At 72.5% G+C, this 56,291-nt stretch carries 46 protein-coding genes, 1 tRNA gene and 2 pseudogenes (2 of these 49 cut by a window edge); 24 read left to right on the top strand and 25 right to left on the bottom strand.

Features of this window, described 5'->3' with window-relative positions:
* Together groL and ACY8FT_RS00230 are read left to right on the top strand one after the other, a co-directional pair.
* A protein-coding gene (gene groL, locus ACY8FT_RS00225) for a chaperonin GroEL (RefSeq protein ID WP_462416957.1) crosses the window boundary here: on the top strand, positions 1-186 show its end. The gene continues 1,449 nt to the left of window position 1, outside the view; the window shows 186 of its 1,635 coding nt (coding positions 1,450-1,635); the start codon falls outside the window, past its left edge; its stop codon occupies positions 184-186.
* A gap of 111 nt (positions 187-297) precedes the next feature.
* The gene (locus ACY8FT_RS00230) at positions 298-756 is read left to right on the top strand and encodes a hypothetical protein (RefSeq protein ID WP_462416958.1); all 459 of its coding nucleotides are present in this window, start codon (positions 298-300) and stop codon (positions 754-756) included.
* Between the two features lie 12 nt (positions 757-768).
* Here the strand turns inward: ACY8FT_RS00230 and yczE are convergent, their stop codons facing one another.
* Positions 769-1,446 carry a membrane protein YczE gene (gene yczE, locus ACY8FT_RS00235; RefSeq protein ID WP_462416959.1) on the bottom strand — a complete coding sequence of 226 codons (678 nt, stop codon included), beginning with the start codon at positions 1,444-1,446 and terminating at the stop codon, positions 769-771.
* 76 nt (positions 1,447-1,522) lie between these two features.
* Between yczE and ACY8FT_RS00240 the strand changes: the two genes are divergently transcribed.
* The gene (locus ACY8FT_RS00240) at positions 1,523-2,281 is read left to right on the top strand and encodes a DUF4031 domain-containing protein (protein ID WP_462416960.1); all 759 of its coding nucleotides are present in this window, start codon (positions 1,523-1,525) and stop codon (positions 2,279-2,281) included.
* 80 nt (positions 2,282-2,361) lie between these two features.
* On the opposite strand, the gene ACY8FT_RS00245 is transcribed toward ACY8FT_RS00240, so the two are convergent.
* Positions 2,362-3,009 (bottom strand): HD domain-containing protein, encoded by a 648-nt coding sequence (locus ACY8FT_RS00245; RefSeq protein ID WP_462416961.1) that lies wholly within the window; start codon positions 3,007-3,009, stop codon positions 2,362-2,364.
* A 641-nt stretch (positions 3,010-3,650) separates the two neighbouring features.
* Between ACY8FT_RS00245 and rpsN the strand changes: the two genes are divergently transcribed.
* From rpsN to ACY8FT_RS00260, 3 genes are all read left to right on the top strand, one after another.
* Positions 3,651-3,983 (top strand): 30S ribosomal protein S14, encoded by a 333-nt coding sequence (gene rpsN, locus ACY8FT_RS00250; RefSeq protein WP_462416962.1) that lies wholly within the window; start codon positions 3,651-3,653, stop codon positions 3,981-3,983.
* 61 nt (positions 3,984-4,044) lie between these two features.
* Complete coding sequence (locus ACY8FT_RS00255; protein ID WP_462416963.1) at positions 4,045-4,293, top strand: type B 50S ribosomal protein L31; 249 nt, start codon at positions 4,045-4,047, stop codon at positions 4,291-4,293.
* Positions 4,290-5,372 (top strand): GTP-binding protein, encoded by a 1,083-nt coding sequence (locus tag ACY8FT_RS00260; RefSeq protein ID WP_462416964.1) that lies wholly within the window; start codon positions 4,290-4,292, stop codon positions 5,370-5,372. Before ACY8FT_RS00255 ends, ACY8FT_RS00260 begins: the two co-directional genes overlap by 4 nt.
* Positions 5,373-5,556: 184 nt before the next feature.
* On the opposite strand, the gene ACY8FT_RS00265 is transcribed toward ACY8FT_RS00260, so the two are convergent.
* The 3 genes from ACY8FT_RS00265 to ACY8FT_RS00275 form a co-directional block, all read right to left on the bottom strand.
* Positions 5,557-6,744 carry a S1C family serine protease gene (locus ACY8FT_RS00265; RefSeq protein WP_462416965.1) on the bottom strand — a complete coding sequence of 396 codons (1,188 nt, stop codon included), beginning with the start codon at positions 6,742-6,744 and terminating at the stop codon, positions 5,557-5,559.
* Between the two features lie 86 nt (positions 6,745-6,830).
* A complete protein-coding gene (locus ACY8FT_RS00270) occupies positions 6,831-8,333 on the bottom strand; it encodes a sensor histidine kinase (RefSeq protein WP_462416966.1) in 1,503 nt (500 codons plus the stop codon).
* Positions 8,333-9,046, bottom strand: a complete 714-nt coding sequence (locus ACY8FT_RS00275; protein ID WP_462416967.1) for a response regulator transcription factor — start codon at positions 9,044-9,046, stop codon at positions 8,333-8,335. Before ACY8FT_RS00275 ends, ACY8FT_RS00270 begins: the two co-directional genes overlap by 1 nt.
* An 89-nt stretch (positions 9,047-9,135) precedes the next feature.
* Here ACY8FT_RS00275 and ACY8FT_RS00280 point away from each other — a divergent pair, with 89 nt between their 5' ends.
* A complete protein-coding gene (locus tag ACY8FT_RS00280; RefSeq protein ID WP_462416968.1) occupies positions 9,136-10,386 on the top strand; it encodes a glycosyltransferase 87 family protein in 1,251 nt (416 codons plus the stop codon).
* Positions 10,383-11,696 (top strand): glycosyltransferase 87 family protein, encoded by a 1,314-nt coding sequence (locus tag ACY8FT_RS00285; RefSeq protein WP_462416969.1) that lies wholly within the window; start codon positions 10,383-10,385, stop codon positions 11,694-11,696. The genes ACY8FT_RS00280 and ACY8FT_RS00285 overlap by 4 nt, the downstream gene beginning before the upstream one ends.
* Here the strand turns inward: ACY8FT_RS00285 and ACY8FT_RS00290 are convergent.
* Complete coding sequence (locus tag ACY8FT_RS00290; RefSeq protein ID WP_462416970.1) at positions 11,642-13,294, bottom strand: DNA repair helicase XPB; 1,653 nt, start codon at positions 13,292-13,294, stop codon at positions 11,642-11,644. The two genes, ACY8FT_RS00285 and ACY8FT_RS00290, sit on opposite strands and share 55 nt — an antisense overlap.
* 204 nt (positions 13,295-13,498) lie before the next feature.
* On the opposite strand from ACY8FT_RS00290, the gene ACY8FT_RS00295 reads away from it, so the two are divergent.
* The gene (locus ACY8FT_RS00295) at positions 13,499-14,458 is read left to right on the top strand and encodes a hydroxymethylglutaryl-CoA lyase (protein ID WP_462416971.1); all 960 of its coding nucleotides are present in this window, start codon (positions 13,499-13,501) and stop codon (positions 14,456-14,458) included.
* A 241-nt stretch (positions 14,459-14,699) separates the two neighbouring features.
* Here the strand turns inward: ACY8FT_RS00295 and ACY8FT_RS00300 are convergent, their stop codons facing one another.
* A complete protein-coding gene (locus ACY8FT_RS00300) occupies positions 14,700-16,196 on the bottom strand; it encodes an APC family permease (RefSeq protein ID WP_462416972.1) in 1,497 nt (498 codons plus the stop codon).
* A gap of 287 nt (positions 16,197-16,483) precedes the next feature.
* Between ACY8FT_RS00300 and ACY8FT_RS00305 the strand changes: the two genes are divergently transcribed.
* The 3 genes and pseudogenes from ACY8FT_RS00305 (at position 16,484) to ACY8FT_RS00315 (ending at position 21,347) form a co-directional block, all read left to right on the top strand.
* A complete protein-coding gene (locus ACY8FT_RS00305) occupies positions 16,484-17,842 on the top strand; it encodes a D-alanyl-D-alanine carboxypeptidase family protein (protein WP_462416973.1) in 1,359 nt (452 codons plus the stop codon).
* 102 nt (positions 17,843-17,944) lie between these two features.
* The gene (locus tag ACY8FT_RS00310; RefSeq protein WP_462416974.1) at positions 17,945-19,930 is read left to right on the top strand and encodes a M13 family metallopeptidase; all 1,986 of its coding nucleotides are present in this window, start codon (positions 17,945-17,947) and stop codon (positions 19,928-19,930) included.
* Positions 19,931-20,083: 153 nt separating this feature from the next.
* Positions 20,084-21,347, top strand: a pseudogene (locus ACY8FT_RS00315) (IS3 family transposase).
* Between the two features lie 178 nt (positions 21,348-21,525).
* Here ACY8FT_RS00315 and rpmF read toward each other — a convergent pair.
* The 9 genes from rpmF to ACY8FT_RS00360 all read right to left on the bottom strand — a co-directional run bounded on the left by rpmF (position 21,526) and on the right by ACY8FT_RS00360 (position 31,119).
* Positions 21,526-21,690, bottom strand: a complete 165-nt coding sequence (rpmF, locus tag ACY8FT_RS00320; RefSeq protein ID WP_462416975.1) for a 50S ribosomal protein L32 — start codon at positions 21,688-21,690, stop codon at positions 21,526-21,528.
* Between the two features lie 58 nt (positions 21,691-21,748).
* On the bottom strand, positions 21,749-23,317 hold the full coding sequence (locus tag ACY8FT_RS00325; protein WP_462416976.1) for a helicase-associated domain-containing protein: 1,569 nt from the start codon (positions 23,315-23,317) through the stop codon (positions 21,749-21,751).
* Positions 23,308-24,030, bottom strand: coding sequence for a hypothetical protein (locus ACY8FT_RS00330; RefSeq protein WP_462416977.1), 723 nt, complete (start codon positions 24,028-24,030; stop codon positions 23,308-23,310). Before ACY8FT_RS00330 ends, ACY8FT_RS00325 begins: the two co-directional genes overlap by 10 nt.
* A 242-nt stretch (positions 24,031-24,272) precedes the next feature.
* Positions 24,273-25,196 (bottom strand): isoaspartyl peptidase/L-asparaginase family protein, encoded by a 924-nt coding sequence (locus tag ACY8FT_RS00335; RefSeq protein ID WP_462416978.1) that lies wholly within the window; start codon positions 25,194-25,196, stop codon positions 24,273-24,275.
* 196 nt (positions 25,197-25,392) lie between these two features.
* Positions 25,393-26,061, bottom strand: a complete 669-nt coding sequence (locus ACY8FT_RS00340; protein WP_462416979.1) for a response regulator transcription factor — start codon at positions 26,059-26,061, stop codon at positions 25,393-25,395.
* A gap of 1 nt (position 26,062) precedes the next feature.
* Complete coding sequence (locus ACY8FT_RS00345) at positions 26,063-27,526, bottom strand: sensor histidine kinase (RefSeq protein WP_462416980.1); 1,464 nt, start codon at positions 27,524-27,526, stop codon at positions 26,063-26,065.
* Positions 27,516-28,157 (bottom strand): hypothetical protein, encoded by a 642-nt coding sequence (locus ACY8FT_RS00350; protein ID WP_462416981.1) that lies wholly within the window; start codon positions 28,155-28,157, stop codon positions 27,516-27,518. The genes ACY8FT_RS00345 and ACY8FT_RS00350 overlap by 11 nt, the downstream gene beginning before the upstream one ends.
* Positions 28,154-29,896 (bottom strand): ABC transporter transmembrane domain-containing protein, encoded by a 1,743-nt coding sequence (locus ACY8FT_RS00355; protein ID WP_462416982.1) that lies wholly within the window; start codon positions 29,894-29,896, stop codon positions 28,154-28,156. Before ACY8FT_RS00355 ends, ACY8FT_RS00350 begins: the two co-directional genes overlap by 4 nt.
* 2 nt (positions 29,897-29,898) lie before the next feature.
* Positions 29,899-31,119, bottom strand: a complete 1,221-nt coding sequence (locus ACY8FT_RS00360; protein ID WP_462416983.1) for a DUF1611 domain-containing protein — start codon at positions 31,117-31,119, stop codon at positions 29,899-29,901.
* Between the two features lie 199 nt (positions 31,120-31,318).
* On the opposite strand from ACY8FT_RS00360, the gene ACY8FT_RS00365 reads away from it, so the two are divergent.
* A complete protein-coding gene (locus tag ACY8FT_RS00365) occupies positions 31,319-32,965 on the top strand; it encodes an AMP-binding protein (RefSeq protein WP_462416984.1) in 1,647 nt (548 codons plus the stop codon).
* 79 nt (positions 32,966-33,044) lie between these two features.
* Here the strand turns inward: ACY8FT_RS00365 and ACY8FT_RS00370 are convergent, their stop codons facing one another.
* On the bottom strand, positions 33,045-33,329 hold the full coding sequence (locus tag ACY8FT_RS00370; RefSeq protein WP_462416985.1) for a transcriptional regulator: 285 nt from the start codon (positions 33,327-33,329) through the stop codon (positions 33,045-33,047).
* Between the two features lie 123 nt (positions 33,330-33,452).
* Between ACY8FT_RS00370 and ACY8FT_RS00375 the strand changes: the two genes are divergently transcribed.
* The 3 genes from ACY8FT_RS00375 (at position 33,453) to menD (ending at position 38,330) form a co-directional block, all read left to right on the top strand.
* Positions 33,453-34,603 (top strand): IS3 family transposase gene (locus ACY8FT_RS00375; RefSeq protein ID WP_115306721.1). Its coding sequence is split into 2 segments (ribosomal slippage): positions 33,453-33,723 and positions 33,723-34,603, totalling 1,152 coding nucleotides; the frame shifts between segments, so codons are not numbered across the junction.
* 203 nt (positions 34,604-34,806) lie between these two features.
* Positions 34,807-36,351, top strand: coding sequence for a DUF222 domain-containing protein (locus ACY8FT_RS00380; protein WP_462416986.1), 1,545 nt, complete (start codon positions 34,807-34,809; stop codon positions 36,349-36,351).
* A 2-nt stretch (positions 36,352-36,353) separates the two neighbouring features.
* Entirely contained in the window at positions 36,354-38,330 is a 1,977-nt protein-coding gene (menD, locus tag ACY8FT_RS00385) for a 2-succinyl-5-enolpyruvyl-6-hydroxy-3-cyclohexene-1-carboxylate synthase (protein WP_462416987.1), read from the top strand.
* 109 nt (positions 38,331-38,439) lie between these two features.
* Here the strand turns inward: menD and ACY8FT_RS00390 are convergent, their stop codons facing one another.
* Positions 38,440-39,855, bottom strand: a complete 1,416-nt coding sequence (locus ACY8FT_RS00390) for an isochorismate synthase (RefSeq protein WP_462416988.1) — start codon at positions 39,853-39,855, stop codon at positions 38,440-38,442.
* A gap of 56 nt (positions 39,856-39,911) precedes the next feature.
* Between ACY8FT_RS00390 and ACY8FT_RS00395 the strand changes: the two are divergent.
* Positions 39,912-40,601, top strand: a pseudogene (locus ACY8FT_RS00395) (demethylmenaquinone methyltransferase); the annotation flags it as partial.
* A 264-nt stretch (positions 40,602-40,865) separates the two neighbouring features.
* The gene (locus ACY8FT_RS00400) at positions 40,866-41,840 is read left to right on the top strand and encodes a polyprenyl synthetase family protein (protein WP_462416989.1); all 975 of its coding nucleotides are present in this window, start codon (positions 40,866-40,868) and stop codon (positions 41,838-41,840) included.
* Positions 41,841-42,049: 209 nt separating this feature from the next.
* On the opposite strand, the gene ACY8FT_RS00405 is transcribed toward ACY8FT_RS00400, so the two are convergent.
* From ACY8FT_RS00405 to ACY8FT_RS00415, 3 genes are all read right to left on the bottom strand, one after another.
* Complete coding sequence (locus ACY8FT_RS00405; protein ID WP_462416990.1) at positions 42,050-44,119, bottom strand: PhoX family protein; 2,070 nt, start codon at positions 44,117-44,119, stop codon at positions 42,050-42,052.
* 162 nt (positions 44,120-44,281) lie between these two features.
* A complete protein-coding gene (gene rarD / locus ACY8FT_RS00410; protein ID WP_462416991.1) occupies positions 44,282-45,280 on the bottom strand; it encodes an EamA family transporter RarD in 999 nt (332 codons plus the stop codon).
* Positions 45,277-46,743 (bottom strand): MFS transporter, encoded by a 1,467-nt coding sequence (locus tag ACY8FT_RS00415; protein WP_462418368.1) that lies wholly within the window; start codon positions 46,741-46,743, stop codon positions 45,277-45,279. The genes rarD and ACY8FT_RS00415 overlap by 4 nt, the downstream gene beginning before the upstream one ends.
* Positions 46,744-46,801: 58 nt before the next feature.
* On the opposite strand from ACY8FT_RS00415, the gene htpX reads away from it, so the two are divergent.
* From htpX to ACY8FT_RS00430, 3 genes are all read left to right on the top strand, one after another.
* Positions 46,802-47,659, top strand: a complete 858-nt coding sequence (gene htpX, locus ACY8FT_RS00420) for a zinc metalloprotease HtpX (protein WP_462416992.1) — start codon at positions 46,802-46,804, stop codon at positions 47,657-47,659.
* 140 nt (positions 47,660-47,799) lie between these two features.
* Positions 47,800-50,328 (top strand): aminopeptidase N, encoded by a 2,529-nt coding sequence (pepN, locus tag ACY8FT_RS00425; protein ID WP_462416993.1) that lies wholly within the window; start codon positions 47,800-47,802, stop codon positions 50,326-50,328.
* Positions 50,325-51,044: a YdcF family protein gene (locus ACY8FT_RS00430; RefSeq protein WP_462416994.1), complete on the top strand. Its 720-nt coding sequence runs from the start codon at positions 50,325-50,327 to the stop codon at positions 51,042-51,044. The genes pepN and ACY8FT_RS00430 overlap by 4 nt, the downstream gene beginning before the upstream one ends.
* A gap of 121 nt (positions 51,045-51,165) precedes the next feature.
* Here the strand turns inward: ACY8FT_RS00430 and ACY8FT_RS00435 are convergent, their stop codons facing one another.
* Together ACY8FT_RS00435 and ACY8FT_RS00440 are read right to left on the bottom strand one after the other, a co-directional pair.
* Positions 51,166-51,807 (bottom strand): hypothetical protein, encoded by a 642-nt coding sequence (locus tag ACY8FT_RS00435; protein ID WP_462416995.1) that lies wholly within the window; start codon positions 51,805-51,807, stop codon positions 51,166-51,168.
* Between the two features lie 128 nt (positions 51,808-51,935).
* Positions 51,936-52,439 carry a YajQ family cyclic di-GMP-binding protein gene (locus ACY8FT_RS00440; RefSeq protein ID WP_462416996.1) on the bottom strand — a complete coding sequence of 168 codons (504 nt, stop codon included), beginning with the start codon at positions 52,437-52,439 and terminating at the stop codon, positions 51,936-51,938.
* Positions 52,440-52,524: 85 nt separating this feature from the next.
* Between ACY8FT_RS00440 and ACY8FT_RS00445 the strand changes: the two genes are divergently transcribed.
* A tRNA-Tyr gene (locus ACY8FT_RS00445) sits at positions 52,525-52,607 on the top strand.
* A gap of 79 nt (positions 52,608-52,686) precedes the next feature.
* Here ACY8FT_RS00445 and ACY8FT_RS00450 read toward each other — a convergent pair.
* On the bottom strand, positions 52,687-53,451 hold the full coding sequence (locus ACY8FT_RS00450) for a YoaK family protein (protein WP_462416997.1): 765 nt from the start codon (positions 53,449-53,451) through the stop codon (positions 52,687-52,689).
* 76 nt (positions 53,452-53,527) lie between these two features.
* Between ACY8FT_RS00450 and rocD the strand changes: the two genes are divergently transcribed.
* Complete coding sequence (rocD, locus tag ACY8FT_RS00455) at positions 53,528-54,781, top strand: ornithine--oxo-acid transaminase (protein WP_462416998.1); 1,254 nt, start codon at positions 53,528-53,530, stop codon at positions 54,779-54,781.
* A gap of 131 nt (positions 54,782-54,912) precedes the next feature.
* Here the strand turns inward: rocD and ACY8FT_RS00460 are convergent, their stop codons facing one another.
* Entirely contained in the window at positions 54,913-55,227 is a 315-nt protein-coding gene (locus ACY8FT_RS00460) for a metal-sensitive transcriptional regulator (protein WP_462416999.1), read from the bottom strand.
* Between the two features lie 109 nt (positions 55,228-55,336).
* On the opposite strand from ACY8FT_RS00460, the gene ACY8FT_RS00465 reads away from it, so the two are divergent.
* A protein-coding gene (locus tag ACY8FT_RS00465; protein ID WP_462417000.1) for an MBL fold metallo-hydrolase crosses the window boundary here: on the top strand, positions 55,337-56,291 show its 5' portion. 416 nt of this gene lie beyond the right edge of the window; 955 of the gene's 1,371 nt are visible here — the first part of the coding sequence; it begins with the start codon at positions 55,337-55,339; the stop codon falls past the right edge of the window.

Below are 56,291 nucleotides of genomic sequence, written 5' to 3' on the forward strand. Positions count from 1 at the left end.
GTCGACATGATCGCCGAGGGCATCATCGACCCGGCCAAGGTGACCCGTTCGGCGCTGCAGAACGCCTCGTCGATCGCGGCCCTGTTCCTCACCACCGAGGCGATCGTGGCCGAGAAGCCGGACGCCGACAACGCCGGCGTCGGTGCGGACGCGGGCATGGGCGACATGGGCGGCATGGGCTTCTGATCCCGGCTGCCGACCGGGCGGGAACGCCCGGCCACGCCTGACGCGGGCGGTCCCTCCAGCAGGAGGGGCCGCCCGCGTCGTGCTGTCGGTGCCGCTGACGACTCTGCAGCCATGTCGGACCAGATCATCACCTCCCTGGAGCGCGCGCTGGCGGCAGCGCCGGACGAAGCCTTCGCCCACATCCTGCTGGGTTCCGCGCTACGGGCGTGGGGGCGGCTCCGCGAGGCGCTCACGGCGACCACCCGGGCGGTCCAGCTGGACCCCGAGGGGCCCGTCGGGTTCCGGATGTCGGCCATCACCCTCAGCGACCTGAGCCGCCACCGTGAGGCGGTCGAGGCGGCGCAGGAGTTCGCCCGCCTGCAGGGGCAGCAGCCGGACGGCATCCTGCCGCTGCGGGCCCTGGACGAGATGGCGGCCAAGGGGCTGCACCGGACCCACCTCGCGCTCATCGCGAGCCTGGTGGCGGGCATGATCGCGCTGCTGGCCGGGTCGCCGCCCGTCGGTGGGCTGGTCTCCTGGGCGCGTGTCTTCGTGCAGGGGCGTCGCACCCGTCGGGATGCACGCACCTGAGCTCTCCGACCCTCAGTCCGCCTGGTGTCGGGGCAGGCGCACCGTCAGGAAGGGCAGGAAGGCCTGCGTGAGCGGCCCGATGGCCACCGCGTAGAGCACCGTCGCCACGCCGAGGGTGCCGCCCAGGAGGGCGCCGGCGACGATGACCACGACCTCCATGCCCGTGCGGACCACGCGGATGGAGCGACCCGTGACGCGGGCGAGTCCCGTCATCAGGCCGTCGCGCGAGCCCGGGCCCAGCTGGGCGCCCACGTACATCGCGGTGGCGATGCCGTTGAGGACGACCCCACCGACCATCAGGCCGATGCGCGGGAGCAGGTCGTCAGGGGCGGGCAGGAACGAGAGGGTCAGGTCGGCCGCCGGGCCGATGAGCGTCGCGTTGCCGATGGTGCCCAGACCCGGCATCTGGCGCAGGGGGATCCAGGTCAGGAGCACCAGGAACGAGACCAGGGTCACCGTGATGCCGAAGGAGAAGGGCAGGTGCGAGCCGAGGCCCACGTGGAAGACGTCCCACGGGATCTGCCCGAGCGTGCTGCGCAGCACCATCGCCATGGACGCGCCGTAGAGGAAGAGCCCGACCAGCAGCCAGGCCAGGCGCTGCGGCAGGTGACCGGCCCGCAGCTGGTCGAGGGGGCCGAGGGCGGCGAGCTCGGTCCGGCGAGAGCGGCGTCGCGGCGTCGAGGTGGGCATGCTGCATTGTGCGACATCGCCGCGGGCCGACCTACCATCGTTCGATGGATGACGCCCACGGCAGCGGCGCGGTCTGATGGCCCTGTGGATCGACCGGCCCGCCTGGCCGGCCCACGACACCCTGTTCAGCCACCTGGTGAGCGACGGCGGGCTGGAGGCCACAGGCACCGCCTCGTGGGTGGTGGCCGCGCGGGAGGTGACCGAGGCGGTGGCGGCGGTCGGGTTGCACCACGGGTGGCTCGACGGGGACCACGCGGACGTGCCCGCCTCGAGCTTCGAGGAGCTGCTCGACACCGGGGCCCAGCTGCGGACGGCTCGGGAGATCACCTCGATGCTCGGTGCGACCGGGCAGCGGTTGCGCAAGCGCAAGGGGGAGAAGTGCGTGGGGCGCACGGTGCTGGACGAGGACCGGCGGGTGGACGTGGTGCGCTCGCCGCACGCTCCGGACGCCCGGACGCTGGTGGGGCGTCAGGCCGTGGTCGTGGATGCGGCCGGGGACCTGCTGCTGGCCGAGGGGCCGGACGGGTGGGGGTTGCCGGGGCTCGCGGACCGGCCGGAGCGTGCGACCCCGGCAGGCCAGACGGGTGATGCGGGACGACCTGTCGGCTACGTCGACACCGCGACCCGGCAGTGGGCGGACGGCGGGGTGTCCGTCGGCCACGAGCACCGGAGCCTCTATTTGCTGCAGGTGGGTCGGCGGTCGACGGTGGGTGCGTCGGGGGTGCTCGGGTCCGCCTCGGAGTGGCGTTGGGCGGACCGCACGGCGGCCGAGGCCCTGACCGGTGGTGCGCCGTGGTGGCCGCTGGTCGCGTGTGGGCTGGAGCGTGGTTGGTAGCGGGGGCCTGGCCCGCGGTTGGCGGTGAGGGCCTGGTCCGGGGTTGGTGGCGAGGGCCTGGCCCCGGCGCTCTCCTCGGCTCAGCCCAGGGTGGCGAGTTCCCGCTCGAGGTTCCGGCGGGCGCGGGGCTCCCACTCCCGCAGGGCGTGGGGCGTGGTGTAGATCGTGCCCTCACCCAGATGCTCCAGCACGGCTCGCCGGCCGCGGCGGAACAGTTCCTCGGGCACGTGGGCGTACTCCCGCCGCACCTGCCGCGTGTACTCGGCGTAGCGATCGGCATCGGCCGACAGGATCCACAGGTCGACGTCGCTGAACGCACGCCCTGATCGGTCGGTCTTCTCGGCCCGGTGCTCGAACGTGAGCAGCACGAGGCGCTCCACCTCGTCGACGACGGTGGGGCTCACGCCCAGCCCGGTGAGCTCGGCCCGGGCCAGCCCCGCCGAGGCGCGCTCGTTCTCCCCGGCTGCCGCCGTGGCGTCGTAGACGGCGTCGTGGAACCAAGCGGCCATCCGCAGTGTGCGGGCCTCCTCGGCCTCGACCTCCCCGGCCTCCTGCAGCTCTTCCAACGCCCAGAACATCTCCACCAGGTGCCGGGTGGAGTGGTAGGCGCGGTGCGGCTCGGTCCAGCACGCCAGCAGGCGGGCCCCGGCATCCACGACGGCGGACCCGGGCGCGTCGGGGGCGAGGGCTTGGACGTCCTGGGACCACCAGGCGATGAGTGCGGGCACGTCCCCAGTGTGCCGGGAGGCCGTGCCGCGCCCGCGTGTCAGCCCGGCCGAGCTCCGGCGGCAGGGGAGCGGCGTGGATGACCGCCAGCCCGCTCACCGCGCGGGTCAGCACCACGTAGAGCCGGCGCAGACCGGTGCGGTGATCCGGCTCCTCGTCCACGATCCGTACCGGTTCCACGACCACCACGCGGTCGAACTCCAGACCCTTGGCCGTGCTGGCCGGTAGCACCGTGACCCGGGCGGGGTGTGGCGGCGCACCCTCCGAACCGGCCGGGCCCGCTGCCTCCTCGCTCACCGTGAGGTCGTCCAGGGCCCGGCGGGCCTCCTCCTCCAGGCTGCCGGGCACGATCACGCCGACGCTCCCTTCGTGCGCCAGCGCTCGCTCGGCCGCGGCAACGGTGCCGCTGACGAGCCCGCTCTCGTCCACTTCGGTGAAGGCCAGCTCTCCCCGGCTGGAGCGCACGGCCTCGGGTGCTCGCAGCCCCGGGGCGATGTGTGGCAGCAGCCGAGCGGCCAGGTCGATGACCGCGGCCGGCACGCGGAACCCACGCACCAGCTCCTCCACGTGCGAGCCCTCGGCGCCGAGGTGCTGCAGGGTCTCCTCCCACGACGCGGTCGCCCACGGCGTGGTGCCCTGTGCGATGTCGCCGAGCACCGTCAGCGCTCCCGTGCTAGCTCGCCGCCCCACCGCCCGCAACAAGCAGCGGGCCGAGGTGGTGGCCCGGTACGCCGAGCGCCGCGCGGAGCTCAAGCGGATCGTCTCCTCGCCGGAGTCCACCTCGCAGGAGCGTGCCGAGGCCGTGCGGGCGCTGCAGAAGCTGCCCCACGACGCGAGCCCCACCCGGCTGCGCAACCGCGACGTCGTGGACGGCCGGCCGCGTGCGGTCTACCGCGCCTTCGGCCTCTCCCGCATCCGCCTGCGCGAGATGGCCCACGCCGGGGAGCTGCCCGGCGTCACCAAGAGCCCGTGGTGAGCACAGCGCCCCGCCCCATCCGGCGGGGCGCATCCCGTACCGACCCGCACCAGGAGGACCTGTGAAGAAGGACATCCACCCCGACTACCACCCGGTGGTCTTCCGCGACGCCGACGCCGGCCTCGCCTTCCTGACCCGATCGACCGCCACCCCGGACAAGACCGTGGAGTGGGAGGACGGCAACACCTACCCGGTGGTGGACGTGGAGGTCTCCAGCGCGAGCCACCCGTTCTACACCGGCCGTCAGAAGGTGCTGGACTCCGCCGGCCGCGTGGAGCGCTTCCGGCAGCGCTACGGGGGCCGCCGGTGACGGCCTCGAACCGGCCCGGAGCCGACGGCCGCCTGCCGGTGGTCGTGCTCGGCGGCACCGACCGTGCCGACCTGGCCGCCGCCTCGATGGCGGTCGGCTGCGACCTGCCGGATGCCGTGGTGCTCCGCATCGAGCTCGACGCGGACGCCGGCACGGTGCGGCGGGTGCTGCACGACGCGACCGGCCTGGTGGAGGACACGACCGAGCCGCTGGAGCACGCCTGCCACTCGTGCGCGGCGCGCGAGGCGCTCGTCCCGACCCTGCTCACCTGCGCCGAGCTGGGACGCTGGTCGGCCGCCGTCGTCGAGCTGCCGCTGGGTGGTGAGCTGCTGCCAGTGGGCTCGGCGCTGGGCACCGACGTCGTCGACGACCGCGTGCCGGAGCTGCTGGACCTCCGGGCGGTCGTCGCGGTGGTGGACCCCGAGGGGCTGCTCGACCGCATCACCGTCGGGCTGGAGGAGCCCGCCGTCGCCGAGGCCTCGGCCGCCGCGGTCAAGCAGGTGGAGTACGCCGACGTGCTCGTCCTGGCCGGCGAGGGCGGCGAGGCGCAGGAGGCCGACCTGACCCTGCTGCACCACCTGGCCCACGCGGGCGCCACGGTGGTGTCCTCGGCCAGCGCGCTGCAGGCCGAGGAGCTGCTCGCCGTTCAGCACGACCCGGAGGTGGCCCACCGTCGCTGCGACCCGCGCGACCGTCGGCCCACCGGCGCCCCGGACGCCCACGGCATCGTCACCGTGGTGCTCGAGTCCTGGCGACCGCTGCACCCCCACCGGCTCATGGAGGCGATGGAGCCGATGGTGCTCACCTCCCTGCGCACCCGCGGAGCCTTCTGGCTGCCCTCGCGGCCCGACTCCGCCCTGGTGTGGGACGAGTGCTGCGGCCACCTGTGCCTGGGGGACTGCGGCGACTGGGGCGGCGCCCGCCGCACGCGCCTGGTCGTCACCGGGCTGGCCGAGGAGCTGCCGGAGTTCCAGCGCCGCTTCGAGGAGGCCCTCATGACCGATGCCGAGATGGTGGGTGCCGCCCAGCGCTGGGTCGGGCGCCCCGACGGCTTCGAGGAGTGGGCCGGGGCCGCCTGAACCCGTCCGCCCTCCGGGGCGGACGCACTCCGGGAACGAGAGGGGCCCGGGCCGTGGTCACACACACCCACGGCCCGGGCCGGTTTGTCGGGGAGTCCCAGGGGAGGGGGACTGCTACCCGACGGGAACCATCAGGTCCCCGCCCGTGCGTCCGGTCGCACAACGGCCGCACGGGAGTCTGTGGTCATTCCTTGGCGCCGACGCTCACCTCCACGTCCTGGCGCTCGCCGTCGCGGACGACGGTCAGGGTGGCCTCGTCGCCCACCTTCCGCTCGTGCATCTGGGCGATGAGCGCCCACATGCTGTCCACCGACTCGTCGTCGATGGCCACCACGACGTCGCCCTTCTTCAGTCCCGCCTTCGCGGCGGCCGAGTCGGACTCCACCGACGCGATGCCCGCGCCGTTCACCCGGGCGTCGTCCACCTCCACGGAGGCGTCGCTGACGCGCACGCCCAGCTGGGCGTGGGTGGCCTTGCCGCTCTCGATGAGCTCGGCGGTGACGTTCTTCATCTGGGTGGCCGTGATGGCGAACCCGATGCCGATGTTGCCGGAGGCCTCCTGGCCACCGCCCAGCGAGGCGATGCTGGAGTTGATGCCCACCAACCGGCCGGAGGAGTCCACCAGGGCCCCGCCGGAGTTGCCGGGGTTGATGGCCGCGGAGGTCTGCACCGCGTTGGTCACCACCTGGTTCTCGGTGTCGCCGGCGCGGACCGGGCGGTCCAGCGCGCTGACGATGCCGGTGGTGACCGTGCCCGACAGGCCGAGCGGGTTGCCCACGGCCATGACAGGGTCGCCCACCTTGAGGCCGGTGTCGTCACCGACCTCGACGGGCTGCAGGTCGTCCGGGGCGTCCTTCAGCTTCACGACCGCCAGGTCGGTCTCCGGGTCGGTGCCCACCGTCGTCGCCTCGTAGGCGCGGTTGTCGCCGAGCACGACCTGGATCTCCTTGGCGTCCTGCACCACGTGGTTGTTGGTGACCACGTGGCCCTTCTCGTCCAGGATCACGCCCGAGCCGGAGCCTCCCGAGCTCCCGCTCTTGACGTTCAGGGCGACCACGCTGGGCGAGACGTCGTCGGCGACGCCCGACCAGTCCACACCGTCCGCCTGTGCAGCAGGAGCGGTCCCGTCCGCGGCGGCGTCCCCCGTCGCGGTCTCCTGCTGTGTCCCTTCGGAGGTGGAACTGGCCGGGGCGCCGGTCGCGACACGGTCCTCCGAGGAGGACCGGTCGTCCGACCCGATCGTGCCGGTCTCCGCCAGGGTCCAGGTCCCGGCGGTGGCCAGGGCAGCGGAGAGCACCGCAGCGGTGGGCACCTGCCACCACCCGCGACGCGCGCGGGAGGCCTCCCGGTGCCTCGGCTGGTACTCGTCCATGACTGCTCCTTTCCGACGAACTGCAGTGCATCACCCGAGTCTTGGGCCGCGCTGCAACGTGGCTGGGATTTCTCTGGGAACCCCGGTCAATCCTGTCGCGCGGGGAGGCGGACCTCGAAGGTCGCTCCGCCGCCGGGGGTCTCGAGTGCGGAGACCCTACCCCCGTGCTGCTCGACCGTCGTGGCGACGATCGCCAGGCCGAGGCCGGACCCGCCCCCGGCACCTCGCTGGCGGGAGGGGTCCGAGCGGTAGAAGCGCTCGAACACGCGCTCCCGCTCGGCCGCGGGGATGCCCTCCCCGTGGTCGACGACCCGCAGGACCGCCTGGGCACCGTCGAGGCCGACCTCCACCTCGATCGGGCCGTCGGCCGTGTGCCGGACGGCGTTGGCGACGAGGTTGGTCACCACCTGCCGCAGCGGTGCCTCGCGGCCGTCCACCAGGGTCGAGCCGAGCGGCTCCCCGTCCAGGCCGATCACCCGGAGGCTCCGCCCCTGCGCCCAGGCGCGGGTGTCGGCCACGGCGTCCCCGGCCAGGACCGTCAGGTCCACCTCCTGCAGCGGGGTGTCCTCGGTCCGGTTTCCGGGGGCGGACGGGCCGTGGTCCTCGGCGTCGAGGCGGGCCAGGGTCATGAGGTCCTCCACCAGCACGCCCATGCGGGTGGCCTCGTCCTCGATCCGGCGCATGGCCGCCCCGGTGTCCTCGCTGCCGGTGATGGCCCCCGCGCGGTAGAGCTCGGCGTACCCGCGGATGGCGGCCATCGGGGTCCGCAGCTCGTGCGAGGCGTCGGCGATGAAGCGGCGCATCTTCCGCTCCGAGGCGTCCCGGAGGGCGAATGAGCGCTCGACGTGGGCGAGCATCAGGTTCAGCGAGGTGGCCAGCGAGCCCACCTCGTCGCGGGTCCCCGGGTGCGGTACGCGGCGGGACAGGTTGCCCTCGGCGATGCCGGCCGCGCTGTCCTCGATCTGCGTGAGGGGCCGGAAGGCCCGGTTCATGAGCGGCCACCCGACCACCGCGCTGGCGGTCAGGGCCAGGAGCCCGACCGAGAACGAGAAGATCTGCAGGTTCTCCACCGCCTCGTCGATGTCGCGCAGGGGGCGGGCGACGGCGTAGGTGGCCACCTCGTTGGCGTCCACGCCGGCCACCACGCGCCACCGGTCGCCGTTGCCGTCGGTGACCGTGAAGGGGCGGCCGGACACCACGCGCTCGTCGTCCGGCGCGAGGTACTCCAACCGTGGGGTGGAGTCGGAGGACTGCGGGTCGGTGACGGTCAGCGGCTGGGTGCCGTGGACCGGCATGAACTGGATCCAGTAGTTGTTCGGCGGGCGGAATCCGGTGCGGCCGCTGCGCGTGAAGCTGTCGAAGGCCGACTGCGCCACCGGCGCGGCGGCCTGCTCGAGCTGGTCGTCCACCTGTCGCACCAGGAACTGCTGCATGAGCACCGCGAGCGCGAGCGAGGATGCGGTGAGCGCCCCGGCCAGCAGCAGCATCACGACCGCCAGGAGGCGGACGCGGAGCGGCCAGCGGCCTGGCCTCCACGCGCGCCGGGGGGCGCGGGCCGGGGCGCCGGTGCCCGAGGTCGCGGGGGCCATCAGGCGTTCTCGGGCGGCAGGCGCAGGACGTACCCGATCCCGCGCTTGGTGTGGATCAGCGGCGCCAGGCCCTCGGTGTCGATCTTGCGGCGCAGGTAGGAGATGTAGCTCTCCACGATGCCCATCTCGCCGCGGAAGTCGTAGTCCCAGACGTGGTCCAGGATCTGCGACTTGGAGACCACTCGGTTGGGGTTCTGCAGCAGGTAGCGCAGCAGGTTGAACTCCGTGGGGGAGACCTCGATGACCCGGCCGGCCCGGACCACCTCGTAGGTGTCCTCGTTGAGGGAGAGGTCGGCGAAGCTCAGCACGCGCTCCTCCTCGGCCTGCCCCTGGTCGCTGCTGCGTCGGAGGATGGCGCGGATGCGGGCCACGACCTCCTCGAGGCTGAAGGGCTTGGTCACGTAGTCGTCACCGCCGACGGTGAGCCCCTTGACCTTGTCGTCCACCGAGTCGCGCGCGGTGAGGAAGAGGACCGGCATGCGCTGGTCGCGCTCCCGGAGGCGGCGGGTGATGGTGAAGCCGTCCATGTCCGGCAGCATCACGTCCAGCACGAGCAGGTCGGGCTCCACCTCCTCGGCCAGCTGCAGCGCCGTCCCACCCTGTGCGGCGGTGTGCACCTCGAACCCGGCGAAGCGGAGGCTGGTGGCCAGCAGCTCCCGGATGTTGGGCTCGTCCTCGACGACGAGCAGGGTGGCGTCGGCAGAGTTCTCCATGCCCCCACTGTGACCACTCCCGCTGGGAGTTCTCTGGGAGGTGACTGGGCGCGCCGTCGGTCCGGCCAGCGGGCACAATGTCACGCATCGTGAGCAGCTCCCCCTCGTCCCCCGCCGATGCCCCCGCCGGGCCCCTGCCCTCGCGGGCGCTGTGGGTGCCGACCCTCCTCGTCTCCGCGGTCGCCCTGGTCACGCTCGCGCTGAAGGGCGAGTGGCCGGTGGACCTCGACGTCTACCGATGGGGTGGGCAGCTCGTCGTCGACGGGCGCTCCCTCTACGAGGCGAGGGACGGGCTGCCGTTCACCTACCCGCCGTTCGCGGCCCTGGTCTTCGTCCCGCTCGCGCTCGTGCCCCGCGGGCTCGCCGTCGCGCTCCTGACGGTGGGGTCCGCGCTGGGGCTGGTGGTCGCCGTGCGCCGTGCGCTGGAGGGCACCCGGGAAGGGTCCATGACCTTCCGTGGCCGCGGGCTGGTGCCCAGCTGGCGCACGCTGGGGCTGCTGTCCGTCGCGGCGGTCCTCTGCGAGCCCGTGTGGCAGACCTTCTCCTTCGGCCAGGTGAACCTGCTGCTGGCCGGACTGCTGGCGGCCGACCTGCTGCGGCGCGGTGACCGTCCCTGGCGCGGCGTGTGGCTGGGGGTGGCCGCCGGCATCAAGCTCACCCCGGTCTTCCTCGTGGCGTGGCTGGTGCTCAGCCGGCAGTGGCGCGCCGCCGGTGTGGCGCTGGCCTCCATGGCCGCGACGGTGGGTGTCGGCTTCCTGGCGCTCCCGGGCAACTCGCGGGCGTTCTGGACCGAGGTGCTGCCCGAGACGGGCCGCATCGGTGCACCGAGCTACGTGGCCAACCAGTCCGTCAAGGGGCTCCTCGCGCGCTTCCTCGGGGACGAGTCCCCGGCCCTCGACCCGGCCTGGTTCGGCATCTCGCTGGTGGTGGGTGTGGTGCTCGTGCTGGCCGCGGCCCGGCTGGCGGCCCTGGGCGAGCGCTCCAGCGGCCTGTGGCTGGCCGCGGTCGGCATGCTGCTCGCCTCCCCGGTCAGTTGGTCGCACCACTGGGTCTGGCTGGTGCCGCTGGCCCTGGCTGTACTGTGCTCCGAGGCCCGCCGGGAAGTGCCCCGTGCCGCGCGCTGGGCGGTGGCGGCGATGCTGGGGGCGGCTCTGCTGCAGTCGATCTGGTGGGTTCCCTCCCGGGACGGACGTGAAATGGAGTGGAACGCATGGCAGATGCTCTGGGGCAACGCCTACGTGTGGACGGGGCTGCTGCTGACGATGGCGGTGCTGCCGCTGGCCGCGCAGCAGGTCCGCGAGCTCGCACACGGGCGCGGGGGCGTGGGGTCCGCCGCGTGAGCGCTCCCGGGGCCGCCCCCGGGGCCGGCGCGTCCGACAAGGGCAGAGGTACCCGGCCGCTGGTCTGGCTGCCCGGTCTCGTCCTCGTCACGGCCGCCGTGGTCACCATGCTGACCATGCGGGAGATCGCTCCGCTGGACCTGCGGGTGTACGCCAGCGGCGTCCGGGCGCTGCTGGACGGCGAGAACGTCTACGACCTCACCTACACCGACTCCCACCTCACCTTCACCTACCCGCCGTTCGCGCTGCTGGCCTTCCTGCCCATGGCCTGGGCCGGCGACTGGGTGGGTTCGGGACTCACCATCGTGGCCTCGGTCCTGTGCGTCGCCTTCCTGCTGCACGTCGCGCTGGGGCGGACGCGGGTGGGGGTGTTCGCCGCCACGGTCCTGCTGCTGGGCGCGATGGCGGCCGAGCCGGTCTGGCTCACCATGCACTTCGGTCAGATCAACCTGCTGCTCGCGGCCCTGGTGACCGCGGACCTGGTCACCGGGCGGGACCGCTGGTGGCGGGGCGTGGGGCTCGGCATCGCGGCCGGCATCAAGCTGACGCCGCTGACCTTCCTGGCCTGGCTGCTGTTCACCCGGCAGTGGAGGGCGGCCGGGGTCGCCGTCGGCACCTTCCTGGCCACCGTGGTGGTCTCCTTCCTCGGGGTGCCGGACACCGCGCGCGCCTTCTGGTTCGACACGCTGCCGGCCTCGGCCGGGGGCGAGCCCAACCACATGAGCGACGCGATCGCCCACTCCATGCCCAAGGAGTACCTCGGCAACCAGTCCGCGATGGGCTTCTTCAGCCGGCTGTTCGGGCCGGACACGGATGCCGCCTCGCTGTCCTGGCTGTTGGTCGGCGGGGTCGTGTCCGTGGCCGTCGTGGCCGTCGGTGCCTGGCTGACGCTGCGGGGGGAGCGGGTGCTCGGCTTCCTCGTGGCCGCGCTGGCCACCGTGGTCGCCTCGCCGGTCTCCTGGACCCACCACTGGGTCTGGGCGGTCCCGCTGGCGGTCTCGCTGTGGGAGTCCGCCCCGCGGGTCGCGCGGCTCACCGGCCACCGGGTCGAGCACCTGCGGACGCTGGCCGGGGCCGTGGCCCTGGTGCTGATCGCGGACGCGCACTGGTGGGCCCCGGCGCGGGAGATGCAGGAGCTCGACTGGAGCCCGATGCAGATGATCGTGGGCAACGACTACCTGCTCACCTTCCTGCTGGTGCTCGGGATGCTCGGTGTGGGGGTGCTGCGCGGGCGCCGGATCGGCCGGGACGCCGCTCAGGGGGAGGCCGGCAGCCCCGCCGGCACCTCCTCGGCATCGAGGATGTGGTAGGCGTACCCCTGCTCGGCCAGGAAGCGCTGGCGGTGGGCGGCGAACTCGGAGTCCACCGTGTCCCGCGTGACGACCGTGTAGAAGTGCGCGCTGCGGCCGTCGGCCTTCGGGCGCAGCACGCGTCCCAGCCGCTGCGCCTCCTCCTGGCGTGAGCCGAAGGTTCCGGACACCTGGATGGCCACCGACGCCTCGGGCAGGTCGATGGAGAAGTTGGCGACCTTGCTGACCACCAGCCGGTTGATCTCCCCGGTCCGGAAGGCCTCGAACAGGCGTTGGCGCTCCTTCTGCGGGGTCTCGCCGGTGATGATCTCGCAGTCCAGGCGGTTCGCGATCTCCTCGAGCTGGTCGAGGTACTGGCCGATCACCAGGGTGGCCGCGCCCTCGTGGTGCTCGACCAGGCGCTCCAGCACGGGCAGCTTCACCGCGGCGCAGGCGGCCAGCCGGTAGCGCTGGTCGGCGTCGGCGGTCGCGTAGGCCATCCGCTCGCCCTCGGGCAGGGTCACGCGCACCTCGGCGCAGTCGGCCGGCGCGATCCAGCCCTGCGCCTCGATGTCCTTCCACGGCGCGTTGTAGCGTTGGGGACCGATGAGGGAGAACACCTCGTTCTCCCGGCCGTCCTCGCGCACCAGGGTGGCGGTCAGGCCGAGGCGCCGACGTGCCTGGAGGTCGGCCGTCATCCGGAAGATCGGGGCCGGCAGCAGGTGCACCTCGTCGTAGACGATGAGCCCCCAGTCGCGGGCGTCGAGCAGGTCCAGGTGGGTGTAGACGCCCTTCCGCCGGGTGGTGAGCACCTGGTAGGTCGCGATGGTGACCGGGCGGATCTCCTTGACGCTGCCGGAGTACTCGCCGATCTCGTCCTCGGTCAGCGTGGTGCGCCGCAGCAGCTCGGCCTTCCACTGGCGGGCCGAGACGGTGTTGGTCACCAGGATCAGGGTGGTCGTCTCCTGCCGGGCCATCGAGGCCGCGCCCACCAGCGTCTTGCCGGCGCCACAGGGGAGCACCACCACGCCGGAGCCACCCTCGACGAAACCGTCGACGGCCTGCTCCTGGTAGGGGCGCATCTGCCAGTCGTCGGTCAGCGAGATCGGGTGGGCCTCGCCGTCCACGTAACCGGCGCGGTCGTCCGCCGGCCAGCCGACGGCGATCAGCTCGCTCTTGATGGCGCCGCGCTCGGAGGGGTGCACCGCCACGGTGTCCGGCGCGACGTCGGCACCCAGCATCGGGGCGATCTTCTTGTGTCGGCGCACCTCCGCGAGCACGGCCGGGTCGGTCGAGTGGAGGACGAGGCCGGCGGTCGGGTGCTGCTCGAGGACCAGCCGGCCGTAGCGGTCCATCGTCTCGGCGACGTCGACCAGCAGCGGCTGCGGCACCGGGAAGCGGCTGTGGGTGACCAGCGCGTCCACCACCTGCTCGGCGTCGACACCTGCGGCGCGCGCGTTCCACAGCGCCAGCGGGGTGATGCGGTAGGTGTGTACGTGCTCGGGGGCGCGCTCGAGCTCGGCGAACGGGGCGATGGCGCGGCGCGCGGCCTCGTAGCCCTCGTGGTCGACCTCGAGGAGCACGGACTTGTCGCTCTGCACGATGAGGGGGCCGGTCATGGGGGCGACAACACCGCGGCGGGGCGCGCTGTTCCACAACACCGCGCTGATCTGCTTGCCTGAGCGCCACCGATGGTCGAGGGGGCCACCGGTGGACACCCCGACCGTCAGGCACACCCGTGTGGCCCGGGTGCCACACCCGCCCTCGCGGCCCCGGTGCGAGACTGTGGTGAGTCACGTCACCCTCCCCGAGGAGCACCGCCGATGCGCACCGCCCAGATCGAGACCGCCCGCGACCTGACCCCGGACCTGGGGGCCGTCGGCGGCATGCCCGAGTCGGTCACCATCTACGAGGTGGGGCCTCGCGACGGGCTGCAGAACGAGAAGGGCGTCATCCCCACCGAGGTGAAGGCCGAGTTCGTCCGTCGCCTGGTGGACGCGGGTCTGGACACCGTGGAGACCACGAGCTTCGTGCCGCAGAAGTGGGTGCCGCAGCTCGGTGACGCCGAGGAGCTCATCGGCCAGCTGGGCGACACCGCCAAGGGCCCGAGGCGCCCGGTGCTCGTGCCGAACATGAAGGGCCTGGAGCGGGCGCAGGCGCTGGGGCTGTCCAGCATCGCGGTGTTCGGGTCGGCCACCGAGGCCTTCGCGCAGAAGAACCTCAACCGCGGCCGTGAGGAGCAGTTCGCGATGTTCGCCCCGGTGGTGGAGCAGGCTCGCGCCGAGGGCATGTGGGTGCGCGCCTACGTCTCGATGTGCTTCGGCGACCCGTGGGAGGGTCCGGTGCCGGTCGACCAGGTGGTCGACACCTGCCAGCGCCTGATGGACCTGGGCTGCGACCAGCTCAGCCTGGGCGACACCATCGGCGTGGGCACCTACGCCCACGTGCACCACCTGCTCGACGGGCTGGAGAAGGTGGGCCTGGGCGCCGACCGCATCGGCGTGCACTTCCACGACACCTACGGGCAGGCCCTGTCCAACACGATGGCGGCCCTCTCGCGCGGCGTGCGGGTGGTGGACGCCTCCGCCGGTGGTCTGGGCGGGTGCCCCTACGCGAAGTCGGCGACCGGCAACCTGGCCACCGAGGACCTCGTGTGGGCCTTGGAGGGCATGGGCATCGAGCACGGGGTGGACCCGGAGAAGCTCGTGGCCACCAGCACCTGGATGGCCGAGCAGCTGGGCAAGCCCTCGGTGAGTCGCGTGGTCAAGGCCCTCGCCGGCTGACGGGCACGCACCCCGCCTCCGGGGCAGGGCGGGCGTGCACCCCTCCTCCGGGGCCGGCCGAGGGCACGCACTCCCGCCCCTTCCGCCTGGCCCCTTCGCCTCCCCAATTTGGGCACCTGAGTACTGCGATGTGCGCCGATCCTCGGCGTGTCGCGACGAGAAGGTCACATCAGGTGCCCAAATCGGGGAAGAGGCGGGGCGGGGACGCGGCAGGGGCAGGGGCGGAGAGAGGAGCGCCGCCTCAGCGGGTGCCGTCGGCGTGCTGGTGCTCGCCCAGCACGAGGGTGCGCATCTCCTCCTCGGGGATCTGCGCGACCCGGTTGCGGCGGCTCACCCAGAACACCAGCCCGAGCGCCACCCACACGGCCAGCGCGATGAGGGAGGGCATCTTCAGGGCCGCCGGAGACCCGGGGACCAGCAGGAGCAGCAGGAAGCACACGCCCGCGAAGGCGCCCGCCAGGGCCATCAGCTTGCGCGGGGTCGAGCGGCTGCCCTCGGGCTCACCCGGGACGGCCGGTGCGGAGGACCAGCGCAGCAGGCGGAACGCGGCGGCGCAGGTGTACGTGTAGGCGATCGTCACGCCGATGGAGCTCATGTCCACGATCCACGTGAGCGCCTCCCGCCCGAACCACGGGGAGAGCAGGCAGATCGCCATCACGAAGAGGACCGAGAAGGCCGGGGCGCGGTGGCCGTTCAGGCGGCCGAACGCCTCGGGCACGATCTTGGCCCGCCCCATCGCGAACAGCAGACGGCTGGAGGCCACGTAGAAGCCGTTCAGGCCGGTGGCCACACCCATGGCCACCGAGAGGCCCAGGACCAGCAGGCCCAGCGAGCCGAACAGGTTGCTCACGCCGTCGGCCGTGCCCCAGATGGGCTCGGAGGACACCAGGCCCTCCCAGGACTGCGAGGCCGCGGTGGCGACCGTCATGGCGACGTAGATGGCCGCGGCGGCCACGATGGCGAAGACGATGAGGCCGAAGGCCTTGGACGGCGGGAAGTCGAACTCCTCGGCCGCCTGGGGCACGTTGTCGAAGCCGACGAAGGCCCACGGCGCGATGGCGACGATGCTGAGGATCGCGGCCACCGGCGTCACCCCGGTCGGGAAGCCGGGGGAGACATTGCTCCAGGTGCCCTCCGGGTGGACCAGCACGCCGACCAGGATGAGCAGCACGCCGAACAGCATGGCCATGACCATGAGGAACTGGGCGCGGCCGGAGAGCTCCGTGCCGCGCGTGTTGAGCACGGCGAACAGCGCCAGCGCGAGGCTCGCGGCCACCACCTCGCCGAGGTAGACCTGCCAGCCGGCGACCTCCCACAGCGGCACCCACTCGACCAGGGCGGGCAGCAGACGTCGGAAGAGCAGGGCGACCGCGGAGGCGTTGAGCGCCACGATCGCCGCGTAGCCGAGGGTCAGGAACCAGCCGCAGGCGAACGCGTGGTTGCGCCCGAAGGCGTGGAAGGCGTACGCGAACTCACCGCCGGAGACCGGGAAGGTGCGGATGAGGATGCCGTAGCTGACGGCGATGAGGCACATGAGGGCCGCGCCCAGGGTGATGCCGATCGCGACACCGAGGGGGCCGGCCGTCGCCAGCCAGTCGGTGGGCAGCACGAAGGCACCCCACCCGATGGCCGAGCCCAGGGCGATGGCCCACACCCAGTGGGGTCTGAGGGTCGACTCGAGGCTCGTGCGTCCGGCCAGGACCTCGTCGGTCACGGCCGTGCTGGAGGGGTTGTTCATGGGGACTCCGTTGGTGTGGGACGGGCGCCACGGGTCGGTCCCGCGCGTCGCGGGAACCCATCATGCCGCCTGCGGGGGTGCCTTCCGCGGATCCGCGGCGTGGGGTCGGCCACCGTCCGTGCCCGGCCCGGGGCGCCGATCGTCGAACGCCGCACGCTGACGCGACAGCACGGCATTTGACAGATGGGGGACCCCCCGGCACTCTGCACCCGTGGTAGGCGTCCCCCTATCACGCGCGTCCTGATGTTGCATCCTCCCCCGTCGCTCGCACTCCCCAAGGAAACCTCATGCTCACCACGCGATCCCCGCGTGCCACCGGCGTCGTCGCCGGAACGGCGCTCGGCCTCGGTGCCGCTGCCCTCGGCCCCGTCGCCGCGCAGGCCCACGCCTCCTCCCTCCAGGACTTCACCGTCACGGTCGACGAGCTCCTCGTCCACCACGACCCCAGCGACTCCGCGGACCCGGTCGGCTCCCTGAAGCGCGGTGACGTGCTGCAGGGCACCGCGATGGGCAACGGCTGGATCGAGACCGAGAACGGCTACGTCCAGGAGTCCGGCGTCCGGCTGGGGCTGCCCGCCGAGCCCGCTCCGGAGGACGTCTCCGTCGGTGGCGCCTCCGCCGGCTCCCCGGCCTCGGACACGACCTCCTACGAGGTCACCACCCCGCTGAACATCCGCCAGGCCCCGACCGTGAAGTCCCAGGTCCTCGGGCACTACTCCGCCGGCACCCTCATCGAGGGCAAGATGCTCGGCAACGGCTGGGTGAAGACGCAGGACGGCTTCGTGCACGGCGCCTACGTGCGGCCGGCGGACTCCTCGGCCGGGGCCACCTACCGCATCGACCGCTCGGTGAACCTCCGCTCGGGCCCCGGCCTGACCCACGCCGTCATCGGCCGCGCCGAGCCCGGCACCGAGCTGCAGGGCACCTGGGTGAACGGGTGGATCAAGACCGACCGCGGGTACTTCTGGCACTCCTTCGCCACCGAGGTGGTCGACCTGCCGGACGACCCCGAGCCGGGCGACGAGATCGTCAGGTACATCAAGCCGGCCGACGGCTCGCAGTTCACCTCCGTCTACGGAGGCCCGAGCTTCTCCTCCGGTTACGTCGGCAGCGTCCCCGAGGGTGGCGTGCTGCGTGGTCAGTTCACCGCCGACGGCCAGTGGTTCCAGGCCGGGCCGACGAGCTTCGTGCCCGCCTCGGAGCTGGGCGACGTGCACTACGAGTACACCGGCACCAACGGTCGTCTGGACCCCGTCACCCTGTGCGACAGCCCCCTGCAGGGCAAGGAGCACCAGCTGATGCGCTGCGAGGCCGCCGACCAGCTGGCGCGCCTGAACAAGGAGTACAAGGCCACCTTCGGTCACGACATCAAGGTGGGTGAGTGCTACCGCACCTACGAGACCCAGGTGCTCTACAAGATCCGCCGTGGCTTCTGGGCCGCGGTGCCCGGCACCTCGCAGCACGGCTGGGCCGCGGCCTGCGACATCTCCGAGCCGGCCAGCGAGATCGGCTTCGGGACGACCAAGTACAAGTGGATGGACGCCAACGCCCCCCGCTTCGGCTGGGTGAACCCGAGCTGGGCGCGTGAGGGCGCGTACAAGCCCGAGTACTGGCACTGGGAGTTCGAGGCCCTGACCCGCTACTGAGTCACCGGCGCCACACAGCAGGGAGCCTCCGCCACCGGCGGGGGCTCCCTGCTGTGTGAGGGGCGTCGCGATCGGCGGGACCAGCGGTGGCACAGTGTGGCCATGACAGCGAACCTCGGACTCGCCCTCGACGACCGCGACCTGACGGTCCGACCGCAGGACAACCTCTTCCTGCACGCGAACGGCACCTGGCGGGCCACCACCGAGATCCCCGCCGACCGTTCCAGCTACGGCACCTTCCACCGTCTGCGGGAGAAGGCCGAGGCGGACGTGCGTGCCCTCATCGAGGACGCGGCCTCCCGTGCGGGGCGGGACGCGACCGACACCGGCGCGGGCACGGTCGGGGCGCTCTACGCCTCGTTCATGGACACCGATGCGGTCGAGGCCGCGGGCGTCGACGCGCTGGAGCCGGATCTCGCGGTGGTCCGGGAGGTGCAGGACGCCGCCGGGCTCGCCCGCGCCCTCGGTCGGCTGCAGGCGGTCGGCGTGCCGGGGCTGCTGCAGCCCTTCGTGGACAACGACAACGAGCACCCGGACCGCTACTCGGTATACCTGGAGCAGGGCGGCATCGGCCTGCCCGACGAGGCGTACTACCGCGAGGAGCAGCACGCCGAGGTGCTCGCCGCCTACCGGGAGCACGTGGGGCGCCTGGTGCTGCTGGCCGGTGTGGTCGAGGACGAGCCGGCCGCGGCGGACCTCGCCCAGCGCGTGGTCGATCTCGAGCAGCGCATCGCCGCCCGGCACTGGGACGCCGTGGCCACGCGCGATGCCGTGAGGACCTTCACCCCCTGGACGAGGGAGGAGCTCCTGGAGTCGACGCACGGGCTGCACCTGGACCTCTGGGCCGAGGAACTGGGCCTGTCCGAGGCGGGACTGGAGCGCGTGATCGCCCGCCAGGACACCTTCCTGTCGCGGCTTCCCGAGCTGTTCGACGGGCCGGAGGCCGCCGGCCTCGACACCTGGCGGGACTGGCTCCTGTGGCGCGTCGTCAGTGCGCGGGCCGCCTTCGGCCCCGAGGCGATGGTGGAGGAGAACTTCGACTTCTTCGGTCGCACGCTCACCGGCGCGCCGGAGATGCGCGACCGCTGGAAGCGCGGGGTCGCCTTCGTCGAGGGGGCGGCCGGTGAGCTGGTGGGCCAGCTCTACGTCGCCGAGCACTTCCCGCCGTCGCACAAGGAGGCGATGGAGGAGCTCGTCGCCAACCTCATCGAGGCCTACCGCCGCTGCTTCGCCGACCTGCCGTGGATGGGCGACGAGACCCGGCAGCGCGCGCTGGAGAAGCTCGAGTCCTTCCGGCCGAAGATCGGCTACCCGGAGCGGTGGAAGGACTACTCCGACCTGGTGGCCGAGCCGGACGACCTGCTGGGTAACGTGCGCCGGGCCGCGGCCTCGGAGACCCGCCGCGAACTGCGGAAGATCGGGCAGCCGGTGGACCGGGGCGAGTGGTTCATGCCGCCGCAGACGGTGAACGCCTACTACAACCCGGGTCTCAACGAGATCGTCTTCCCCGCAGCCATCCTGCAGCCGCCCTTCTTCGACGCGGACGCGGACGACGCGGCGAACTACGGCGGGATCGGCGGTGTCATCGGCCACGAGATCGGTCACGGCTTCGACGACCAGGGCTCGCGCTACGCCGGCTCCGGTGCGCTGGAGGACTGGTGGACCACGCAGGACCGGGAGCGCTTCGACGCCCTGGCGCAGCAGCTCGTCGAGCAGTTCGACGGCATCGAGCCGGTGGACGCCCCCGGCAGCCACGTCAACGGCGGGCTGACCGTCGGGGAGAACATCGGCGACCTGGGCGGTCTGGCGATCGGGCTGGCGGCCTACCGCATCTCCCGGGGCGACGAGCCGGCGCCGGAGCTCGAGGGGCTCACCGGTGACCAGCGCTTCTTCCTGGCCTGGGCGCAGATCTGGAACGGGAAGGCCCGCGAGGCCGAGGCCAAGCGCCTGCTGGCGATCGACCCGCACGCACCGCTGGACGTCCGGGCGAACGTGGCCCGCAACCTGGACGCCTTCCACGAGGCCTTCGGCACCCGGCCGGGCGACGGCATGTGGCTGGACGAGGCCGAGCGCGTCCGGATCTTCTGAAGCGCCCGGGCACGACGAGAGCCCCCGTGACCTGTGAACTGCTCCCCGGGAGTTGGACTGAGAAATCAGTTCCGACTCCCGGGGAGTTCGTGATGGAGGCCAAGAGTTCGTTGTCATCGCAGGAGCGGTTGACGGCCGTAGAGTTCTTCGAGTCTGGTTGGGGCTCTCGCGCCGTGGCCACGCGGCTGGGCAAGAGCCGCTGGGCGGTGCGAAGTCTCTACCGACGCTGGAAACTGTCAGGCCGAGGAGCGTTGGTGGAGCCACCGAAGAAGTCCTACCCGTTCGAGGTCAAGCTTGAGGCCGCCCAGCGCTACCTGGCCGGTGAATCCAAGGTGGCACTGGCCGGCGAGTTCGGGGTGCCCTCACCGCCCCTGATCGCGACCTGGGCCAGAGTCCTGAAAGCCGAGGGGCCTGACGGGCTGCGCCCCAGACCCAGGGGCCGCCCGGCCAGGCCTTCGGAGCCGGTCTCGGAGCTCGAGGCGTTGCGCCGGGAGAACCAGCGCTTGCGGGCGCAGAACGCCTACCTGGGAAAATTGCAGGCCTTGATGGAGCAGCAACGTCGGCCAAGGTGAAGGCCGTCGTTTCCCTCAAGGCGCAGCACCGTCTGGGTGACCTGCTGGCCGCGGCCGGTCTGGCGCGCTCGACGTTCTTCTACCACCAGGCACGCCTCTTGGAGCCGGACCCGCAGGCCGAGCTGAAGACCGCGATCACCGAGGTGTTCACGGCCAGTCGCAAGCGTTTCGGGCACCGCCGGGTCTGGGCGCAACTACGCGCCGACGGGTGGGTCGTTTCCCGCAAGACGGTGTGGAAGCTGATGCGCGAGCTCGATCTGCGCTGCCCGATCCGCAGGCGCCGGTTCCGGTCCTACCGGGGTACCACCAGTCGCACCGCGCCCAACGTGCTGGACCGTGACTTCACCGTCACCGGGCCGAACCAGAAGTGGGTCACCGACGTCACCGAGTTCCACATCGGCCCGGACAAGGTGTTCCTCTCAGCGGTGATGGACCTGTTCGACCGACAGGTCATCGGCGCCACCATCGGCCCTTCCCCGACCCTGACGCTGACGAACTCCTCCCTGCAGCAGGCCCTGACCACCTTGGAACCGGGCCAGCACCCGATCGTGCACTCCGACCAGGGATTCCAGTACCAGCACGCCACCTGGCAGGAATTACTCGCACGGGTCGGTGCGACCGCGTCGATGTCCCGCAAGGGCAACTGCCTGGACAACGCCGTCATCGAGAGCTTCTTCGGTCACCTCAAGGACGAGTTGTACTGCGACACGTCCTTCACCACACCCACCCAGCTCACGACGGCCCTGCGGGACTACCTGGCCTGGTTCAACCACGACCGCCCCCACAGCAGCAACGAGGGCCTGGCCCCGGTGCAGTACCGGAACCAGACCCTCGCTGCCGCGTGAGACCCCGTACGCTCAAACCAGTCCAACTTCAGGGGGACAGTTCATTCCCGGTGGGGGCTCTCCTTGCCGGAAGAAGACGGTCGTGGTGTGACGGCCGTCATCACACGACAAGGAGGCTCACGGTCCCAGGGGACCGGGAGCCTCGCGCGGTGGGGCGGGCCGTGCCCGCCTCACCTGCTCAGTACTTGATCAGGCCGCGCTTGACGGCGTTGACCAGACGGCGGGGGATGGTGACCTCCTGGCCGTTGATGGTCTGCGTCTGCAGGGTCGGCGTCTCGGCCTTCCACTGCGAGCGGCGGTGGCGGGTGTTGCTTCGGGACATCTTGCGCTTCGGAACAGCCATGAGGGGCAGTCTACGCGAGTCCGACCCTCCTGCTTACCACGTCGTCCCGATCGGCCGCTCACGCCCCTGCCGCGGCCCCCACGATCCGGTGGATGCTCCACGCGCGGGGCAGGCGCTCGGCGTCCTTCACCCCGTACAGCCGGCCGCCGTCCACCGAGGTCGGGGTGACCAGCGTCGTGCGCACCGAGCCGAGGTCGTCGGTGTGCCAGATCCACACCGGCGCGCCGTCGGCGGCGGCCTCCCGCAGCATCGCGAGCACCACCACCGGGTCGTCGGTCTGGCGCCGCGGTGCAGTCGGGGTGGGGGCCGGGCTCGCGTCGTCGCGCTCGGCGGTCGTGGCGAGCAGGGACCGGGCGCGCTCCCCGGCCGACTCGCGGGTGAGGGGATGCGACCGGACGGTGGCGGCCCGCCGCGTCGTCACGCGCTGCGGGGAGAGGTCCTGCTCCCGGCCGACCGAGGGGCCGTAGCCGTGGTCGCGCAGGAAGGCACGGGCCCGGTCGGCGGGTAGCCGGGCGGACAGGACGGTCGGGGCGACCTGTTCGAGGCCGATCGGCGCCAGCTCCGGGTCGTGGAGCATGCGGGCGGCCAGGGCCGGGTCGTCGAGCGCCAGCACGGAGCGCGCGTCGGTCACGTGCACCCGGCCGTGCCCGCTGGCGACCTCGCGCAGCAGGTACTCCACCGGCTGCGGCAGGCCCGTGGCGGACGCGGCCTCGATGGCCTCGCGCAGGTCGGTGGCTGAGCGGCCGGCATCGAGGGCGCGGCGCAGGCTGCGCTCGCTGAAGCGGTGGGTGGAGGCCCCGCCGCGGGACTCCACGTCGGTGGCGACGTGCAGCAGACGGGTGAGCTCCGGGGTGGGGCGCCCCGGGACCACGGCGGTCAGGTCGGCCTGCACCAGCATCGAGCCCGTGGCGTCGGGCAGGTGAGGGCGCAGTGCGGTCGCGGTGCCGGGGGCGCCCTCGCCGTCGACCAGGGGGACCAGCCAGGGGCTCGCGGACCACTGGTCGCGCTGCAGCAGCGGAGTGGTGGCCAGACCGAGGAGCCGGGCCTGCTGCAGCACCTCCTCCAGCTCCGACGGGGAGGGGGCGCGGTGCAGCGGGTGGCGCCAGGACCATCGGGCCAGCAGCTCCTCGGGGGTCGCCGGGGCGTCCTGCAGGCGGGCCAGCTCGGTGAGCAGCTCCTGCCGGCGCCGGCGCACGGTCGGGGACGCCGAGGTCGGCGCCAGTGCGTTCGCCCGCTTGTCCGCGGTGGTCGCCTCGGGGTCGAGGGGGGTGGACCACCACGCGGTCAGCAGCGCCGCGGTGCGCGTGGCGTCCTCCTGCTGCTGCCAGCCGTCGGCCGCGGCGGTCGGGCCCCAGCGGTGCTCGTCCGAAGCCGGCCAGGCCCCGGCCTCCACCAGGCCCGCGGCGTGGGCGACGGTGAGCAGCAGGTGCATGCCGGAGGCGTCCAGCCCCAGTCGGCGTCCCAGGAGCGTCACGTCGCGGACGCCGACCCCGCCGTTGGCCAGCACCGTGGGGGGTTGGGCCTCCAAGGTGAGCAGCAGCTCGTCCACCAGTGCCAGCAGCCCCGAGGTCTCGGCGGCCGCGGCATCGGTCTGCCGGCGGGCCCTGTCGGTGTCTCCTATAAACATCTGATGCTGGCGACGGTAAGCAGTGGGGAGGGATACGGGGGCGGGCGGTTTTGAATAAAAAAAAAAAAGGAAAAGAGCAGCCTGGGCCAAGGGAGATAGAGGGTGGTCGTGGGAGCTGGCGACAGGTCGGTGAGCAGCCCGGCCTCGACCAGGGCCGCGCGGGCATCCTGCGTGGACTGTGGCGCGCTGCGGGTGACCTCACCGACCGGTGGACCCCAGACCAGGGCCCCCAGCAGGGCCTGCTCGGCGGGGGTGAGGGCGGCCAGCCGGTCGGACGGGTCGCTCGGTGCGTCGTCGGCGGTGGACGAGGCGGGGGCCAGGCCGGCCGGGGTGGGCAGCAGCTCGGAGAGGATGCGGACCGGCCGCAGACCCTCGGGGCTGCGCCAGAGCAGGGCTGCGGTCCACAGCGCGTCCAGGCGGGGCGCCACGGCACCGACGGGAGCGTCCACCGCGCTCGCGACGGCCTCGGCATCGGTGGGGGCCAGCACCATGGCGGCCTCGAGCACCTGCAGGTGCGGCCGGTCCAGCGCGTCCAGGGCCCGCGTCATCGAGGCCTGCGTGGTGGCCGCCGCGGCCAGGGACGCGAGGTCGCCGATGGTGGGGCGGGCCAGGTCGGGGCGGGCGAGCAGCAGGTCGGTCAGCTCCGCCTCGGTCCGGCCACGCAGGTCCGCCGCCAGGGAACGGAAGCCGCCGGAGCCGGGAGGGGTGATCATTCGGCCCACGGTAGTCCGGTCCCGGCAGGGCGGGGTGCCCGTGGCCTCAGTCCGGTGGTCCCAGGTGTGCGTGGCCCCAGAACGTCCCCGGTGCGTGGGCCTCGGTGTGCGCGTTTCAGGTCGGTTGCCGACGCTTTCGGCGCACGGTGTCCGAGGGTGGGCGCCCGGTGGCCCACGCAGTCCTGGGGACGCCGGTGGACCGGGCCGGCCCCGGGCGCAGCCGGCGGCAGGGCCCCACCGCCTCAGGCGATGCCGGTGACGGGGACCTCGCCGAGGTCGTGGGCGCGGTACATGCCCGGGGAGTTGAACGCCAGCACCGCCTCGCCGGCCGGGGTCACGGCCACCAGGCCGCCATCGCCGCCGCGGGCGCCGATCAGCTCGTCGAGGGCCTCGCGCACGGCATCGGGCAGGGGCTGGCCGGCCCAGCGCAGGCGGGCGTGGACCTCGTGGCCCACGACCCCGCGGACGAACAGCTCACCCGTGCCGGTGCAGGAGACCGCGACCGTGGCGTCATCGGCCCAGGTGCCGGCGCCGGAGAGCGGGGTGTCGCCCACGCGGCCGGGCAGCTGGGCGGTGATGCCTCCGGTGGAGGTGGCGGCGGCGACGCGGCCCGAGGCGTCACGGGCGACCGCGCCGACCGTCCCGTGGCGGTACTCGGTGAAGGAGCTGGTCTCGCGCAGCATCTGCAGGCGCGACTCGGTGAGGTAGTGGTCCGGGCCGACCAGGTCGAGCCCCCACTTCTCGAGCAGCTCGCGGGAGGGCGCGGCCATGAGGACGTGGTCGGTCTGCTCCATGACGGCGCGGGCGGCATCGACCGGGTTGCGGGGGCCGGTGGCGCACGTGACGGCGCCCGTGCGCGAGTCGCCGGTCATGACCGCCGCGTCGAGCTCGGCCGTGCCCTCGGAGGTCAGGGCGGCCCCGCGGCCGGCGTTGAAGCACTCGCTGTCCTCCAGCACCCGCACGCTCGCGCAGACCGCGTCGAGGGCGGCGCCGCCGGCATCCAGGACCTCTCGCCCGGCGCGGGTGGCCTCGGTGAGCGCGTCGGTGGCGCGGCGGGCCTGCTCCTCGGTGAGCGAGGCCGGATCGACCCCGGCGCCGCCGTGCAGTGCGAGGACCGGGCCGTCGCCGGCGGGCAGGTGGGTCAGCTGGACGGTGGGGAGTGGCATGGGGCCATTGTGCGGTGCGGGCGTGTGGACGGCCCATGGGTCCGCGTGTCGTTGTGCACCGGACGGTTCGGTGTGCGGTCACAGCGGTGCACGGTGGTGCTGGGTGCTGGGTGCTGGGTGCTGGGTGCTGGGTGCTGGGTGCTGGGTGTCCCGGGCGCCGGATGACCGACGGTCGGCAGCCCGCCCCACCCCCGCCTCAGCGGAACCGGTACCCCACCCCGCGCACGGTCTCGATGTGGTCGCTCCCCACCTTGGTGCGCAGCTGGCGCACGCACACGTCCACCACGTTCGAGTGCGGGTCGTGGTCCACACCCCACACCTCGGCCAGGAGCTGCTGCCGGCTGAGCACCTGCCCGGGGTGGCGCATGAACTCCGCCAGCAGGCCGAACTCCCGGGAGGTGAGCGCGACGTCGACACCGTCGCCGTGCACCTCCCAGGTGCGGTGGTCCAGGCTCAACCCGCCGGCCTCCACCACCATCGCGTCGCCGGAGCCGGCCCCCTCGGTCGCATCCGCCAGCCGGATCCGCACGCGGGCCAGCAGCTCGGCGAACTGGAACGGCTTGGTCATGTAGTCGTTCGCCCCGCCCTCCAGCGCCGAGACGGTGTCCTCCACGGTGTCCCGGGCCGTCAGCACCACCACCGGCACCGTGGACCCCTGCCCCCGCAGACTCTCCAGCAGCTCCGCCCCGTCCATGCCGGGCAGGCCCAGGTCGAGCACCACGAGGTCGAAGCCCCCGTGCATCGCCAGGGTCAGGCCCGTGCGCCCGTCGGCCACGACCTCGGTCTGGTAGCCGGCGGCCCGCAGCCCCTTCTCGATGAAGGAGGCGATGCGGTCGTTGTCCTCGATGATCAGGATGTGGGGCATCTCAGTCGTCCTCGTCGGTGGAGTCGTCGGCGGGCGGGGGGACGTGGTCGCGCACGGGCACGGTCAAGGTGAAGGTCGCACCGCCACCGGGGGTCTCAGTCACCCGGACCCGGCCGCCGTGGCCCTCGGCGATCGCCCGCACGATCGGCAACCCCAGCCCGGCGCCGGGGTGGCGTGCGTCGGCCCCCTCGGCGCGGTGGAAGCGCTCGAAGATCCGTCGCTCCTGACCGCGCGGCACACCGGGCCCGTGGTCCGCCACCGTGAACGCGAGGCTCCACGCGCCGTCACCGCCGGTCACCCAGCGCGAGGCGAGGTGGATGCGGTCGCCCTCCTGCGTGTACTGCACGGCGTTGCGGGCCAGCTGCAGCACCGCCTGCGCCAGCCGCTGGCCGTCCACGGTCGCCGTGCCCTCGGCGACCTCGTCCAGCACCCAGTCCCGCTCCCCGAGGCGCTCGGCGTTCGAGTCGAGCTCCAGGGTCAGCGCCGCGACGTCCACCGGCGCGGGCTGGATGTGGTCGGGCCGCTCGGCCTTGGCCAGCGCGAGCAGGTCGGTGACGATCCGGCTCATCCGGTCCAGCTCGCTGGTCACCAGGGCGAGGGTCTCCTCGCGCTCGACCGGGTCGTCGCTCATGAGCTCCAGGTGCCCGCGGATCACGGTGATCGGGGTCCGCAGCTCGTGCCCGGCGTCGTCGACGAACTGCCGCTGCGAGCCGAACGCCTCGGCCAGCCGGTCCAGCACCCCGTTGAAGGTGCGTCCGAGCTCGGCCACCTCGTCGTCCCCGCTGATGGGCAGGCGTCGGGTGAGGTCGCGCTCGGTGATGTCCTGCGCCGCGCCCTGGAAGCGCCGCAGCGGGGCCAGGATGCGGCCGGCCACGAACCAGGCGGCCAGGCCGGTGAGCAGCAGCGCGATCAGGGCCAGCGGCGCCGCCCGCTTCATCACCGCCAGCAGGACGGCGTCGTTGCGGCTGGGGAAGGAGAGCACGGTCAGCGAGCCCTCCTCGCCGTCGACCCGGACCGGGGCGGTGCCGTAGCGCGCGTCCCCGAAGGGGGTGTCGACGATGCCGGACTCCGCCTCGTCGATCCGCTCCCAGAGCTCCCGGTCGTCGAGGACGGCCTCGCTGTCGTCGATGGCGTCGCCGGAGACCTGCATGACCTCCCCGGAGCGGGTGCGCCCGACGAACATCTCGCTGCTGCTGGGCTGCTGGCGGGTGAGGAAGACCTCGAGCAGGTCCCCGGGCGCCGTGAACGGCTCACCCGAGCCCGGGTCGCGCCCCTCCTGCGTGAACTGCTTGAACTCGCTGAGCTCCTGGACGACGTCGGTGTTGGCCCGCTGGGCGTTGTCCGCGCGCACCAGGGCGTACGTGAGCGTGATGAGCGAGACCAGGGCCAGCGCGACGATCGTCACCAGCCAGATGACGATGCGTCCGCGCAGCCCCAGCCCGCGTCCACCGCCGTCAGTCGTCACGGTCGTCCTCGTCCTCGTCGTCCAGGTCGTCGTCATCATCGTCGTCGATGTCGTCGTCCGCGTCGTCGTCATCGTCCCCGGCGGGAGCCGTGGGGGCCGGTGCCGGGTCGGGCTGGACCGTCCGGGTGACCTCGCGGGGCACCGTGCGGGGCGCCGACGGGGTGCGGGGCGTGGCGGCGGACCGGGTGGGCTCGGGGGCGGGGTCCGTCGCCGCCGACCGGGTGGTCGGGGACGGTGAGCTCGGCCTGCTCGTGGACGTGCCGGGGTCCGAGGAGGTGGGTGCGGCGGTGGACCGGTCGGGCGTGTCACCGGTCCCCTCGGAGTGCCGCTGGGAGCTGCTCGGTGTGCCCGAGCGCTCGGTGGCGTCCCCACCGCCCGACCCCGAGGCGCCCGGGGCAGACCCGGAGGGGCCGTCCGTGGTCGGTGACGTGGCCGGTGCGTCGTCGGACGCGCTGCCGGAGCCCTCACCGCCGGGTGTCGTCCCCGACGAGCTCGCCGACGGGGGCTCCGGGGCGCCACCGCCGATCCCGCTGACGTCGGGGGCGCCAGGCATGCGCAGCGCGAGGGCGAGCAGGGGCACGATGACGGCCAGCGCCAGGACCGTCACGACCGCGGGCAGGTACTTGTTCATCGGGGACTCCGCGGGTCGTCGGGGGTGGGCAGGGAGGTGATCGGGGTGGCGCCGGTGGGGCGGCGCACGAGGTGCAGCGGGTCGGGGGAGTCGAGCTCCCAGACCTGCCAGTCGGCGGGGGGCTCGGCCCCCGTGGTCACGACGATGCCGGGGTAGTCCGCCAGGGCACGGTGCACCTGCTCCTTGCCGGCGGCGGAGAGCCGGTCGTGCACCCCGTCGAGCACCAGCAGGCGCGGAGTGCAGTACAGGCCGCGGGCGAGCTGCACCAGGATGCGCTGCTCGCGGGTGAGCGGCTCGCCGCCGCGCCGCAGGGTGGTGCGCTCGCCGCGGGGCAGGTTCGCCACCACCTCGGTGAGGCCGACGGCCTCCAGCACAGGGGCGATGGAGCGGTCGGAGTCGGGCCGTCGGTAGCGCACGGCCCTCACGAGGCGCCCGGCCTCCAGCGGGACGTCCGCGGCGACGTAGCCGAGCAGCCGGCGACGGCGCTTGGCCGGAGCGGTCGAGAGGTCCCAGCCGTCGAGCTGCACCCAGCCGTCCGGGTCGGCGGCGTCACCGACCAGGGTGCGCAGCACGTGGTCGACGCGCTCGCTGTCCGCGCTGCGCAGGTGGATGCGCGATCCCGGGACGGCCAGCAGGTCCGGCAGCGGCATGCCGTCCTCGTCGCGCAGGCCTGCGACGTGGAGCAGACCGCGCGTCGAGCCACGACGCCGGCGCGACCGGGCAGGTGCCCGGTCCTCGTCGGTCGAGGTCGTCGCCGCAGGGGCCGCGCCGGGCGGCTGGCCACGGCGCAGCGCCTTGGCCAGCACCAGGCTGGCGGCCAGGAAGCCCTGTCGGTACTCGCCGACGCGGCCGAGGTCCTGCACCGGGGTGGCGATGAGGCCGACCAGCAGCAGGGCGGTGGCGAAGCGGGCGGGGGTGAGATCCGTCCAGGGGGACGTGACGCCGGCCAGCACCATCGCGATGACGGCCACGGAGGCCGCCCCTCCGCGCATCACGCCGGCCAGGCGGGCACGGCGGACGGCGAGCTGGCGCACGGTGGTGCTGTGCTCGTCGACCTTCTTCAGCTCGCGCTGCTCGCCGCCCGCGGCGCGGATGGTCGGGGCCGCCTGCACGGTGTCGGCGATGTGGGAGGCCATCCGGCCGCGTCGTCGGCGCAGTTCCCGGCTGCGGCGGAGCACCGGGCGGGAGAGCCCGGCCAGGAGCGCGGCCATGATCAGCAGGGCCGACGCGACGGCGACGGCGAGCTCCCAGGCCATGAAGGCCAGCGCCAGGACGACGCCGACGAGCAGGGGGATGCCGGAGACCAGCGGCGCGATCCCCATCGCCACCCAGGACCGGATGGCCGACAGGTCGTTGGTGGTCCGGGCCACCAGGACGCCCAGGTGGGAGTGCCGACCGGGGCGCAGCGCGGTGGCCACCAGCAGCCGCCGGAGCTGGAGGACGTAGTGCTGCCCGAGCATCTCGGCCAGCACCCACTCCGCCCAGCGCAGGGTGCCGACCAGCAGGGCCGCCAGCAGCAGGGAGGCGGCCAGGACGCCCCGGGTGCGGGGATCGGTGGCGTCGAGCAGGTGGGGTGTGAACCAGGCGATGCCCGCGGCGGCGGCCGACTGACCGGCGCCGCAGACCACCAGGCCCGTGAGGTACGCGCGCCGCACTCCCTCCCAGATCGGGGGGAGCTCGGCGGCCGCCTCCTGGGCGGTCTGCTCCTCACCGGCCAGGAGGGAGTGGCGGACGAGCATCCTCAGAAACCCACGAAGTCGCGGACGGTCTCCGGGTCGGACAGCTTGAAGGTGCCGACCATCGGGACGTCCAGCACGCTGGCCGCCTCGCGCGAGGCCATGGGGGAGGCCGTGACCGCGCCGGTGACGCCCGTGACGGGCAGCCCGCAGGAGCGCAGCACGGACACGCCGGCCACGGCACCGAGGGCCTCGCCGACGCACAGGACGACGCCGTGGGCGTGCTCGTCCAGGCCGCCCTCGCTGAGCAGGGCCGAGGTCTCGCGCTGGTAGAGGCCGTCTGCGATCTCGATGACGACGACGTCGGGCCGGTCCGCGGCGAGGTCCGCGCGCACCGAGGCGACGAGGTCGCGGATGGTGCCGGGGTCGAGCAGGAAGGTGCTCGGGTGGCCGAAGTCGGTGAAGTCCAGGACCTTCTCGGCGCCGGAGTCCTTGAACAGGCCCGGGTCGCCCCAGGCGCCGGTCCCGGTGGCCTTGCCGGCCGCGACCCGCAGGCCGGAGTGGGCCAGGCCGCGGACCAGCTGCGCCACGGTGGTGGTCTTGCCGGCGTTCATCGAGCTGCCGACCACGTAGAGCACGGGCGGCAGGTCGGTGTCGTCCACCTCGGCCGCCGGGCGCACCGCGTGGGGGGCGCAGTCGGCGAGCGTCAGCGGCGTGCCCGCGGTGTCCGCGACCAGGCCGAGGGGCTCCACGACGGTGGCGTCCCGCATCGAGCCGTGGCGGCCGACCACCTCGGCGGCCAGCCCGCCGGCGGCGGCCAGGTTGGTGACGGCCAGCGAGTCCGGCACGCGGGCGTCGAACTGGTCGGGGGCGTAGCGGTCGCCGTAGGCCAGCAGCACCTCGTCACCGGGGTAGAGGGTGGCGCGGCGGCCGCCGGAGTCGGGGAGCTTGCTGTGCTGGCCCAGGGTCACGATGCGGGCGAGCACCACCTGACCGGCGCGGGGCCGCACGTCGGCGCCCGTCAGGAGGGTCAGCTCCTGGCCGGTGCGCTCCAGGTGGGGCACGACGAAGCGGGTCGTGTAGGCCTCCTTGGCGTGGTGGAGGCGCTCCAGGTCGAGGGGCTGGGTCACGGTGCCGGGCTGCGCCGTCGCGACGGACTCGTGGCCGGCCTGGGCGGCGGCGTCCATGCTCTCGAACGGCCAGGACTCGGACTGGCGGGTGGCCCGGGACGGCTCGCTCGCACCAGGGGTGGCCGGCACGGTGGGCTGGGCGATGGTGGCGGTCATGGTGACTCCTCGTCGGTTGGGACACCCGGAGGGAGGGGGTGACGCCGGAGCACGCTAGGGAGGGCGCGTGAAGGGCCCGTGAGTCGTGGATGAGGGACTGCTCATGGTCGGCCGATGCGCGGTGGTGCCGTGCGATCGTGGCATGGTTGCTCCAGCATTGTGACGTCCGCCATGTCCGACCCGTCCGCCAGGAGGACCCATGACCGGCACCGCCCCCGCCCTGTCCTACGTCTCGGGAGCCAGCGAGCTGCCGCTCCTCGGGGAGACCATCGGTGACAACCTGGACGCCACCGCGGCGCGCTTCGGCGAGCGCGAGGCGCTGGTGGAGAGCGCGACCGGGCGGCGGTGGACGTACACCGAGTTCGTCGCCGACGTGGACCTGCTCGCGCGCGGGCTCATGGCCCGGGGGCTGGCGGTGGGCGACCGCATCGGCATCTGGTCGCCGAACTGCGCGGAGTGGACGCTGTTGCAGTACGCCACGGCCAAGGTCGGTGCGGTGCTGGTGAACGTGAACCCGGCCTACCGCGAGCACGAGCTCGACTTCGTCGTGCGCCAGTCGGGCATGCGCTGGCTGGTGAGCGCGACGCAGCACAAGACGAGCAACTACCGGAACATGGTGGAGCGGGTGCGGGGCGGCTGCCCGGACCTGGAGGAGGTCGTCTACATCGGCGACGAGTCCTGGGACGCCGTGGTCGCCGCGGCCGAGCAGGTGGGCGTCGAGGAGCTCGCCGCGCGACAGCGCGAGCTGGGGGCGGACGACCCGATCAACATCCAGTACACCTCCGGCACCACGGGCTTCCCCAAGGGCGCCACGCTCAGCCACCACAACATCCTCAACAACGGCTTCTTCGTGGGCGAGCGCGTGAACTACACCGAGGCCGACCGCATCTGCCTGCCGGTGCCCTTCTACCACTGCTTCGGCATGGTCATGGGCAACCTGGCGGCCACCTCGCACGGGGCCTGCATGGTCATCCCGGCGCCCTCCTTCGAGGCCGCCGCCACGCTGCGCGCGGTGTCGGACGAGAAGTGCACCAGCCTCTACGGCGTGCCGACGATGTTCATCGCCGAGCTGGGCCTGCTGGACAAGGGCGAGGAGGAGTTCGACTTCTCCCGCCTGCGCACCGGCATCATGGCCGGCTCCCCGTGCCCGGCGGAGATCATGCGCCGGGTGATGGGCGAGATGAACATGGCCGGGGTCGCGATCTGCTACGGCATGACCGAGACCTCGCCGGTGTCGCTCATGACCATGTCCGACGACGACGTGCCGCACCGCACCGAGACCGTCGGGCAGGTCATGCCGCACGTCGAGGTGAAGGTGGTGGACCCGGTGACCGGGCGCCCGGTGCCCCGCGGCGAGACCGGTGAGCTGTGCACCCGTGGCTACTCGGTGATGCTGGGCTACTGGGACCAGCCGGAGAAGACGGCCGAGTCCATCGACGACACGCGGTGGATGCACACCGGCGACCTGGCGGTCATGGCCGAGGACGGGTACGTCGCCATCACCGGGCGCATGAAGGACATGGTGATCCGCGGTGGGGAGAACATCTACCCGCGGGAGATCGAGGAGTTCCTCTACGGTCACCCGGCCGTCCAGGACGTGCAGGTCATCGGGGTGCCGGACGAGAAGTACGGCGAGGAGCTCATGGCCTGGGTCATGCTGCGCGAGGGGGCGGAGCCGCTGGACGCCGACGCCGTGCGCGAGTTCTGCACCGGGCAGCTGGCGCACTACAAGATCCCGCGCTACGTGCACGTGGTGGAGAGCTTCCCGATGACGGTGACCGGCAAGGTGCGCAAGGTGGAGATGCGCGAGAAGGCGCTGGCGATCCTGGGGTTGCAGAAGCATTGAGGGAGTGGGTTGCTGCCCCGGTGGGTGGCACGGAACGGGGCCGGTCCGGTGGGCCGGCCCCGTTCCGTGCCGTTGGGGATCAGCCGGCGACCTCCTGGAGTGCCCGGACGAGACCGGCGAACTCTCGCCGTCCGGTCGGGGTGAGTCTCACGAGGGTCTGGCCGTGGCGTCCCTTGCGCCGCTTCGTGACGTGGACCAGCTTCCGTTCCTCGAGGTCCTTGACGATCTTGGAGAGGTCGGGGGTGGAGAGGCCGGTCGACTCCTGCAGGGCGGGGTAGTCCGCCTGTTCCACCTGCTGGAGGTGGGCGAGCGTCACGAACCGCTTCGGGGCGAGGGGGTGGGCGTCGAGCTCCTGGTGGTGCATGGGGCCTCAGCGCCGGAGGGCGAGCCAGGCGTAGTACGCCTGGGCTGACCCCGTTTCGTAGGTCCAGTCGTTATGAGAGTCGTCCTGTTGCCCGCGGTCGCGGGCAGGGAGACTGGTCAGATCATGACGAACAGCAGGAAGCGTCACACCCCGGAGCAGGTCGTCCGTAAGCTCGGGCAGGCCGACAGGATGCTCACCGATGGTCAGGACGTCGCGGCGGTGTGCCGGGAGCTGGGGGTGTCCGAGCAGACGTACTACCGGTGGCGGAACCAGTACGGCGGCCTCAAGGCCGACGACGCAAAGCGCCTGAAGGAGTTGGAGAAGCAGAACGCGACCCTGAAGCGTCTGCTCGCGGAAGCGGAGCTGGAGAAGGCCGCGCTCAAGGAGCTGGCTGAGGGAAACTTCTAAGCCCGGACAGGCGCCGCGCCGCCGTCGATCACCTCAAGCGCAAGTTGCGGGTAAGCGAACGGATGGCGTGCCGTCTGGTCGGGCTGAGCCGCTCCGCGTACCGGCGACCGCTCAAGGGCGACACGGTCACGGACCCGGATCGGGCGCTCAGGGAGTGGCTGCGCGCCTGGGCGAAGGACCATCCCCGCTACGGGTATCGGCGGGCGTATCACGACGCCCGCGCCGAGGGGTGGGTGGTGAACCACAAGAAGATCCAACGCCTGTGGCGTGACGAAGGGCTCCGGGTCCCGCAGCGGCGTCGACGCAAGCGCGTCGGGTCCTCGACCGTCGACGCGCCGACGGCGGACGCGCCGAACGTGGTGTGGGCGGTGGACTTCCAGTTCGACGCCGACGAGCACGGACGACCGATCAAGATCTGCTCGATCGTCGACGAACACACCCGGGAGTGCATCGGCGGCCTCGTGGAGCGCTCGATTACCGCCGACCGACTCACCGCCCACCTCGAGGACCTCGTCGCCGCCCGGGGCGCCCCGGCGGTGCTCAGGTCGGACAACGGGCCGGAGTTCATCAGCGAGGCGATGGCCGACTGGGCCGGCACCCGCACCGGCCTGTCCTACATCCCTCCGGGCTCGCCGTGGCGCAACGGGTACGTCGAGTCGTTCAACAGCCGGATCCGCGACGAGTGCCTCAACATCAACAGCTTCTACTCGCTGCTGCACGCACAGGTCATCATCGGCGACTGGAAGGACGAGTACAACCACCACCGCCGGCACTCCTCGCTCGGCTACCTAACCCCAGCCGAGTACGCTCGGCAGTGCACCCATCAAATGGAAACCGACGACTCACAGAACGTCCGGACCGAATGAAGGGGGCGGCTCAGACGTTCTTGGTTTCCAGCATCGAATCTTGTTGCAAGAAGTGCAGGTAGTGAACAAGTACAAGTGTTGCACTCAGGTGGTGACTTGTACTAGTATGGCGTCATCACATCGGGTGAGGGGTCCGGTGGTGATCTCGGGGAAGGGCGATGGCGCGGTTGGATGGGCTCGCCGGTGGTGTCGGCAGTGGGCCGATGACTGTCGAGCGACGTGCCGTCGTGTGCTTGGAGGCCCTGCACCGGGAGATCGACGGGCTGCTGGAGGCCGTCTCCTGCCTCGGGACTGATGGCCGACAGGTGTCCGCAGGACATCTGCGGGAGCTCGACCAGGAGGTCTACCGGGCACGGAACCGGCTGGAGTCGGCCCGGCTCCGACTGGGTGAGGTGACTCGCCGGGAGCGGGAGGCCGGGCGGGCTCGGCACCTGGACGAGGGGCAGTTCTTCGGGTCGGGCGGACGCATGGACCCACGCGCGGCGTCACGGGCAGGGCGGTTGGCTGCTGAGCTCGGGAACGCGCCACCCGCGTCCGAGGCGGCCGCCTCGGACGGAGCGGGGTCGTGCGGGAGTGCCGCGGCCGGAGAGGGGGCGCCTCCCGTTCGTTCTGTCACCGGGCTGGCCCTGGACGACGGCACCATCAGTCCGGACCATGCACGGGCGGTGACCGAGAGCCTGCGGGACCTGCCCGACTGGGTGGAGTCGGACGACAGGGCCCGGATCGAGGAGGAGCTGGTCCGCAAGGCGCGGCGGATGACACCTCGTGAGGTACGGAGCGCAGGGCGACGGGCTCTCGATGCACTGCCGGTGCCCCGTGAGGTCGTGGATGCCCACGAGGACTCCGTCGTGCAGGCGGAGGAGGCCGCAGCTCACGAGGCGGCCTTCTTCACCATTCACCACGGGCAGGACGGGTTGTCGCACGGCCGGTTCAGCGTGCCGGAGCTGCAGGGGCGCCTCCTGGAGAAGGTGCTGGCGTCGCTGACGGGACCGCGTCGCCGGAACCGGCCGGATGCGAGCCCGGGCCCGGTCGCCCGTGAGGAGGGAGCCCTCGACCCTCGGGAGCGGGCCCGGGAGCGAGCCGCGGCTCGGGGACGGGCCCTGTGCGAGGTGATCGACCACCTGCCGACGGACCGTCTGGGTGGGCGGACGGCCTTCACTTTCATCGTGTCGACGGATCTGGCCACGCTGCGCGGAGAGGCCGACCGGGCGGGCGCCACGGACGTCGGGGTGCCCATGTCGGCCGGCCAGGTGCGACGGCTGGCGGCCCAGGCCGGCATCGTCCCGACCGTCATGGGTGGCGAGTCGCTGCCGCTCGATCTGGGCACCCAGCGTCGGTTCTTCACCGAGTCGCAGCGGATGGCCCTTGCCCACCTTTACTCGGAGTGCGCGGCCGAGGACTGCGACCGGCCCTTCGCATGGACCGAGATGCACCACGTCGCCGCCTGGTCCGGCCCGCGAGGCGGGGCTGGTGCGAGTGGCGGGGGAGGTGACCCGGGAGTTGTCGGGGCAGGAGCCAGGGGCAGGACGGACCTGGCGAACGCGGTCCCGCTGTGCGGCAGGCACAACCGGATGATCGAGGACTCCCGCTTCACGCACACGATCATGCGGGACGGGCAGGGGCGCGCGACCGTGCACCTGCAGGAGGCGACGGGCGACGGTGGGCCGTCGCCAACGCCACCGCCCCAGGTGCCGCACGACGGCGGGCCACCATCACAGCCCGAGGTGCCCAGGGGGCGGGGCGGGTGAGAATGGGACACGTGAACCCGTCCGCCCTGGCTGCCCGCGTGATCGTCGACGAGCTCGTGCGCTGCGGCGTGCGTGAGGCCGTGCTGTGCCCCGGCTCGCGGTCGGCGCCCTTGGCCTATGCGCTCGCGGCGGCCGATGCGGACCAGGACGTGGCGTTGCGCCTGCACGTCCGCACCGACGAGCGGACGGCGGCATTCCTCGCGCTCGGGTTGGCGGCGTCGACGGGGCGGGTCGTGCCGGTCGTGACCACCTCGGGCACCGCCGTGGTCAACCTGCACCCGGCGATGCTGGAGGCCCACCACCAGCGGGTGCCCGTCCTGGCGCTCACGGCCGACCGGCCGCCGGAGCTGCGCGGTACCGGTGCCAACCAGACGACCACCCAGCCGGGGCTGTTCCGCGACGTGCGGTTGGCCGTCGACCTCGGGACACCGTCGGAGTCGGCCATCGGGGCTTCCTCGGGCGGCTCTGCAGCGCCCCCGGGGACCGGTACCGGGGGTGCTGCTGCCGGTGCCGCAGGGGCCACGGGCGCTGCCGCAGCGGTCGGAGAGGCGGCAGGGTGGCGCACCGTGGCGGACCGCTGCGTCGCCGCCGCAACCGGTGCCCTGGGCGGTGATGCGGGGCCGGTGCACCTCAACGTCCCGCTCCGCGACCCGTTGACCCCCGAGGTGGGGAGCGGGGCGGAGATCCCGCCCGGCCGACCGGGTGGAGAGCCGTGGACGACGGTGCCGCGCGCTGAGTCGGCCGCGTCGCTGCTGCGTGCCGCGGCGGGCCCACGCGTCGCGTCGGGCCCGCGCGGTGGGGTCTCTCCGCGTGCAGGGGAGCGGGGACACCCCTCCGGCCCGACCGGTGACGGCACCCTCGTCGCACGTCTGCCCGACGGTCCGGAGCGGACGCTCGTGCTGCTCGGTGACCTGGGGGAGCCCGCGCTGGCCCGGGCCGTCCAGGCGGGGGCCGTTGGGCGCGGCTGGCCCGTCGTTGCCGAGCCGTTCGGGCGGTTCGGTGGGGATACTGCGGTTCCCTGTGGTGTGCGGCTGCTCCAGGACGAGGAGTTCCTCGCCGCCCACACACCCGACATGGTGCTCGTGGTGGGACGGCTGACGCTGCACCGGGCGACCGGTGCCCTGCTGCGCCGCCCCGGTGTGCGGGTGGAGCTCGTGACCCCGGCGACCACCTGGCCGGACCCCGGGCACCGCGTCGAACGGGTACACCGCCTGGAGCTCGTGGAGACAGGAAGTGCCTGCTGTGGGGAGGCCCGGGGGGTTGCCCCTGGCCGGGAGGCGCACGACACCACCTGCCGTGGACGGGCGCAGGGGTCCGCCCCCGCTGGGGAGTCGCAGTGGACCGCCGCGTGGCACGAGGCCGGTGAGCGCGCCGTGCCGGCCACGCTGACGGGTACGGACACCGGTGTCGGGGTCCGGGGGCGGCCCGGTGGTGCACTCACGACGGCATCGGCAGCGGCCGTGGTCGCGGAGAGCACTCAGGGCCTGCTCCTCCTGGGGAGCTCTCGGGCGCCTCGATCGCTCGACCTGACCGTGGGCTGCCCCGGCCCGGGTGTCGCGGGCATCGTCGGCAACCGCGGCCTGGCCGGGATCGACGGGTGCCTGTCGACCGCCGCAGGCTGGGCCCTCACCCACGGGCCCACCACGGCACTGGTGGGGGACCTGACCTTCCTCCACGACGTCAACGCGCTCGCGATCGGCCCCGGTGAACCTCGGCCGGACCTCACGGTCGTGGTGCTGTCCGACGACGGCGGTGCCATCTTCTCCGACCTCGAGTACGGCCGGTCGCCGTGGCTCGACGCATCCGGGGACGAGGTGTTCCGCCGGGTGTTCACGACACCCACGGGGGTCGACGTGCAGGCCGTGGCGGCCGGATTCGGGGTACCGGCGACCACGGTGACCACTCCGGAGGGGCTCCGTGCCGCCCTGGGCGAGGCTCCCCACGGATTGCGGGTGGTGGAGGCGATGCTGGAGCCCTGAGCCCTGAGCCCTGAGCCCTGAGCATTGGGTCCGGGGGCCGGAGCAACACGGCTGACGGCCGTACCGCTGACCCGTCGGCTCGCCCGGGGTGAACTCCGTGCTCTGCCCCTCAGTCGCCCGACAGGGCCGAGCGCATGGGGGCGAGCTTCGCCCCGGTCTCGGCGTACTCGGCCTGTGGATCGGAGTCCGCCACGATGCCACCACCGGCCCACATGCGGATCCGCCGAGGATCCTGCTCGTCGACCCTCCCGGTCCGCAGCGCGATGCCGACGTCACCGTCACCGTTCGCGTCCATCCACCCGACCGGGCTGGCATAGCGCCCCCGGTCGCGGCCTTCCAGCTCCGCGATGAGCTCCAGCGCCACCGCCCGCGGCGTCCCCCCGACCGCAGCACTCGGGTGAAGTGCCCCCGCCAGGTCGAGCACCGTCGTCCCCGGCTCGGCCTGTCCGTCCAGGTCGCTCACGAGGTGGAAGACGTTCGGCAGCGTCAGCACCGCCGGGGAACGCGGTGCCACCACGGAGGTGCACAAGGGCGACAGACGCTCCACCACCGAGTCGACGGCGAACGTGTGCTCGGCCAGGTCCTTGCGGCTGCCCAGCAGGGCGTCCGCAGCGTGCTGGTCGTCCTCGACGTCCGCAGCCCTCGACGTGGTGCCGGCCAGCACTCGCGAGAACACGTGCCCGGCATCCAGCCGCACGAGCATCTCCGGCGTGGCCCCCACCAGCCCGTCCACCGCGAAGGCCCACGTGTCCGGATACGCGCCCACCAGCTGGGTGAGCAGCCACCGGAGGTCGAGCGGCTCGGCAGCCGTGGCCACCACGTCCCTGGCCAGCACGACCTTCTCTGCCCGCCCCTGCCGGATGGTGTCGACGCACCGCTGCACGACCCGCGGCCAGTCCTCGTCCGGGGTGTCGCCGGCTGCCTCGGTGAGGCCGGCCGGACGTCGGGGCGGGGTCCCGCACTCGCCGGGCAGGCCCGTGGTGTCGCCCTCGACAGAGATCCCGCCGTCGACGGTGGCTCCAGCGACCGCGCCGCCGACAGTGACGCCCTCCGCGCCGCCAACCGCGCCGCCCTCGGTGTCCACGGCCTCGATCCGGGTCACCCAGGCGACGTCCCCCTTGAGCCCGACGACGACCTCCGGCACCACGAGGGTGGATCCAGCCGGGGAGTCATCGCTGAACGCCATCGACGCCCAGGCCACCAGCCCCGCCCCTCGAGGGAGGTGCCCCTCGGGCCCGCTCACCTCGGCCACGGAGGTCAGGGCGCTCCACCAGTCACCGAGCGTCCGCCACCGGTCGGCCACCTCGGGTCCGACGGTCCGCGAGGCCGCCCGCCCCCAGCCGACCATGCCCTCCCGGCGCCGCACCCAGGCCACGACGTCACGTGCCGGCACGTCGGGCAGCACCCGCCCCAACGACACCCCGTCGGCCGGGTGCAGCTCCGTACGCACCCGCAGCCGCGGGACGGGAGCGCTGCCGGACGAGGGGCCCCCAGCGGGGTCGGAGAGGTGCGAGTGCGGGTTCATCGCGGGTGAGCGTATCCACCCGTCGCGCTCCACGGGCGGGGTGGGAGACTGGTCCCATGAGTCGCGCCAGCCTCGCGAAGGACCCTTCGCACGTCTCCTCGATGTTCGACCAGGTCGCCCCGCGGTACGACCGCACGAACGACATCCTGTCGATGGGGCAGGACCGCATCTGGCGTCGCGCCGTCACCCGCGAGATCGACCCCCGCCCGGGCATGCGCGTCCTGGACCTCGGGGCCGGCACGGGGACCTCGAGCGAGCCACTCGCCGACGCCGGTGCGGACGTGGTGCCCGCCGACTTCTCCGAGGGCATGCTCGCCGAGGGGCGCCGTCGTCGCCCCGACCTCCCGTTCACGCACGCCGACGCGATGGACCTGCCCTTCGAGGACGCCTCCTTCGACGTCGTCACCATCAGCTTCGCCCTGCGCAACGTCGCCGATCCTGCCGTCGCCCTGCGGGAGATGGCCCGGGTCACCCGCCCCGGCGGTCGACTGGTGCTGTGCGAGTTCTCGACCCCGACTGTCACTCCCTTCCGGACGGTCTACGAGCGCTACCTCATGAAGGCCCTGCCGGCGATCGCGAGCAAGGTCTCGTCCAACCCCGAGAGCTACCACTACCTGGCCGAGTCCATCGAGGACTGGCCCGACCAGCTCGGTGTCCGTGACCTGGTCGCCTCCGCGGGCTGGGCCGACGTGCGCTGGCGCAACCTGACGGGGGGCGTGGTGGCCCTGCACACGGCCCGCCGTCCGCAGGGCCCCGGTCCGGTGGCAGTGACGCGGACCGGGGCCGCGGGCACGCAGGAGAGCACCCCGGCGGCCGTTGCACCCCTCGGGGACGCCGCGCTGCGCGGCACCCCGGCCACCGGCGCTCCCCGTGGGGACAGGACGCCGGAGGGCGGTCCGGCTCTCGGCACACCCCGAGGGGCCAGCACGGACGAGCGTCCCGCCTCGGGTGATACTGACCCCCGGTCCGGCCACCCGGCCGGCTGACCCATGGACACCCGAGGACGGACTGTGACCGAAGCGCGCCCCGACGCTGCCCTCCAGGGCGTGTCCACCGGGCTGGAGAAGGTGGACGCGCTGCTGCACGACGTGACGCGCCACGACGACCCCTTCATCGCCGAGGCGTCCACCTACCTCATGGACGCCGGCGGCAAGCGCTTCCGTCCCCAGCTGACGCTGCTCGTCTCGCAGCTGGGCCACGGGGTGACCCCCGAGGTCGTCAAGGCCGCCGCCGCGGTCGAGCTCGTGCACCTGGCCTCGCTGTACCACGACGACGTCATGGACGAGGCTGCCCTGCGCCGCGGCGTCCCGAGCGTCAACGCCCACTACGACAACGCGACCGCCGTGGTGGTCGGCGACCTGCTCTTCGGTCGCTCCTCCGCGCTGGTGGCCGAGCTCGGCCCCGAGGCGGTCCGGCTGCAGGCCGAGACCTTCGTCCGGCTGTGCTCCGGCCAGATCCGCGACGAGCGCCCGGTGCCCGAGGAGGCCGACCCGGTCGAGCACCTGCTCGGTGTCCTCGCCGACAAGACCGGTGCCCTGGTCTCGCTGGCCTCGCGCTACGGGGCCATGCTCGGCGGGTGCGACGAGGAGACGGTCGAGCTCATGGCCCGGTACGGCGAGCGCCTCGGGCTGGTCTTCCAGCTGGCCGACGACGTCCTCGACGTCGCCTCGGATGCCGAGGAGTCCGGCAAGGTGCCCGGCACCGACCTGCGCGAGGGCAAGGCGACGCTGCCCGTGCTCTTCGCCCGACGCAGCACCGACCCCGAGGGTGCCCGCCTCCGCGAGCTCCTGGCCGGCCCCGTCCCCGAGGAGGACCTGCCCGAGGCGGTGGAGCGGCTACGGGCCCACCCGGCCCTGGCGCAGGCCCGGGAGCTCACGCTCCAGCACGCCCGGACGACCGAGGAGATGCTCTCCGGCCTGGGCGAGGGCGAGGTGCCCGACGCACTGCGGCAGCTCGTGCACGCCGTGGCCGACCGCGTGGCCTGAGCAGCGCCCGCCCGCACGAGCGCACCCACGGGCCGGTCGCGTCGTCGGGCGCCGCCGCCGGCCGCGGACACTGACCATCAGGCGGGGACGCCGCCTCTTGGGCGAGGGAACCGCCGCCAGACGCGGAGCCTGCCCCCTCAGGCGCTCCCCACAGACGAACGAACGGCCCGCTCCCCTCGGGGAGCGGACCGTTCGGCGTCGTGCGCGGGTCAGCCGAGGAGCGAGCCGATCTGGGTCTGGGCGTTGCCGAAGGCGGAGCCGCCGGCCACACCGGTGTCGATGATCGGGCCACCCTCGGAGCGCTTCACCTCGACGACGGCCGGACGCGGCTGCCCGTGCTCGTCGTAGGGGAAGACGGACACCGGGTTGGCCGGGGAGGCGCCGTCGGCCTCACCCGGGTGCTGCACGGCGACGAACACCGAGGTGCCGTCGGCGCCGATCCACGGGCCACAGCACTCGGCAGCGGCCGGGACGGACAGGAACTGCTGCAGCTTGCCGCGGTCCTCGCCCTCGACCGGCATGATGTACAGGCCGTCGCAGTGACCCAGGCCGTCGGGCATGCCGTCGGTCGCGATCCACAGGTTGCCCTTGGAGTCGAAGGCCACGTTGTCCGGGCAGGAGATCGGCGCCACCTGGGACTTGTCGTAGCCCGCGAAGTAGGTGGTCGGGTCGTTCGGGTCACCGGCGATGAGCACCAGCATCCACTGGAACTCCTCGGCCGTGTGGTCGCCACCGGCCTCGGTGATCTCGATGACGTGACCGTGCTTGTTCTCCGGGCGCGGGTTGGCCTCATCGATCTCGGAGGGGGAGCGCTTGTCGTTGTTGGTCAGCGCGGCGTAGATGCGGCCGTTCACCGGGTTCGGCTCGACGTCCTCCGGGCGGTCCATCTTGGTCGGGCCCACCTTGTCGGCGGCCATGCGGGTGAAGACCAGCACCTCCTCGACGGACATGCCGTCGACCATGGACTTGCCGTTCTTCACCAGCGGGATCCAGGTGCCGGTGCCGTCGCAGACGCCGTCCTCCATGCCGTCGCCGGTGAACTTGGCGACGTAGAGGTCACCGTCCTCCAGCAGCTTCATGTTGTGCTTCTTGTTCCCCTCCACGTACTTCTTGCGGGAGACGAACTTGTACATGTAGTCGTAGCGCTCGTCGTCGCCCATGTAGACCACGGCGTGGCCGGAGTCGGCGATGATCGTGTTGCCGCCCTCGTGCTTGAAGCGGCCCAGGTTGGTGTGCTTCACCGGGGTGGAGTTCGGGTCGCTCGGGTCGATCTCGACGATGTAGCCGAAGCGGTGGGCCTCGTTGGGCTCGGCGGCCATGGAGAAACGGTCCTCGACCTTCTCCCAGAGGAAGCGGCCCTCGTCGCCCATGCCGTAGCGCTCGATCTCCTCGGCCATTTCGGCGGGGGCGTCGGCGGCGGCGAAGTAGCCGTGCCAGTTCTCCTCGCCGGAGAGGATGGTGCCCCAGGGGGTCAGACCACCGGCGCAGTTGTTGTTGGTGCCCAGGGCGAGCTTGCCGGTCTTGTCCGCGGAGGTCTTCAGCAGGTCGTGGCCGGCGGCCGGGCCGTCGATCGCGAACTCGGTGTGCATGTCGATGCGGCGGTTCACGGGGGAGGTCAGGTCGTGCTCGTAGAACGAGTCGGCGTCCTTGCGCTTCAGACCCAGGACCGTCAGGCCGTGGGCGGCCATCGTGGTGCGGATCTGCTCGTCGGTCAGGTCCTCGCCGTCGGCGACGGACTGCCACATGAGCTCGGGGTTCACGTACTCGTTGTTGAAGCCGAGGATGGCGGTGTTCTCACCGGTGGGGATCACGGTGACGAAGTCCGCGTTGTAGCCGACCTGCTCCTTCTGGGCGGCCTCGGACTGCGCGTTGAAGTCGAAGGCGGGGCCACCCTTGCGGATGGGGTCACCCCAGGCGGCGGTGGTGTTCCACTCGAAGCCCTTGGGGACGCGCAGCTCGTCGACGTCGGCCGGGGTCGGGGCGATGCCCTCGAAGCCCAGGACCTTGGCACCCTCGGCCTGGACGTTGGCGGCCTGCGCGGACGGCATCTTGGCGTTCGCGGTCGCGACGGCGGCGGCCAGACCCAGACCACCGGCGGCCAGCACCTGACGGCGGGAGGCGCCCTCGGCCACGACGTCACCGAAGTAGGCGTTGTCGGAGGTGTTGGGGGTGGGCTGCGAGCACTGGTCCGCACAGCGGTACTTGCAGGTCATGGACTGACGGCCACCGGTGAGCGGCTGGGTCAGCAGGGGCAGGAGGCGACGGCCTTCGTTGCGCATTCTCTCTCCACAGGGATTCGAGGGTGGTGGTCGGGATGGGACATCCCGTCTGTGGACAGTAGGTGCGACACATTGAGCCCGGGTGGTTCCTCCGTGAACTCCAGGTGACCACCGTGTGACGGGTCAAGGGGAACAGGGCGGCAGTCCGCGGGATCCGGACCCTCAGGTGCCGGTGATGCTGCTCGCCGCACGGGCCAGGCGGTCGTGGCGGCGTCGCCGGGCCGCCGCCAGGACCATGTCCACCATGAGCACCACGAGGGCGCACCACACCATCGCGAAGCCGATCCACCGGCTCGCCGGCATGGTCTCGCCCATGAGCAGCACACCGACCAGCAGCTGCAGCACGGGCGTGAGGAACTGCAGCAGGCCGATGGTCACGAGCGTGACGCGCGAGGCCGCTGCCGCGAAGAGCAGCAGGGGGATCGCCGTGGCGACACCGGCCGACGCCAGCCAGAGCGCGTGTCCCACTCCGTGCCCGGTGAAGGTCTGGTGCGTCACCGTCGACCCGGGTGGGGAGAGGGCGAGCCACACCAGGATCGCGACGGCCACGGGGGTCAGGGCGACCGTCTCGGTGGTCAGGGAGTGCAGTGCGCTGACGGATGCCCCCACTCGCTTCTTGAGCAGTCCGTAGGTGGCGAAGCTCAGTGCCAGGGCGAGCGAGATCCACGGGGGCTGCCCGTAGTCGACGGTGAGGTACACGGCCGCCACGGTCGCGATGCCGACGGCGACCCACTGCAGGCGCCGCAGCCGTTCCCGCAGCAGCACGACGCCGATGACCACCGTGGCCAGGGGGTTGAGGAAGTACCCGAGCGCCGCCTCGGTGACGTGGCCGGTGGTGACCGCAGCGACGTAGACGGTCCAGTTGATGCCGATGGTGAGGCCCGCGGCCGTCATCGTGAGGCCGCGTCGGGTGTCGCCGAACAGGGAACGGACGGCACCGAGCTGCCCCAGCACGCCCAGGAGGACCAGGCACAGGAGCAGCGACCAGAGCACCCGGTGGGCGAGGATCTCCCACGGACCGGCCGGTGCGAGTGCGGCGAAGTACAGCGGGAAGGCGCCCCAGAGCAGGTAGGCGCTGAACCCGTAGGCCACCCCACCGCGCCCCGGGGCCCCACCGGAGGAGGTCGCCGAACGCGCGGACGGGGCGGAGTGCCGGCTCATGTCGTGGTCCCCTCACGTGCTCGCTGCTTCCCGGGCTCCTGGTGCTCCCGCTGTTCGCGGCGCTCCCGCTGCAGGTCCACCACGCTGACGGCCAGGGCGAGGCCGGCGAGCACCACGATGGTGAGCAGGGTGACGCGGAAGGAGTCCGACCAGTCGTGGCCGGCGTCGAGCATCGCGAAGAGGACACCGGGCACCAGCGCGGTGCCGACCGCCGTCCCGACGCGCTGGCCCAGCGACATCAGGCCACCAGCCACCCCGCCCTGCCGGGTGTCCATGGCCTGGAGGGTCAGGGTCGTGTTCGGGCTGACGACGCTGCCCTGCCCCAGGCCGATGAGCACCGCGGCGAAGGCGGCGGTCCACCACGGCAGGCGCCCGGACTCGATGAAGGGGGTGAGCACGGCCAGGAGCAGCAGGGCGCTCATGACGACCAGGAAGCCACCGATGACCAGGCGCCGCCCCCAGCGCAGCACGCGGCGGCCTGCGAACTGGGCGGAGGCGCCGGCCGCGAACGAGGCCGGCAGGAGCACCAGGGCGGCCGCGAAGGCACTGTGGCCCAGGTGCATCTGCATCCACAGCGGGATGACCAGGAAGATGCTCGTGGCCCCGAGGAAGTGGATGGACACCACGGCGATGCCGTTGCGGAAGGGCTCGCTGCGGAACAGGTCGAGGTCCACCACGGGGGAGCGGCCGCGGGCACGGTAGACGCGCTCCCAGACCAGGAAGGCGCCCAGCAGGAGCAGTCCGAGGAGCAGCGGCCCCCAGGTGAGCAGCCCGCCCCGTCGCTCGACGAAGGGGAACATCACCGTCAGCACCGTCAGCCCGAGCAGCACCGTGCCCAGCGGGTCCAGGTCGGGGCGCGATCCGCGGGCGGCCCGGTCGTCCGGCACCCAGCGGGGGGCCAGCACCATGGTCAGCACACCGAGCGGCACGTTGAGCGCGAACATCCACCGCCACCCGGCCTCCGGCCCCAGGACCTCGATGAGGAAGCCACCGACCACCGGGCCCACCGCGGTGGCCAGCGCGACGGTGGTGGCCATGGTGGCGAAGGCGCGGGCCCTTGCCTCGCCGCGGAAGTGCTGCTGGATGAGTCCGATGGTCTGCGGGTTGATGAGCCCGGAGCCGAGCCCCTGCAGCACGCGGGACAGGTTGAGCAGCCCGGGGCCGGGCGCGAGCGCCGCACCCAGGGACCCGAGGGTGAACAGGGCGACACCCAGCACCAGCAGCCTGCGACGGCCGATCTGGTCCCCGAGGCGCCCCGCGGGCACCAGGAGCACGCCGAACGCGAGGGCGTAGCCGGAGACGACCCACTGCAGCTGCGACGTGCCGGCCCCGAGCGACTCGCCGATCGGTGCCAGTGCGACGTTGACCACGGACACCGCCACCAGGGCCATGAACAGCGGGACGAGCAGGACCGTGAGCAGCCTCCAGTCCGTCGACCTGGCGGAACTGGTGGGGGAGGGCATCACCCGAGCAGTGTACGAACCGGGTCCGACACCCCCCCCGCGGTGGCAGAATCCGGGCATGCGGAACCACCACAACGGCCTGAAGACCGTGCTGCTGTTCTCCCTGATCTGGGCGCTCTTCCTGGCTCTGGGAGCGTTCGTCGGGGGCGGTCGCTTCATCTGGCTGTTCGCCCTGTTCGGGGTGCTCTCGACGGCGTACACCTACTGGAACTCCGACAAGCTCGCCATCCGTGCGATGCGGGCGCAGGAGGTGGGTCCGGCCCAGGCGCCGGAGATGCACCGCATCGTGACCGAGCTGTCGACGGCGGCGGGGCAGCCGATGCCGCGCCTGTACGTCTCGCCGACCTCGGCCCCCAACGCCTTCGCCACCGGACGCAACCCGAACAACGCGGCGGTCTGCTGCACCGCCGGCATCCTGCAGCTGCTCGACGAGCGGGAGCTCCGTGGCGTCCTCGGCCACGAGCTGATGCACGTCTACAACCGGGACATCCTCACCTCCGCCGTCGCCTCGGCGATCTCCGGCGTCATCACGTCGGTGGCGCAGATGCTCCTGTGGTTCGGTGGCGGGCAGGAGCGGCCGAATCCGCTGGCCCTGCTGGCCATGGCCGTGCTCGCGCCGCTGGGCGCCACCGTCATCCAGCTGGCCATCAGCCGCACCCGTGAGTTCGACGCCGACGAGGACGGGGCCCGCCTGACCGGTGACCCGCTGGCGCTGGCCAGCGCGCTGCGCCGGATCGAGCAGGGGGCCTCGGCGCGACCGCTGCGCCCCGAGCCCCGGCTGGAGAGCGTGAGCCACATGATGATCGCGAACCCGTTCCGCGGCAGCGACGTCGCGCAGCTGTTCTCGACCCACCCGTCGATGGACCAGCGGGTGGCGCGGCTGGAGGCGATGGCGCGCCAGGGGCAGCGCGTCTGACCCACCACGTCTGATCCGCCCGCGCCCGACCCGCCCCGTCTGATCCATCGTGCGGGTGGGCTCCCGGCCGGGCCGACCCACCCCGTCCGACCGGCGGGCGGGGTGGCCCGGGGATCACCTCGCGGGGCAGGATGGCCCGCATGCCTGCGCTGACCCGTGACGAAGCCCTGGCCCGTGCCGCCCTCCTGGACGTGGAGTCGATGAAGGTGGAGCTGGACCTCACGACCAGTGCGCGGACCTTCGAGTCCGAGACCACGATCGTGTTCCACGCCGACGCTCAGGCCGACACCTTCGCCGACCTGAAGGCGGTGGACGTCCACGAGATCGAGCTGGACGACGTGGTGCTGGACCCGGACACCGTCGTCGACGGGCGGCTGCCGCTGACCCTGGCCAAGGGGACGCACACGCTGACGGTCCGCGCCACGATGGCCTTCTCCAACGACGGGCAGGGCCTCCACCGCTCGGTCGACCCGGCCGACCAGCTCGAGTACGTGTACGGCCACCTGTTCCTGGACGCTGCGCCCACGGTCTTCGCCTGCTTCGACCAGCCCGACCTCAAGGCCCCCTACGACGTGCAGGTCAAGGCGCCGGAGGAGTGGGTCGTCACGGGCAACGGCGACCCCCGGCACCTGGGGCACGGCCTGTGGGAGCTGGCCACCACCGAGCCGCTGTCCACCTACTTCGTCACCGTCTGCGCCGGTCCGTACGTGCAGCAGCGCGACACCTGGCGGGGGCCGGACGGGCAGGTCGTGCCGCTGGTGCTCCACGCCCGGGCCTCGCTGGCCGACCAGCTCGCCGACCAGGCACCGCAGATGCTCGAGGTCACCCGGCAGTGCATGAGCTACTTCCACGAGCTCTTCGGCATCGACTACCCGTTCGGGGAGTACCACCAGGTGTTCGTGCCGGAGTTCAACGCCGGGGCCATGGAGAACCCCGGCTGCGTCACCTTCCGGGACCAGTACGTGTTCCAGGGCGCGATCACCCGGGAGGACCTGCTGACGCGGTCGAACACCATCGCCCACGAGATGGCCCACATGTGGTTCGGCGACCTGGTGACGCCGGTCTGGTGGGACGACCTGTGGCTCAACGAGTCCTTCGCCGAGTACATGGCCCACCGGGCGTGCGTGGACGCGACGGAGTTCACCGAGGCGTGGGTGGACTTCGGCATGGCGCGCAAGCCGTGGGGGTACGCGGCCGAGCGCTCACCCTCCACCCACCCGGTCGCCGGCGCGCCCACCCCGGATGGGGACACCGCGCTGCAGAACTTCGACGGCATCAGCTACGCCAAGGGCGCCTCCGCGCTGCGGCAGCTCATCGAGTGGCTGGGGGACGACGCCTTCATCGCGGGGGTGCGGGACCACCTGACCCGTCACGCGCACGGCAACGCGACCCTCGCGGACTTCCTGGGCTCGATGGAGCGGGCCTCCGGCCGCGACGTGGAGGGCTGGGCCCGGGCTTGGCTCGAGACCGCCGGCCTGGACCGCCTGTCGGTGGAGCTCACCACCCGGGACGACGCCGACGGTGTGCCCGTCATCGACACCGCGACCCTCGTGCGCTCCCAGCCGGACGGTGCGGGCGGGGACGCCCCGGACCGGCCGCACGCGCTGACCGTCTCGGGGTGGACCGACGGCGACCGCGCCTGGACCACCGAGGTGCAGGCGGACGCTGACCGGGTGGACCTGCCCGAGCTCGCCGGCCGTCCGGTGCCGCGGCTCGTGGTGCCCAACGCGGCCGACACCACGTGGGCCACGGCCGTGCTCGACGAGGCCTCGCGCGCCGCACTGCCCGAGCAGCTGCCGCAGGTCGACGACCCGGCCACCCGCGCGATGCTCTGGGCCTCCCTGTTCGAGGCCGTGGCCGAGGGGGAGGCCGACCCCCGCCACCTGGTGCGGGTCTTCGCGACGGCCTTCCCGCAGGAAACCGATGCCTCGATCCTGGCGGTCGCGGGGGCCCAGGCCGCCCGGACCGTCCGGACGATGGTGCCGCAGTCGGAGCGGGAGCCGCTGCTGGCCGCGCTCGCCGCTGCTGGACGCACCCGCAGCGCTGCCGCCGAGCCGGGCACGACCGGCGCGTGGCTCGGCGCCCGCGTGGTGGCCGGGTGCTCCGACGACCCCGACGAGCTGCGTCGCTGGGCGCGTGGGAGGAACCTCCCGAAGGGCCTGGACGCGGACAACGACTTCCGCTGGCTGGCGGTCAAGCGCCTGTCGCAGCTGGGCGCCCTGGACGGTGAGCTGGAGCTCATGGCGACGCACGACACCTCGCTGAGCGGCCGTCTCTCCGCGCTCATGGCCCGGGCAGCACGACCGACCGAGGAGTCCAAGGCCGAGGCCTGGGCGGAGCTCGCCGGCCGGGAGTCCGGCCGCAGCAACTACGAGCGCAACAACCTCGCGCAGGGCTTCTGGTCCTCCGGCGACCAGGACCTCCTGACGCCGTACGTCCAGCGCTACCTGGCCGAGATCCCCGCCCTGTCGGGGGTGCTGGGTGAGGACGCCCTGGCCCGGGTGGCACAGTTCGCCTTCCCGCTGCAGGTACCGACCGCCGCCACCGCCGACCAGGTGGACGCGGTGCTCGGAGGTGGCGCCGTCTCGCCCGCGGTCCGACGGAGCATGGTCGACCAGCGCTCCGTGCTCGGTGAGGTCATGCGCTCGCAGGCCCGGTACGGCGCATGAGCCCGCGCCCCGGTGGACGCACACCGGTGGACCGGGTCCTCGCTGCTCTGGTGCGGGCGGGCGTGTACGTGGCCTCGCTGCCGGGGGAGCTCACGCACGCCGTCGCACATCGGCTGGCGGCCGCGCCCGCTCCGAAGCGTCGTGGGGTGCGGCTGGGCGGAAGGTCCCCGGGCACCGCCTCGGTCGTGGAGGGCGACATCGGCCGGCTGGGCCTGGTCGTGCTCGGCCGCCCCAGCGGTGTGGGCGGCGCGGTCCACGGGCTGCAGCACCTGCGGGTGCTCGCGGCCGTCCGGACCGCGGCGGCCCACCCCGGCCCCGTGCGGGTGGTCTTCACCGGGTGGGCCGGGGTCCGCGAGACCGACAGGGACCGGTCCGAGGCGGCGGTCATGGCCGAGCACGCCGCGTGCCTGGGACTGCGTGCCGAGGAGGTGCTGCTGGAGGAGGAGTCCTCCACGACCTTCGAGAACGTCCGCAACGCGCTGCCGCTGGTGGAGGACTGTGCCCACATCGCGTCCGCGAGCAACGCCTCGCACGCCCTGCGGGCCCGCCGGCACGTCGCGCAGCTGCGGCCCGATCTGGCGCCGCGGCTGGTGCGTGCCGATGACCACCGGTGGTTCGAGGCGCCCGGGTCGGCCCTCCGCTCGGCGGTCTTCGAGTGGGGGATGTGGCTCCGGTACGGCTTCACCGACCCCCGGGTTCCGGCCTCGCGCCGGTGAGCCGCCCAGCTTCTGCGCCCTCGCCGTGGAGCGCTCGGCCACAGGCGGATGGGGAAGACGCAGTTGCCGGCCTCCCAGAGGGAGACCGGCACCTGCGGGAGCCGTCAGGGACGGCGATGGATCACGGGCAGACGGTGCCCACCGGCGACTGGTACGTGATGGTGGTGCCGTCGCTCAGCTCGGCGGTCACGTTGGTGAAGTAGTCGACGCAGTTGCCGGACCCGGCGGCCATGCCGGCCAGCTGCGGGTAGTTCACGGCGAACTGGCCGAGGTCGCTGCTGGTGAAGTTCTGGCAGGGACCGGCCTGGTCGGTGTAGGTGCCGGAGCCGGCCACGGCGTCGTCCCAGCTGAAGGTCAGGTCCCAGGCTTCGCGGCTCGTGCCGTCCGGGAAGGCGATGCTGTCGCCGGCGTAGGAGTTCTGCACGGAGTCCGACCAGCCGGCGCCGGGGCCGGTGCTGCCGTCGGTGGCACCGGGGGCGGCGACGCATTCGATGACGTACTTCTGGGTGATGGAGGTGACCGTGACGCCGTCCGGCAGGTTGGTCAGGGTGACGGTGCCGCCCATCAGGAACTGGACGTCGGTGGCGGTCGTGCCGGAGGTGTCGGCGTTCAGGTTGGCCGCGCCGGTGGTGCTCGGCTCGGTGGTGCAGGTGGTCGAGGCGGCGACCGCCGGGGCGGCAGCGGCGACGGTGACGGCCGGGGCGGCCCAAGCGGCGCCGCGCACGATGTGTCGGCGCGAGATCCCGGAGGTGTTGTGCGACACGACGGATCTCTCTCGTTCGAGGGATGGGGAGGACGTCTGCGTTCGGGTAGTACCGACCCCTGTCATCCCCGAATCTCCGCCCGGAGGAGGAGCGTCTGGCCGCTCTGTGTGTGCTGCCCGGGCGCCCCTCAGCGGTAGTTGACGAACTGGAGCGCCGCGTCCACCTCGTCGTTCGCGCGCAGGGCCCGCTGCACGGCCTGGAGGTCGTCCCGGCTCTTGGAGCTCACCCGCAGCTCGTCGCCCTGGATGACGGCCTTCACGCTCTTGCCGAACTCGTCGCGGATCTGTTTGGAGAGGCGCTTGGCGTCCTCCTGGCTGAGCCCCTCCTTGAGCGCGCCGTCCAGGCGGTACTCCTTGCCGGAGGCCTTCGGCTCCGGCTCCTCGCCGAAGTCCACCGACTTCAGGGACACCCCGCGCTTGACCAGCTTGGTCTGCAGGACGTCGAGCACAGCCAGGCAGCGCTCGGCGGAGTTCGCCCGCAGGGTGAGGGAGTCGCCGGTGAGTTCCACCGACGCCCCGACGTTGCGGAAGTCGTAGCGGGTGCTGATCTCCTTGGCTGCCTGGTTGACCGCGTTGTCCACCTCCTGGCGGTCGACCTTGCTCACGACGTCGAACGAGGACTCGCTGGCCATGGGGGCTCCTGTCGTCGAGGGGCCGCCGTGACGACCCCGGTTTGTCCGATGAAGGGTAGGACGGCTAGTATCCAGCCCGCAGTTTGGCAGGTTGTCCGAGCGGCCAATGGAAGCGGACTGTAAATCCGTCGGCGAAAGCCTACGCAGGTTCGAATCCTGCACCTGCCACGCACGAGACCCCCGAGGACCTGGTCCTCGGGGGTCTCCTTCGTTCTCAGGGGGCGCCGTCCCTCGGGCCGCTCCGGGGTCAGCGCGAGGAGCGGTCGCGGGCGGCACGCAGGTCGTCGGCGATCGGGAACGACGCGAGCACCAGCAGCAGCGCCGCCGGCGGCACCACGGCCCGGTAGCCGATGGCCAGCCCCGTCACCGCCCCGGCCAGCCCGCCCAGCACGAAGGCCAGGACGAGGGTGAGGTGCAGTGCCATCCGCTGCCGGTCGGCCCGCACCGGGTCGGGGTCGTCCGGTGGGTTGCGGTAGAGCAGCTTGCCCAGCTCGATGCCGAGGTCGGTCACCATCCCGGTGACGTGGGTGGTGCGGATGGTGGCGCCGGTGACCTTGGTGATGACGGCGTTCTGGAGCCCCATCGTCCAACAGAGCACGGCCACCACCACCCAGCCGTGGCCCCACCCGGTGACGGTGTCGGCCAGCAGCCCCACGAGCAGCATCGCCAGGGCCTCCACGACGAGGATCACCGCGAACCGGCTGTCCACCCGGCGGCGGCGCAGCCAGTTGAACAGCAGGGCGCACATGGCCGCCCCCACCACGAACGAGGCGATGCCCAGGGCCGCGAGCAGCGCCAGGGGGTGGTTGCCGAGCACCAGCTGGTCGGCGAGCGTGGCCGTCAGCCCGGTCATGTGCGAGCTGTAGAGCGCCACCGCCAGGAAGCCCACCGAGTTCAGCATCCCGGCGGTGAAGGCCAGCCCGGCGGCCAGGTTGCGGTTGTTGGTGGCAGTCCGCTCCGGTCCGGCGATGTGGCGCAGGTGGTCCCGGAGGCGATGGAGGGTGGGGAGCACTGCCGGACGGTAACAACGCCGCCCGTCGGTGGGGGGGGATTCGTCGCCGACCGGCACTCCGCCGTAACGTGGAGGCATGACCCAGACCGTGAAGCCTGTCGACCTGCCCAGCGAGAACAACTCCACCGACCCGCAGTGGTACATCCGGATGGAGGACGAGCACGCGGCCCACAACTACGGCCCGCTGCCCGTCGTGCTGGCCGAGGGCCACAACGCCCGCGTGACCGACGTCGCCGGCAAGACCTACATCGACGCCCTGGCCGGCTACTCGGCCCTCAACTTCGGCCACGGCAACGAGCGCCTCGTGAAGGCCGCCCGTGAGCAGCTGGAGAAGATGACGCTCACCTCGCGCGCCTTCCACTCCGACCGCCTCGGCCCGTTCACGCGCGACCTCGCCGCACTGACCGGCAAGGACATGGTCCTGCCCATGAACACCGGTGCCGAGGCCGTCGAGACCGCCATCAAGATCGCCCGCAAGTGGGGCGTGGACGTCAAGGGCGTCGAGAACGGCAAGCAGCACATCATCGTGATGGACGGCAACTTCCACGGCCGCACCACCACCATCGTCAGCTTCTCCACCGACGACGAGGCCCGCGACGGCTTCGGCCCGTACGCGCCGGGCTTCAGCGTCGTCGAGTACGGCAACGCGCAGGCGATCCGCGACGCGATCACCCCGGACACCGTCGCCGTCATCCTGGAGCCGATCCAGGGCGAGGGCGGCGTCGTGATCCCGCCGGAGGGCTACCTGGCCGAGGTCCGCGAGATCACCCGCGAGAACAACGTGCTCATGGTCTGCGACGAGATCCAGTCCGGCCTTGGCCGCACCGGCACGACGCTCGCCTCGCAGTACGAGGGCGTCGAGGCCGACATGTACACCCTCGGCAAGGCCCTCGGTGGCGGCATCGTCCCGGTCTCGGCCGTCGTGGCGAACGGGGACGTCATGGGCGTCATCACCAAGGGCACCCACGGCTCGACCTTCGGTGGCAACCCGCTGGCCTGCGCCGTGGGCCACGAGGTCGTGAAGATGCTGGCGACCGGCGAGTTCCAGCAGGCGGCCGCCGAGCGCGGCAAGCAGCTGGCCGAGGGCCTCGAGGCGCTGGTCGGCAAGGGCCTGGTCGCCGTCCGCACCCGCGGTCTGTGGGCCGGTCTGGACATCGACCCCGCGCTGATGACCGGGCGCGAGGCCTGCGAGAAGCTCATGGAGAACGGCGTGCTGGCCAAGGACACGCACGGCTCCACCATCCGCCTCGCCCCGCCGCTGACCGCGACGGCCGAGGACATCGACGCCATCATCGAGGCGGTGCGCAAGGCGCTGGGCGCCGAGGGCTGACAAACCCCTGCGCCGTGAGAAACGGGCCGGACCACATCGTGTGGTCCGGCCCGTTTCGTCGTCGTGCGGGTGCCAGGGGCAGGTGCAGGGGGGGAAGGGGTGGGCTCGGGGGAGCGAACAGGGATGGGGCCTCAGGTCAGGGCCAGGAAGAGCTTCTCCATCTGGGCCATGGTCATCCGCGACTCGGCGGCCTCCTCCGGGGTGGCCTTCTCCCCGGCGGCCTCCTCCGGGGCCTCGCCGGCGGGGTTGACCAGGCAGTACCGCATGCCGGTGGCCACCAGCGTGAAGCCGGCCCGGTCGATGGCCTTGGTGGCCGCCGCGAGCTGGGTCATGACGGCGCGGCAGTCCTGTCCCTCCTCGAGCATGCGGATGACGGCGTCGAGCTGGCCGCGCGCACGGCGCAGGCGGTTGAGCGCGGCCTTGGTGTCCTCGGCGGGCAGTTGCACGGTTCCTCCTGGTGGCTGGGAAGGCCCATCGTATACCCCTCCCCCTATTTGATCGTTGTACCCCCAGGGGTATACGTTCAAGTCATCAGCCACGACGAAAGGCAGGCTCATGCAGATCGAGATCATCGAGACTCCGTCCCTGGGCGACCGCAGCTACCTGGTCCACGACGGTGAGGTGGCCCTGGTGGTCGACCCGCAGCGCGACATCGACCGCGTGCTGGAGGTCGCCCAGCGCGCCGGTGTGCGCATCACCGACGTGGCCGAGACCCACATCCACAACGACTACGTGACCGGTGGGCTCGCCCTGGCCGAGAAGCTGGGCGCGACCTACTACGTGAACGCCGAGGACGAGGTGTCCTTCGAGCGCCGGGGAATCCGCGACGGTGAGGAGTTCACCGTCGGCTCGATGACCGTGCGGGCCATCCACACCCCCGGTCACACCTTCACCCACCTGTCCTACGCGGTGACCCCCGCCGACGACTCAGACCCGGCGGTCTTCACCGGCGGCTCGCTGCTCTTCGGCTCCACCGGCCGCCCGGACCTGCTCGGTCCGGACCACACCGAGGCGCTGGCCAACTACCAGTACGACTCGGCCCACCGCCTCATCGAGGAGCTGGCCGAGGAGACCCAGATCATGCCCACGCACGGCTTCGGGTCCTTCTGCTCCGCCACCCAGACGGAGGGCGACAGCAGCACCATCGGTGCCGAGAAGCGGCAGAACCCGGTCATGATGCAGGAGCGCGACCAGTGGCTGGCCGAGCTGTACGACGGGCTCACTGCCTACCCGGCCTACTATCGCCACATGTCACCCGCCAACGCGGCCGGTCCGAGCGCCGCCGACCTGTCGCGTCCGGAGCGGGCCGACCAGGACGTCATCGCCGAGGCGCTGGCCGCCGGCCACTGGGTGGTCGACCTGCGCTCGAAGAAGGCTTTCGCCGAGAGCCACGTCGAGGGCACGATCGGCATCGACCTCGAGGGGCAGTTCGCCACCTACCTCGGTTGGCTCATCCCCTGGGAGACCCCGGTGCTGCTGCTCGGCGAGAGCGGCGAGCAGGTCGACGAGG

It is taken from the genome of Kytococcus sp. Marseille-QA3725, assembly GCF_054950055.1.

Excerpts from the sequence above, each read along its gene's own strand:
- ACY8FT_RS00390 (WP_462416988.1), bottom strand. The coding sequence starts at position 39,855 with ATGAACCCGCACTCGCACCTCTCCGACCCCGCTGGGGGCCCCTCGTCC.
- ACY8FT_RS00310 (WP_462416974.1), top strand. The coding sequence starts at position 17,945 with ATGACAGCGAACCTCGGACTCGCCCTCGACGACCGCGACCTGACGGTC.
- ACY8FT_RS00360 (WP_462416983.1), bottom strand. The coding sequence starts at position 31,119 with ATGACCGCCACCATCGCCCAGCCCACCGTGCCGGCCACCCCTGGTGCG.
- pepN (WP_462416993.1), top strand. The coding sequence starts at position 47,800 with ATGCCTGCGCTGACCCGTGACGAAGCCCTGGCCCGTGCCGCCCTCCTG.
- ACY8FT_RS00380 (WP_462416986.1), top strand. The coding sequence starts at position 34,807 with ATGACTGTCGAGCGACGTGCCGTCGTGTGCTTGGAGGCCCTGCACCGG.
- ACY8FT_RS00270 (WP_462416966.1), bottom strand. The coding sequence starts at position 8,333 with ATGGCCCCCGCGACCTCGGGCACCGGCGCCCCGGCCCGCGCCCCCCGG.
- ACY8FT_RS00300 (WP_462416972.1), bottom strand. The coding sequence starts at position 16,196 with ATGAACAACCCCTCCAGCACGGCCGTGACCGACGAGGTCCTGGCCGGA.
- yczE (WP_462416959.1), bottom strand. The coding sequence starts at position 1,446 with ATGCCCACCTCGACGCCGCGACGCCGCTCTCGCCGGACCGAGCTCGCC.
- ACY8FT_RS00335 (WP_462416978.1), bottom strand. The coding sequence starts at position 25,196 with ATGCCACTCCCCACCGTCCAGCTGACCCACCTGCCCGCCGGCGACGGC.
- ACY8FT_RS00275 (WP_462416967.1), bottom strand. The coding sequence starts at position 9,046 with ATGGAGAACTCTGCCGACGCCACCCTGCTCGTCGTCGAGGACGAGCCC.
- rpmF (WP_462416975.1), bottom strand. The coding sequence starts at position 21,690 with ATGGCTGTTCCGAAGCGCAAGATGTCCCGAAGCAACACCCGCCACCGC.
- ACY8FT_RS00325 (WP_462416976.1), bottom strand. The coding sequence starts at position 23,317 with ATGTTTATAGGAGACACCGACAGGGCCCGCCGGCAGACCGATGCCGCG.
- ACY8FT_RS00365 (WP_462416984.1), top strand. The coding sequence starts at position 31,319 with ATGACCGGCACCGCCCCCGCCCTGTCCTACGTCTCGGGAGCCAGCGAG.
- menD (WP_462416987.1), top strand. The coding sequence starts at position 36,354 with ATGGGACACGTGAACCCGTCCGCCCTGGCTGCCCGCGTGATCGTCGAC.
- ACY8FT_RS00340 (WP_462416979.1), bottom strand. The coding sequence starts at position 26,061 with ATGCCCCACATCCTGATCATCGAGGACAACGACCGCATCGCCTCCTTC.
- ACY8FT_RS00230 (WP_462416958.1), top strand. The coding sequence starts at position 298 with ATGTCGGACCAGATCATCACCTCCCTGGAGCGCGCGCTGGCGGCAGCG.
- rarD (WP_462416991.1), bottom strand. The coding sequence starts at position 45,280 with ATGAGCCGGCACTCCGCCCCGTCCGCGCGTTCGGCGACCTCCTCCGGT.
- ACY8FT_RS00370 (WP_462416985.1), bottom strand. The coding sequence starts at position 33,329 with ATGCACCACCAGGAGCTCGACGCCCACCCCCTCGCCCCGAAGCGGTTC.
- ACY8FT_RS00405 (WP_462416990.1), bottom strand. The coding sequence starts at position 44,119 with ATGCGCAACGAAGGCCGTCGCCTCCTGCCCCTGCTGACCCAGCCGCTC.
- ACY8FT_RS00295 (WP_462416971.1), top strand. The coding sequence starts at position 13,499 with ATGCGCACCGCCCAGATCGAGACCGCCCGCGACCTGACCCCGGACCTG.
- ACY8FT_RS00240 (WP_462416960.1), top strand. The coding sequence starts at position 1,523 with ATGGCCCTGTGGATCGACCGGCCCGCCTGGCCGGCCCACGACACCCTG.
- ACY8FT_RS00265 (WP_462416965.1), bottom strand. The coding sequence starts at position 6,744 with ATGGACGAGTACCAGCCGAGGCACCGGGAGGCCTCCCGCGCGCGTCGC.
- ACY8FT_RS00290 (WP_462416970.1), bottom strand. The coding sequence starts at position 13,294 with ATGACCGGCCCCCTCATCGTGCAGAGCGACAAGTCCGTGCTCCTCGAG.
- ACY8FT_RS00350 (WP_462416981.1), bottom strand. The coding sequence starts at position 28,157 with ATGAACAAGTACCTGCCCGCGGTCGTGACGGTCCTGGCGCTGGCCGTC.
- rpsN (WP_462416962.1), top strand. The coding sequence starts at position 3,651 with ATGTCGCCGAGCACCGTCAGCGCTCCCGTGCTAGCTCGCCGCCCCACC.
- htpX (WP_462416992.1), top strand. The coding sequence starts at position 46,802 with ATGCGGAACCACCACAACGGCCTGAAGACCGTGCTGCTGTTCTCCCTG.
- rocD (WP_462416998.1), top strand. The coding sequence starts at position 53,528 with ATGACCCAGACCGTGAAGCCTGTCGACCTGCCCAGCGAGAACAACTCC.
- ACY8FT_RS00330 (WP_462416977.1), bottom strand. The coding sequence starts at position 24,030 with ATGATCACCCCTCCCGGCTCCGGCGGCTTCCGTTCCCTGGCGGCGGAC.
- ACY8FT_RS00355 (WP_462416982.1), bottom strand. The coding sequence starts at position 29,896 with ATGCTCGTCCGCCACTCCCTCCTGGCCGGTGAGGAGCAGACCGCCCAG.
- ACY8FT_RS00305 (WP_462416973.1), top strand. The coding sequence starts at position 16,484 with ATGCTCACCACGCGATCCCCGCGTGCCACCGGCGTCGTCGCCGGAACG.
- ACY8FT_RS00430 (WP_462416994.1), top strand. The coding sequence starts at position 50,325 with ATGAGCCCGCGCCCCGGTGGACGCACACCGGTGGACCGGGTCCTCGCT.
- ACY8FT_RS00415 (WP_462418368.1), bottom strand. The coding sequence starts at position 46,743 with ATGCCCTCCCCCACCAGTTCCGCCAGGTCGACGGACTGGAGGCTGCTC.
- ACY8FT_RS00440 (WP_462416996.1), bottom strand. The coding sequence starts at position 52,439 with ATGGCCAGCGAGTCCTCGTTCGACGTCGTGAGCAAGGTCGACCGCCAG.